The organism is Vibrio vulnificus NBRC 15645 = ATCC 27562, from assembly GCF_002224265.1.
Lineage (GTDB): Bacteria > Pseudomonadota > Gammaproteobacteria > Enterobacterales > Vibrionaceae > Vibrio > Vibrio vulnificus.
In genome coordinates, this window is sequence record NZ_CP012882.1 from 1,672,471 (window position 1) to 1,729,259 (window position 56,789).

The window sequence follows — 56,789 nt, forward strand, 5'->3', positions numbered from 1 at the left end:
CTTTACCATCCATCATGCGCGTGATCTCACTCTATACTTGTTTAGAAATTCTTAATATAAGCGTGTCGTACGTCGCAGATTCGTATGACTTGGAGAGATTTTATGCATTCGCTTTTACGTCGGTTCCAACTCTATATCATCGTGAGTATTGTGGCTGGAATTCCTTTACTGATTTCCATTTTCCTAGCCGGCAATACCATTCTTGATTTCAATCGTCAGGCTAAGATGTCAGAAGTGGACAGAGAAGCCATTAAGATGGTGATCTTGTTTGACAACCTGGCCCATAATTTAGCGGTAGAACGGGGACTCACCGCAGGCGTACTCGGTAGCAAAGGTAATCCAGACCAAGTCGCCGCCTTAGGGCAGCAAAGAGGAAAAGCAGACCAAGCGATCGCCGCGTTGCGCAGCTACAAACCCGAGTTACTAAATAGTACCTTCGTCAATATGCTGGTCAGCGACATCACTCAGCAACTCAGCCAACTGAACAACGTCCGAGCCGGAGTCGACAAACTCGCACCAACCATCGCCCCATTCGGTTATTACTCCAACCTCAATCAATTGGCGATCGATAACAGCCGTTTAATGCTGTCACAAGTGGGTAACTACCAGCTTGGTGCACTTGGCGAATCTCTTGTATCAATCATCATAATGAAGGAACGAGCAGGTCAGGTACGCGGCGCACTTAATGGTGTGTTTGCACGCGGCCAAGCAACCCCGGTTCTGTATGCCAATATCCAAGGCTACATCAGCTCCGGTGACTATGCGAAGCGCAGCGCGATGCTTGAGCTTCCCCCACAATTCAAGCAACAGCTTCAAACCCAAGAACGCAACCAAGTTTGGCAGCAAGTCGAAAGCATCCAGAAGAGTTTCCTGTCTCAATCTGAGCAGCTCGATGCCATCAACGGTCCAACGTCACAAGAATGGTTCAAACTCGCAACAGAACGCATTACCTTGATTAATCAAGTCCGCAATTTGTTACAAGGTGAAATGAACACCCTTTCAGAACAACGCGCAGCCAGCGCCATCATGACCCGCAATGTTCTCACCATCGGCGCCGCTGTGCTTTCCTTCCTGTTTGCGTGGATCGTTATCGCGACCGTCACTAACTTGAGAAGTCGTGTTGGCTCCTTAACAAGCAAGTTGTCTGAGATGGCTAAACGCTGCGATCTCTCCGTCGATCTTGACCAAACGGGCCGTGACGAAATTGCCTCTATTGCGGCGAGCATTAACCAACTTAACCACGCGATTCGTCATTTGATTCAAGATGTCAAAGAGACCAATGATCACAGCACAGAACGTCTAAACCAAATCATCGCAACTTCCGGAGAACTCGACTCAAGCGGCCAAGAAACCATCGCAAAATGTGACAATATCGCCACCGCAATGACCGAACTGTCTCAATCCAGTGTTGAAATTGCCCACTCAGCCGAGCGTGCAACCGAAGACACAGACAATATGAACCAGCAAGTATTGGAGTGCCAAAGCCAAAGTACACTTTCATTTAATTCGGTAAAAAGCTTGCTAGCGCAAATCGACGCCACGCAGCATTGCATGCATGAGTTAGAAAGCGATACACAAAGCATTGGGCAAATCGTCGCGACCATCAACGCCGTATCCGAACAAACCAACCTCTTGGCGCTCAATGCTGCGATTGAAGCCGCCCGAGCAGGAGAACATGGCCGTGGTTTCGCAGTTGTCTCATCTGAAGTCAGAGATCTTGCCCAGCGTAGCCAAGAAGCAACAGAGAGCATCAGTAAACTGCTGGATAAAATTCGTGACAACACAAAATCTGCGGTGGATAACATGGCGAAGAGTAAACAGGCCAGTGATGAAACGTTCCATTCTGTCGATGTAGTAAAACAGAGTGTCGAAAAGCTGGAATCGGCTATCGAACAGGTCAATCAACACATCAGTAGTATTGCCAACGCCACCATTGAACAGTCCAAAGCCAGTGAAGCGATCGACAAAGATGTCGATGTTTTGGCCGACATTGCACATCGCACCGGTAGCCATGCGAACAACCTCAACGAAATCGTCAACGGTTACCAAGCAGAAGTGCATCGAGTCCAAGGTAAACTTCACGAATTTAAACTCTAGTCTCTCAAGACGAAAACAGTACTGCTGTACAAAAACAACAAAGGCCCAACTGGGCCTTTGTTGTTTCTTTTTGTTAGCAACACGAATGGTTCTTTTGCCGACAATTAACACTCATCTGAATGCTAGCTAATGGCGGCAAAACGCATTTTGTTGGCCTTTTTCTCGTTATACATACGCTGGTCGGCTTGTTTGAGCATCTCTTCAGAATCTTTCATCTCATGGTGGAACAAGCAGTAACCAATGCTAATGTGCAAATAGATCAACTCACCTTCATACACAATGGGCATCGAGCAAAGCGCCGCTTTGAGTTTATTGAGTAAGATTTCCATGTCTTTTTCATGCGTCATTCTTGCAGAGAGTACCAAAAACTCATCGCCACCAATGCGTGCGACTAAGTCGGTCGAGCGCAAAGTACTCTTCAACCTTTCCGCACAAGCAATCAGTACTTTGTCACCAGCTGCATGCCCATGAGTATCATTGATCTGTTTAAAGCGGTCGAGATCGAGATTAATGACGGCAAAGGTATCATCGCGGCCTTGTTTCTTGGCGTGTTCAAAATGGTGTTCTAGGGAATACATAAAGTAACGTCGGTTCGGCAACCCCGTCAGCTCATCATGCAAAGAGCGGCTATGCGCCATCGTATAGAGACGATAAATAGCGAGAAACACCAGACAGAGTATTAATGCAGTGGGGTAACCAATCAAGCGCACAATTTGTGTTTGATACCAGGGCATTAACGCGGCATAGCGCCCATCATCGGCCACAGCCAATACCCAACCTCCGTAAGGAAAGCTCACACGCTCTTTGACAAATGCATCATTGAACGTCGCTTCATCACCGTAAATCATCGCTCCTTTCTCGGCTTCACTATCCAAACCTTTTATCGCGACTCGATATTGATAGGCAAAACTGGCAAATCCAACCTCCATCAATAGCGAATCAAAATTCAGTACGGCACTGCACACACCCCAATATTGGGAATTAAGCGGGGGATCGCTAAAGATAGGCACACGAGCCACCAGCGCCTTACCTCCTTGAACTAACTCAATCGGGCCAGCAATAAAAATCTCTTCAATGGTTTTCGCTTTAACGATAGATTCCCACTGTGCTGGTTCTTTTTTGTAGTCCAATCCTAAGACGCTCTCATTTCCGACCCATGGATAGACATAATTCACCACGTCATCTCTTGCGAGGCCTATAACGCGTAAATGTTTCCCTTTGCGCAGAATTTTCTCAGAAGCTTGGTCAAGCGCTTGCTTGTTGCTATTTGGATGAAGAGAAATGAGCGTTGCTAGACTGCTCACGATGTAGATGTCCGACACGATCGCCGCTTCCAACTTCGAACGAATGGTGGATAGTTGCTCTTTTGCTTCTCGCTGGAAATACTCTTGGCGCACTTTTTTCTGCTCATGATTAAGCAGTTCGACAATGCCGACGGAAAGAGTGATGAACAGGAGAAACAATAAGTTAACACTCCATCGCTTTCCAAACGTATATTTCATTAAATCCCCAGATCAACGCCTACAACGTAGGACAAGCAAATAATAAATCGTTATTATTGTTAAAAAAGTTAATATATGTATAAGAATAAACCAATCTTGTATTTATAGGTAAGCAATATTTCGTCTCTTTCTAGGTAAGTGTATGTCATCTTCGCTGTTTTTGTTTGATTCACCCGATTGGCTGACCATAACCGATGGCCAGTTGCTGTGGTGGCCGACATTTCTTTCTCAAGATCAAGCCGAAACGTACTTTGCTCAGCTAAAGCATGAACTTCCGTGGGAGCAAAAAGCCATTCAAATGTTTGGCCGCCAAGTCCTACAACCTCGCCTTCAGGCTTGGTGTGGTGACGCGGCTTACACTTATTCAGGCTTGACCATGCAACCTCTGCCTTGGACACCCACGTTACTCGATCTAAAAGCGCGTTGCGAGAATGCCTCCGGCCATTTATTTAACTCGGTATTGGCGAATCTCTACCGCAATGGACAAGACTCTATGGGCTGGCATCAGGATGACGAACCAGAACTGGGCGGCAATCCTGTCATCGCCTCCGTCAATTTGGGAGAAAGCCGTCGCTTTGTTCTTCAACACCTCATTACCAAAGAGAAAATCGAGTTCGAACTGACCAGTGGATCGTTATTGATCATGGCAGGCAGCACTCAGCACTATTGGCGACATTGTGTACCCAAAACCGCTAAAGCCAAATCGGAGCGAATAAATCTCACCTTTCGCCAGATAATTCCTACCGCCATTTGACCTGACGCTTACATAAACGGTGGCAATAACTGATACCTTTCAATTTATCATCTTGATATGGGACTCAGTCATGAATATCGCCACACGGATACTAATTACCCTGCTCTCTCTCGGTATCGGCTTCTCTGCCTTTGCCAGTGAAGAAAACAGCAAACCCACTTACCAGCAATCAGCCTCCTTGATAAAAAGCACTTACGAGCAGCAACTCTATACCTTGTCGCCTTTTAAAGAAGGTCATTACGGATTGCGTATGTATCGCCAAACACTCGACCCAAAATATTCTGCTGCCGTTTGGAGTGATATGGCGAGAGTCGCAAGCCGCTTAAATCGCTTTGCTTCTGAAGTGTATACGCCCGAGCAAATCATTCTTTATTCTGAAAAGCGTATTGCAAGCTATCTTGATGATACTGATGAACGAAGTGTACGCCGTTATACCGCCACAAAACACATGCCTGAGTATCTGTATCTTGGTGTGGATCTGCTTGGCTCGATGGCTCGTGCCAACGAATATGGTTTAGAACACAAACAAGACGATAGATTACGTGAAGTGATCCGCCGCTACGACTTTAAAAAATACGCCACCAATCCGGAAATGATTGAAGCGTGGGCAGCTCAGCTGGCCAATCAAGTTTATTGGCTTAAGCAGCTTGGGGAGCAAGACGTCGTGCAAGCGTTTATTGATGCCTTCCGCCAAACCTATCCGGATGCAAAAGATAAACAGCTCAATGGCCAACAATACGGCAACAAGCTCTACGGAATGACCCATATCATCTTCGCTGATTCAGAGTACTATCAGCATCAAGTGGATGAGAAGCGGCATCAATGGATCTTTGACTATTTCCGTGAACACATTGACACCATATTGATTCGAGCCAAAGAAGACATCATCGCAGAAGTCGGGATCAGCTTTTTACTCGCAGGACTAGAAGATGATCCGGTGGTGGAAAAAACACGCCAAGCCATTCAAGCTTCAATCGACCCTGAACGCGGTATGATCCCGTCAGTATCCGGTGATTTTGAGTTAGAGTCAGGCGAACACCGTAACGTGCTAGCCATTATGTTGCTCGATTGGCAGCGCGTGAATGAAGCCCCCACCCTGCAACACAACCCGAAAGTTTTTTCCTCAATACCTTACGGTTTAATTGCCGATAAGCCAGCTCAACCCTAACCTTTGCAAATCTAACGTATAAAAAATGCCCTGTTCTCACAGGGCATTTTTGTTTTTAATTAGCATCTCTTCTCGCTAGCAAAGAAGACGTCTGCTGATGCTGACAGAACTATAGAGAGATAAAAATCCCAGCCAAACATGCACTCATTAGGTTGGCTAACGTACCCGCTGCAACCGCTTTAAGGCCCATGTTTGCCACGTCACTGCGACGCTCTGGCGCCATCACACCGATAGAGCCCAGTTGAATCGCAATCGAACCAATGTTAGCAAAACCACACAAAGCAAACGTGATGATCACTTGGCTGTGCTCTGACAACAGCGCTTTGTGTTCCACAAAGTCAATGAACGCCACAAACTCATTCATCACAATCTTCTGGCCAATGTAAGAACCCGCTGCGAGCACTTCATTTGAAGGGATACCGATCAACCAAGCCAATGGAGAGAATAGGTAGCCAAAAATCGCTTGCAACGTAACGCCAGTGAAACCAAATAGCTCGCCCAAGTTTTCTAAACCCGTATTCACCATGGCAATAACACTGACAAACGCAATCAGCATAGTACCCACCGCAACAGCCACTTTCATGCCACCCATCGCGCCACTTGCCAAGGCATCAATCACGTTACTTTGGTCAGATTTATCAAGTTCAATGTTGGTGTAGTCGCTTGGCGTCGCACGCTCAGGCACGATGATTTTTGCCATCAACAAGCTGCCCGGTGCCGCCATAAAACTCGCTGCAATCAAATACTTCAGTTCAACACCTAAACCAGCATAGCCACCGAGTACACTACCCGCAACCGATGCCATACCGCCAGCCATCACCGCAAACAGTTCTGAACGCGTCATGCTCGAAAGGAAAGGACGAATCAGCAGTGGTGACTCACCTTGAGAAAGGAAGATATTGCCCGTTGCGACAAGAGATTCGGCTTTACTGGTACCCAAGAATTTCTGGATACCGCCACCAATAACTTGAATCACTTTTTGCATGATACCCAAGTAATACAGGGCAGAGATAAGAGCACTAAAGAAGATGATGATAGGAAGAACGCGAACGGCAAAGATGAAACCAGAAGAAGCCAAATCACCAAACAAGAAAGCGATCCCTTCATCGGCAAAACCCAGTAATCCTGAAACCGCATTACTTAGCCCAGCTAGCGCTGCTTGCCCCCAAGGAAAGTAGAGAACCAAAGCTGCGAATCCCACTTGCAGCAGCAACGCTCTAAATACCGTTTTCCAGTTGATTGAACGTCGGCTTTCCGACAACAAAAACGCGCAACCGATCAGTGCTGCGACACCTAATAGACTCAACAAAATATTCATGAGTAACGACCTACTTAAAAATTAAAAATGAAAGAGGAGCTGAAAAACGCAGCAAAAGAAGGAGGGGTATGAAGTGGTGACGATTGGCACCATGACTCACGAATGAAATTGAACGAATAGTTCGACATCTTTTTTACCTTATACAAGCTTTCAAAAGTCAGCTGGTCCGGTCCTTGGGGTCATTCACTCAAATGGCCAAACTATTGGGCAATTTGTTTCCATGTGACGGCTTGTATGGGTAAGGGTTATGAACGATAAACCCTATTTCCCGCTTAAACGGGTCGCTAGTATAGCCAACAAAAAGAGATATTCATCACATTTATTTACGCAAACGTTCAAGCGTCCATAATTTAACCAATGCCGCACATTTCCTGCTCTTATCACTACTATAAATAGGGATAATGATGAATTTTGGCCCTTAGATGGACAATAAATACGCAAACGAACCAAAAACACTAATTTATGTAAAGGAAATACTCGCCTTCCAGGCATTTTTAGTTATAATTCGCTTCGGTTTGAAATGAACCGCGTCAAAAAGAAGCTTTGCTTCGACATCCTGTGCCGAGATGGTGAAATTGGTAGACACACTAGCATGAGGTGCTAGCGCCTATGGTGTGAGGGTTCGAGTCCCTCTCTCGGCACCATTCCTTCATAAATATAATCAATGTGATGCAAGGTATTAAGCCAGCTAAAACGAACGCAGATGCGAATCAACTGCTTAGTGAACTTGCTGTTCACGCTTTGTTGCACCTGCAATTCCGTCGCCTTGCTACACCAAGTCTTTATTCTCGCCAAGAAAGTAACGATATCCTGCAAAAGTGGTTAAAACCCAAACTTAAGAGCAATCGCTATAAGTTGATTAAAAAACCGCTTAAAGCGATAACACAACAAGCAAAAGGCGAAAGTGGTGATCTAGAGGCTCTGCTCGAACGTTGTGTGGGTGCGGAATCTGCGCCAGTTCAACCCCATCTCGATAGCTATCTGCTACTTATCAATGAAATTGAGAAGAAGTTAGGTACGACCGTCTTGCTCTCACGAGCAGAAGATGTGGATTTGTCCCACGATGAAAATGGCTGTTTACTGTGCGTATTGACCCAAAACCTCAATGAGCATTTTGGTTCAAACAATGAAATGCGATCTCCTATCTCAATGCTATTCCGCGGCCCAATGAGCCAACGTGCTCTATTCCTTGGTGCTATCTACGCCAATAATACCTTTACCTATTCTGTGGGTTATCAGGACGAACAATTTGTCCGCATCACACTAGAACTTGCTTAATTGTTCATTTGTAACCTGTTATTCTGATTTTCAAACAACAATAACAAGTTAAAGGATGACCAATGTTCACTCTCGATGTCACTGAAGAAATTAAACTCGCACTCGTTCAAGACACCTTCGCAAAGCTCTATGCTCCGCTTGTAGCCAAACAACAAACGTATCTATCACAATGGCTCGCTTGGCCCTCTTTTTGCCAAACTGAGCAAGATTTTCAACAATTTGTTCAACGCTCTCTTCATGAGTATGCCGACAAAAAATCCGTGACTTGCGCGATTTTTTACCAAGACAACCTAGTGGGCAACATAGGTTTGCATGAAATCAACCACGACCTACAAAGAGCCTGCATTGGTTACTGGCTCTCTGAAGAAGTGCAAGGGAAAGGCATCGTTACCTTGTCGTGCCAAAAAATGTTGGAATACGCCTTTGACACCCTGACAATGGAGCTCGTGCAACTGAGAGCCGCAAAAGAAAATACCGCCAGTCGTGCTGTTGCTGAGCGTTTAGGCATGAGTCTGGAAGGCATCATTAGCCGTAATGAGAAAGTGCAAGATCGAGTTTTAGATCACGCCGTGTACGCCCTTCGCAAATCCGATTGGCAGGAAAAGTACTCTGAGAAGTAAGCCTTCTTCCAATACCTTTTTTTTATCCAGACTCAGAGCCCAATGGATTCTTCAAAAGACTTCTGTGAATATGGCTTACGCCAAATCCGCCCTTCTTGGGGTGGAGAGCAGTTGTAACTATACCTTCCAAAGCAGTGGCGATTTCTGCCAGATCCTCTATCAACCAGAAAAACAGCCGCAAATCGTCAGTCTGACCGATGGTTGCTAAAAAGCACGCTTTCTACTCAAAAGCTGGATAAAAAGGGGAAATCAACATTCCCCTTTAATGATTCACTGCCTCGCCACCGCTTTGATCAGCACGGAAGTATCCATGCGCCCTAAACCTTCTTGTTGTAACTGAGCGTATTGCTGATCCACTTGTTTTGTTAGCGGCAACTCAAGCCCGACACGCTGAGCTTCTTTTAAGCAAAAACCGAGATCTTTACGCATCCAATCAATGGCAAAGCCGAAATCAAACTTATCTTGCGCCATCGTGGTGGCACGGTTTTCCATTTGCCAAGAGCCTGCCGCACCATGTTTCAGCGTGTCCACCACTTGAGCGACATCCAAACCTGACTTTTGCGCCAATAAAATCGCTTCACTTAGCCCTTGTAAAACCCCGGCGATGCAAATTTGATTCACCATTTTACAGCGCTGACCCTGACCATTTTCACCAAGCAATGTGGCTTGTTTCGCGTAAGCATCCATGACCGGAGAAACCTGAGCAAAGACAGACTCATCACCGCCACACATGATGGTTAGCACGCCATTTTCCGCACCAGCTTGCCCACCAGAGACGGGCGCATCAATAAAGGCATTGGAGACTTTCTGACAAGCATCGGCAAGTTCAACGGCCAGTTCTGCAGAAGTGGTGGTGTGGTCAACAAGAATGGCGCCAGGTTCTAAACCGGCAAGCACACCATCTTCTCCATAAACAACACTGCGAACATCGTCATCGTTGCCCACACAAACAAACACAACTTCACAACCTAAAGCGGCTTCACGAGGTGTTTCAAATGCAGCTCCTTGATACTGCTCTGCCCATTTCTGTGCTTTAGCGAAAGTACGGTTGTAGACTCGAGTTTCATAACCCGCTTTGCTTAAATAGCCAGCCATTGGGTAGCCCATGACTCCCAACCCAATAAATGCAACTTTTTTGACGTCCATTCTTTCTCCCCAATGACGTTATGACTCGAATCGCTGCAGGGGTCATTTACCTTATCTATGGCCACAAGAGGTAGAAACCCACGCTGAAACGATCTCAGATAGGCCCTCATCATAACTGAAAGCCCCCTCACCTTGCTATATCCGCTTTCCGCACAAATACTTGGAAGGAATGAACGCAACACTTCGGGAGGTTCTTGATGAGAAAAGCAACCACATCCAATGGATTGATTCTTATGCTGGCATTCATCAGCGGTTTTAGCATTATGTCCATTGAACTCTTGGGCGGCAAAGTCCTTGCGCCTTACTTTGGCAACAGTATTTACGTGTGGGGCAGCATTATTACTGTTTTTATGGTGGCACTCTCATTGGGCTATTTGCTGGGGGGCAACCTTTCCGCGCGCCATCCTTCTCTAAAACAATTTGCTCGTTTTTACCTCTTCGGAGCCCTATTTCTCTTGCCATTGATTTTTGCTGGCAAGCCGATCATGGACTTCACTTTTCTTTGGATAGAAGATCCACGCTACGGTTCTTTAGTCGCGGCAATCTTGCTGTTTTTTATTCCTACGGTCATTTTAGGCATGATATCGCCCTATGCGGTGAGGTTGATGGTGAAAAATGAACAGCATAGTGGCCAAATCGCCGGTAGGCTCTATTTTGTCTCAACATTGGGTAGTGCACTGGGTACCCTAGCCACTTCCTTCTACCTTGTGCTGTGGTGGGAGATCAACACGATATTATTAACACTGACAGCGCTCTTGCTGCTCGCTGGGATATTTGCGTACCGGCTGGATACTGCCCCACTCTTCCATGAGGTAGAACTTGATGTCGATTAATCCTATTGTCTGGCTCTTTGCGTTACTGTGCACGTTGCTCTCCCCTTTCTCCATAGGGCAAAGCACTATCATTCATGAACAAAAGTCGCTTTATCAAGATATTGTGGTATTCGAGCACCAAGATTTTCGTTGCCTCTCTTTCACCGCCAAAAAAGGAGAACGAGTCCAAACCTGCGAATACCAAGACCCGCAAGACAAACGTATCTACTTTCCCTATGTGCGAATGACGTTAGCGGGGCTGCTGTTTAACCCGAAGCCTGAGCGAATTCTTATCATTGGTCTCGGAGGCGGCTCGGTCCCCAGTGCGCTTGCAGAGCTTTATCCAGAGTCTCATATGGATATTGTCGAAATCGATCCTGTGGTATCTCAAATCGCAGAACGCTATTTCTATTTTCAACCTAGCCACAACACGCGAGTTCACACGAGTGATGCCCGGGTTTACATTAAACGCGCAGGATTAAAGGGACAAAAGTACGATTTCATTCTGCTGGATGCGTTTAATGGCGAGTACATTCCCGAACACCTCATGACTCGGGAATTTCTGATGGAAACTAAGCAACTACTCAGTAGTCGCGGTGTGTTGGTGGCGAATACATTTTCTACGAGCAAGCTGTACGATCATGAGTCCGTTACGTATCGCTCCGTCTTTGGTGAATTTTACAACTTCAAAATTCCTCAAGAATCGGGCAACCGTGTCATTCTTTCGATGTTAACCCCTTTACCCAATCAGCGGGCACTGCAACAGCAAGCTGAGGCATTAGCCAGTGCACTGCGCCCATTTGCCATAGAGATAGAGAACTACCCTTCCTTAATGACATTGGAAGCCGACTGGGACGAACAAGCCAGACTGCTCACCGACCAATTTTCACCCGCTAACTTATTGAAATAAAAACGTTGAATGCGAATCGAGAACGAAGATTGTCGGAACATCACCTGCCAATCTTCGTTCTCCTGTGTCACAATGTCAGTAACAATACTTATCTGGTTAAAGCTGTACTGATGAAATTTAATGCTGCCATTTTCGACATGGATGGACTTCTACTCGACACCGAACGCGTTTGTATGCGCATTTTCAAGCAAGCTTGTGATGTGCAAAATCTGCCTTTCTATCAAGAGACGTATCTTTCTATCATCGGACGCAACTCCGCTGGTATCGACGCAATTTTACGTGCTGCTTATGGCGATGATCTTGATCGCCTACATGCAGAATGGCGTAAGCGTTATAACCAAGTGGTTCTGCATGAAGCCATTCCTGTTAAAGAGGGCGTGATTGCTCTGCTAGAGTGGCTAAAAGCTCACCAGATACCCGCTGCGGTAGCGACCTCAACACAAAAGGATGTCGCACTGGTTAAACTCAAACTGGCAGGGCTTGATCACTACTTTGAATCGATTACTACTGGTTGTGAGGTTACTCACGGCAAACCGGATCCTGAAATCTACCTGCTTGCTGCCAGCCGTTTAAATGTGCCACCAGCTCAGTGTTTGGCTTTTGAGGACTCGAATAATGGTGTTCGCGCCGCTGTGGCGGCCAACATGATGACCTATCAGATTCCCGATTTGGTAGAGCCATGTGAGGAAGTCATTGCTTTTGGCCACCGTATTTGTCCTTCGTTAGCTGAAGTACTGAAAGAGCTGCAAACAGACTAACTTTGGCGAATATCATCAACACCGCTAAAACGGGGTTAAGGATCACAATGAAGTAAGGGGCTTTCGCCCCTTACTTTGTTTAACGTTATGGAAACTAAATATTTTGTTTCTCTTGATCGCTTAAGAGCGTGTCCATCTCTTTCACCGTTGCAAGGAAACTGGCCATTTCTTTCTTTGGCACCGAACTGGCCATCGGTATCTTCGCTTTCATCGCATCAACCGGGCGGTTGTGCTCCAACAGTTCATAATGAAGATGGGGCCCTGTAACACGACCTGTTTTACCACTAAGGCCAATACGTTGACCACGTGACACCTTCTGCCCTTTCGTCACCAACACTTTGCTTAGGTGAAGATAACGGGTTTTGTACTTACTGCCGTGCTCAACCACAATGTAGTTGCCAGCAAACGGGTGGTTTTTACGAACTAAGATGACCGTGCCATCCCCCGTCGACATAACTGGCGTGCCGATCGGCGTAGCGAAGTCGGTACCATTGTGTGGAGCAACACGTCCCGTAACTGGATGTAGGCGGTGTGGATTAAACTGAGAACTTAAACGCCAGTTAGTTGTCACTGGATAACGTTGGAAAGCACGTTGCAAGCTTTGACCTTTCGCATCATAGAACTGTCCATCACTGTGCAAATACGCAGTGACCTCACGACCACGGTTAAAGATCTTAATCGCTTCGATTTGACGTTTACCACTTTCCACACCATCGATAAATTGATTACGGCGAACGATCTCAAAACTGTCTCCGGCACGTAAATCACGAGAGAAGTTGATTTTTTCGCGTAATAACGACACGATTTGATCGATTTCGATGCTGTTTAACCCTAAGCGATAGGCTGAGCTAGAAAAGCTCCCTTCAATGGTGCCAATAAGAGGCTGTTGTCGCCACTCACCAGGTAAATTCACTTGTTCGAAACTAAAGCTGCCATCGCTATTTCTTGTAAACACCGCTTTATCGGCAATACTTAGCACGAGCTCCATTTTTTCCAGCGCACCCGTTTCTTCGTTTTGCCAGAAACGCAGCGTATTACCAGGGCGCAACGTATCGAGGACAAGATAATCCAAGTCCGTTTCCATTACCTTCATCATTTCTTGGTAGCCAAATCCCAATTGGGTGAAGATGGTACTTAGGTTGTCACCAGATTGAATTTGGTACTCGAAGCTCGGTGGAAGTTGCCATCCCTCTAAGGCGTTGGCAGAGAGCGCATCATTTAGGGCTTGGTTGTCACTAAGATTCAGTTCAATAGTGCGAGTTAATGTCGGCTGATGCAGCGACGATGAGACGCCAATAATAGCAACCAGCGGTAGCGACAATAATAGCCATTTTTTACCACTGGTTAATTGAGAAAAACGTCTGTTGATTACTTGGGAAGACACGGTTTTACTATCTCCTGCGGAACAGGCTTTCAAGCTTATGCATTTCTCGCAGAGAAATCACCAAATAATTGCCTTTTTTAGTACAAAAACTGCCTCAAAAATGATTATTTATTTAGCTTGAGTTTGTCGCCTTGTCGTAAAAATTCCTGAACCACAATCTCAAGTGGCTGTTCCGAAAAGGATTGATTCGCAGAATGCTGTTGATAAGAAAGCAAAATGGATGAGTTTTCAGTTTTAGTCAGTTTATCCAGTCGAATGCGATCACCAAGAAATTGCGCGTCTGTCATCACCACTCTGCGGGGTACAGGATCGTATTTAAACAAACCCAAGTAGTAAAAGTGTCCGCTTCCTTGATTGCTGATCGCCAGTGGAGCAACAAACCAAGAAGCTTTGTCTGCCTCGAGCTCACGCCAATATTGTGCAAAAACCGTCACCGAACCACGCTCTGCCCCGGAATCGTATTCACCAACCACGAGCGCATTCTCTGCATCAAAATCCGTCATCAGAGCAAAAGCTTTACTTTCTGGCACAAGCACCGTTAGCGGATTAGCGGTTTTAATACCCGTCAATCTTTCAACGATGGCATCCGCAGCGATCTGCTGTGATGGAAATTTGGCCAAAATCTCCTCATCTGATAGCGTGAATCGATAGATTCCGGCAGTCATCACAACCGCTAACATCACAATCGGAATCAGCAAAATAAGTGGGATCGGCAAAATACGCTTTTTCATCTTCATCGGACTCATGGTTTAGATTGTGCAGACCTTAAATGCGTTTCTTATAATTATCAATAGATGCAAATCTTAGGATAAGAACAATGGCGGACAATAAAGTAAGAACATGTGAATGCCAGTGTGGGTTAGTCAAAGTTCACTGCCGTGGAGAACCTGTCAAAACCTCGATATGCCATTCCTTCGAATGTCAAAAACGTTTTGGTAGCTTTTATGGGGTTCATGCTCGGTTTATGACAGAACAGATTCAAGTAGAAGGTGACATCGTCTCCTTTAGCCGATTGGCCAGCAACGGCCATGAAATCAGCTATCATTTTTGCCCGGCTTGCAGTACAACCATGCTCCTTCTCTTTTCTGCCGCGCCAGCCGCTGTTGTGGTTCCAACGGCAAGGTTTCGCGAGCAGTCGTTTTTCAGTGAGCTGGCGGGAACCTATTTTAACCAGAAGCGGCTGACACAGATGACAAATGACAAGTAAAACCGACATCGCCAGTGCGTAATGGCAATTTTTCGTAACACGAAAACTTCCGCCTTTGTTGAGACTGATCAAACCTAAACAGCTCTTACCACTTTAACTTGAGCGCGTCAGCGCTATAATCTCGACCTAAGCAATAAAGAGATAAAAATTGTGATTTCAAGACTTCCTCGCTGGGTTGAGTTTGGCGCGTTTCTACTTGCACTCCTTGCTGGCTGCGTCAACGCCATCGGTTTAATGGGCTTCCAACATCAAGCCATTTCACACTTGTCCGGTACCGTCACGCTACTGGGCAGTAGTTTCCTCAATGGATCGTCAAGCACCATTCACCTCATGCTCATCGTCGCCAGTTTCTTGATTGGTTCCGCCTTTAGCGGCTTCTTTATTGAAAGCACCGCATTGAAACTCGGACGTCGTTACGGAGTTGCGCTTTGCATTGAAGGCTTTTTGCTTCTGATGTCACTCAGTTTTCTGATTAACGGCAACATTTATGGCCAGTACCTCGCCTCTGCAGCCTGCGGATTGCAAAATGCCATGATCACTACGTTCAGTGGTGCTGTTATACGTACCACTCATATGACTGGTATTATCACTGACTTAGGCATCATGATCGGCGAAAGCCTACGCGGGCAAAAATTTGATAAACGCAAAGCGAAGTTATTTATCTTTATTTTTCTCGGTTTCCTCTTTGGTGGCTCTGCTGGCGCATTGGCCTTTATGCATTTCAACCTTTATGCATTGGCGTTCCCCGCTACGTTTGCCGTTATCATTGCCATTTCCTACTGGACGTTGCTCTATTTCTCCACGCCTAAGCAGGCGTAACCCTCTCCAAAAACCAAAAACTTGCAACTAAGGTCACATTTCTTTTGACCTAGTTGCAGTCCAACAGCCAGCAAAATCACAAAAAACCAACAAATAAAACATTTACAAAACAAAAGTCGGCTATCATTACCCTCTACAAACGTAACATCTGAATAGTTACAGCATTCTAATGAATAGTATTGCAATTAGCTCATTTTGGGGGTAATCTCTCGCCCACTTTGATTAAATACCACTGTTTAGTGAATAACTATTCCTCAGGATGCATAGTATTGACTAGTAGTAACAAGAGAAAAGCATGACCAATAACACTGAAACTACAGCAGTGCCAAACACCGAGAAGAAAGCGAACTTTTGGAAGTTTTTCATTCCTTCTGTGATTGGCTTACTTCTGTTTATGGCACCCATTACCTATAACGGCGAATTGACTATTCCTGTCGCGGTTATGGCAAAACTGATCCCAGCCATACTGGGGGATCATTTGATCGCGCTCGTCACAACGATTATCGCATTCATGGCGTTTGCCTCTCTTGTCACCAAAATTTTCAAGCCAGCGAAAATTGTTAACAACGCCTTCTTAAACGGCTTATTTAACCCAAGTCCACTGTGGTTAGCAGTACGTGTATTTGGTGGTATTGCCGTTGTTATGACGTTTTTCCAAATAGGTCCAAAAGCGATTTGGGAAGAAAACACTGGCGGCCTAGTGCTCACAGGTTTGCTACCGACTCTTTTCGCGGTGTTTATTTTTGCCGGTATGCTCTTACCGCTCTTGCTCAACTTCGGCTTGCTTGAGTTGTTTGGTGCGCTACTGAGTAAAGTGATGCGTCCAGTATTCAATCTTCCTGGTCGTAGTGCCATTGACTGTATGGCTTCTTGGCTAGGTGATGGCAGCGTCGGCATCCTTCTGACCAGCAAACAGTATGAAAACAAATTTTATACTCAACGCGAAGCTGCGGTTGTCGGTACGACTTTCTCTGCGGTCTCCATTACGTTTAGCTTAGTGGTCATTGCACAGGTAAAACTGGAGCATCTTTTCCTACCATTTTACGGCGCCATCTGTTTGGCGGGTGTGGTTGCTGCGATCATCATTCCTCGCTTACCACCACTAAGCCTAAAGAAAGATTGTTACATCGATGGCAGCAAGCCGCACGCTGATCAAAATGCCGTGCCAGCAGGTCATACTCCATTTAGTTGGGGGATGGATCTGGCACTGAAACGTGCTGGTGAAGTGAAGTCGGTCAAATCGGTTTTCACAGAAGGCGTACACAACGCAGTTGACATGGTTTTTGGCGTACTACCTGTTGTAATGGGCTTAGGTACCATTGCGCTCATTATTGCTGAGTACACCCCTGTCTTTGCCATTCTTGGCCAGCCTTTTATTCCATTTTTGGATCTATTGGGCGTACCTGAAGCTGTAGCAGCCTCTGAAACCATCGTCGTTGGTTTTGCCGATATGTTTATCCCAGCGATTCTCGCGGCTTCTATCGATAATGAAATGACACGCTTTGTCATCGCAGCAATGTCCGTTACTCAGCTGATCTATATGTCTGAAGTCGGTGCACTGCTTCTTGGCAGCAAAATCCCAGTGAACATCGTAGAGCTGTTTATCATCTTTATTCTGCGTACTTTGATCACTTTGCCTATCATTGCCGGCGTTGCACACCTTATTTTCTAAGGCGTCACAAAAACACGAAGCCCCGCGATTGCGGGGCTTTTTGTTGTATCCAAGTTGCGTCCAAATAGAGAAACCCATTTGCTAGCCATGCTTGTTTCATCGCTGACTAACACGTTACGCTTTGTTTTCGCTCTCTTCGCTTGAACTCCTAGGCAAACGAACATCAATAAAAAACGGCAGCATGAACATAAGAATCACCGTGCTTTGAGTCGCCGCAAAAAGGGCAGTAGAAAGCGTATAAATACACAACAAAAACGGAATAGAATTCTGCCGTCTCGTTTTGAATGCTTTTGCCAAACGCACGAGCACCCCACCAAAAAGCAGTGCAACACCGATAATTCCGTATTCAACAGCAATATCAAGTAGCATGTTGTGGGTATAGACAATCAGCTCTTCGTTACCGACAAAGTATGGAGCAATGTACGAAAGCAACATTTTCGGCCCGACACCAAAATAGAAATGGTCCATAAAAAGAGAAAAACCATTGGCCAAAAGCAACCGACGCCACAATTCTGAATCCCAACGCGCTTCATGAAGATCGGCGTTATAAATATCATTTTGAGTGAGAAACAGGCTTTCTGCGATCCAGTCCGTACCAAAATAATAGATACCCGCCCACACCGAAATAACCCCAAATGCTGCTGCAAGAGACATCACCACATGGGTCATTTTGGTATTTTCACCTCTGACGAAAAAGTGATCGATAAATAGCACCAACAATACCCCAAGCATCGCTTTTCTTTCACCAGAGAGAATTAAAAGGACAAACGCGATAAACAACAGAATATGACTCTTCTTGATTTGACTTCTAAACAAGTAAAGCATCACCGTCGAGAAACCAAAAAGATACTTTGCATTGTGTAAATGTTTAAAATTCTGAAAGTCGCCAATGACGACGACATGCCACAGCGCCGTATACACTGCCGCATAAAAAGCATAGAGCGCGACCAGAGACAAAAACCGTTTCGATTTAAAGAGATTCAAAAAATGGAGAACGCAGAGAAAGGCAACAATGGAACTCCACTGGATAACCTCCACAATGATATTTTTCATCCCGACATCATTGATGATCCCATTCAATGCAATATAACCAATAAAAATGACGTTTATTCCTGCCACCCTTACTGTCTCCATCGACATTCTACCTTTCAATATGATGAGCAGTAAAAAACCAATCGATGCCAAGCCTATCATGTCCGCAATCGTCACTGTCACGCCCGCGATTTGGGTGCGGAGTGACACAAAGTAGAGAATCACCGCAACAGCGTAAAGATGTAACTCAAGTGCGCTTTCACTCTCTTGATGTAACCTCTCCGAAGTATCCATTAATTGCTTCATAGCGCTTTCTTCTTACTCCGAAAAATAACATCACATACAGGGGCGGAGAATAAATATTGAATGTTCACTCGTTCTATGACTTTTGTTAATACGATCGGAAGCACGACCCCTGCAATCGTCCCCACAACCAAATGAATGAGGGTTGAATCCACATGAATGATTTTGCTCATAATAATACGCGCACCACTGCCCGTTAGAATGTGCATGAGGTAGATTTGCATTGAATACAAACCAATCACTTGTAGCCATCCTACCCTCACCCTAGAAAGGGTTATAGATAAGCAAATCACTAAGGCAATCGCAATGCTGGCGATGGTTAAAGTCATCACCCCTTTATCGTAATGGCGATAGCCTAAATTGAAGTGGAATAACCATTGCAACACGATAAAAATCAGTAAGCAGGCGAGTAGTGATGTTTGAGGACGGAGCCACTCTTCATTCCGAGACATGTTTTCGGCAAACACAATACCCAAAACAAAATAAACAAGGTTGATGGCAATAAGGTTAAGGAGATAACTCTCAGGAAGCGAACCACGAAACAGATATAACAACACAGAAAGGACAAAAAGAAGTTCAACCTGTCTGCGTTTCACCATAGAGAAATAAACGGCCATTACGCAGAATATGGCGAACAGAACATAAAGAAACCAAAACTGAGCTCTGGGTGCCCAGAGTATTTGAATGAGATCCGAGAAAGACGTCGACCCATTGGTGTAATTGGAAAGGCCAACTTCAATGCTCCCTTGAAGCAAAGACCACAGTAAATAAGGGTAAATAAGGGTGTCTATTTTGGCTTTTAATACTCCTGTTCCTCCTCGTTTTCTAAAAGACTCCATGCAGAACAGTCCCGAAAGGAAAAAAAACAAAGGCATATGAAAACTGTAAATTACGCTGTCAACAATGCTATGAATGCTCTCTGGCAAACCAAAGCCTGCATCGTATATCCCTCGATTCACATGGCCAAATACAACGAGAATAATCCCTATCGCTTTGGCGTAATCAACCCATTCCGTCCTTGTGCTCATCCCATATCCTTTTAACATCACAACCGATCAACATCCGTTTTGCCATTTATCTAGGTTTGAATGCGACATCATGGGCGAACCATATATTTCCTTTTCGCTTCCCATTTAGCTCAGTCGTCTCTGTCTTTTCAACCCTTAGCAAGACCAATGTTTCGGTGATATTTCGCTTTCTAATATTCACACTTTAAGTGAGCGGTAGCGTATCAATGAGTATGAATAAGACAAACAGGCAACCCACCCAAACAAGGTTTTTTCCTATAAATAAGACAATTGTTACCGCACTTTAATCATGGCGAATTGAATGAGTGAAGATTATGTTGAAATTTAAATCGTCAGGTTACTCGAAGTGTGTTTCCAAAGTACGCTTTGTTCTGTTTTTTCATCAAACACGCAGATTTTAATATCATTTGTCTCAAGAGCGCCCTTTGCGAGGCTCAAAATGCTTACATTTCAAAAAACGGTTCAGGAGAAAACATTCATATTTAATATCAACAACTTAATAAAAATTACCGTTCATTTTATGCAATAAGCAGTCAAACACATAATAAAGCCACTATTATCACAGAAATTACACTTTCATGGACAAATCATTGCCTCAGGTTAAAAAAAGTAACAAATTGTACTCATGTTTGAGACCTAAATGTCGATATAACTTCTACAATTAATAAAAATGAAAGAACAGTAATTATAAGCTGAGGGATTTATATGAAATTTAGTCACAAGGTTGTAGCCGCTTCCTCCGTGCTTCTATTGGTGACCATTTCTTTGCTGTCGCTAAAACAAATTTATACCGTGCGTAACACCATCGAAGATCACGTTACTACCAGCCTCAACGAGATGGTAAGTAGTGTCCGCAATACCGTTGTTTCTGAAATGGAAGCGAAGAAAAACCTTGCACAGTCGACAACTGAGGTCATCGAAATTGATCCTTTTGACCGCGACTACGTGAAGACCATCTTGGAAAAACCAAAACTAAAGACCAGTTTTCTTGCTGTGGGTTTTGGCTATGAAGAAAATGGATTTGTTATCGAAAACGATGATGGCTGGGAAGCCGCCCCAGATTACGATCCTCGTAAACGCCCTTGGTACGTGGATGCCAAATCGCAAAACAAATTGATTGTCACCGCACCTTATGTCGATATTTCCAGTAAAACGGTGATCATTTCGGTGGGTACACCTGTCAAAGAAAACGGTAAGTTTGTCGCGGGGATGTTTTACGACATGCAGTTGACTAACCTGGCACAGTTGGTCAACCAAGTCAGTCTTTTTGATGCGGGATACCTCTTCCTCGTCTCTTCAGACGGTACAACCATCGCTCACCCAGATGCAAAAAATAATGGTGAAGTTTTCTCCAAATATCTTCCTGAAGTTAAGCTCAAAGAAGGTGAGCAGCACTTTGAAAGAGAGGGTGTGCGCTATCAAGTCACCTTTACTAAGATCCCAAGTGAAAACTGGTATATCGGTGCGATCATTGATGAAGACATCGCTTTCTCAGCCGTCGCTGACTTACGTGACAGCTCTATCCTTTATTCTGTCATCGCATTGATTCTCAGTATTATCGCTTTAACGGTTGTGATTCGTGTCCTAATGCGTCCGCTCGATGCTCTGAACGCCGCTATTCAGGATATCGCTTCAGGCCAAGGGGATCTGACTCACCGCTTAGATACCAATACCGATGAAGAGTTTTCGACATTAGCGACAGGCTTCAACACCTTCACCAGTAACCTGCAGAACCAAATCATTCAGTCGAAAGAGATTGGACGTGAGATCATGCACGGTACCGAGCTCACAGCGAAAGGGGCTAAAGGCTCTGCTGAAGCCATGGGGACGCAGTTGCAAGAACTAGAACAACTTGCGACCGCTATGAATGAGATGGCTGTGACAGCGACCGAAGTAGCCAATAACGCACAAGGGGCTGCGGGCGCGGCTCAAGAAGCCGATGACGCGACTCAACAAGGTTCCGTGGTCGTCAACGAATCAACGGAGTCGATTAATCAGCTCTCCGAGCGCATTGATATGGCCGTGGAAGAGGTTCAAGGCCTAGAATCTGCCACCGCCAACATCGAAACCATCTTGAAAGTGATTAACGACATTGCCGATCAAACCAACTTGTTGGCACTGAATGCCGCTATTGAGGCTGCTCGAGCGGGTGAATCTGGTCGTGGCTTTGCGGTGGTTGCGGATGAAGTTCGTACACTGGCACAACGAACTCAAGAGTCTACAACAGAAATTCGTAGCATGATTGAGCAGTTGCAGTCCGGAGCGGCATCCGTTGCAAGCGCCATGAAAGAAAGTAAAGGCAGCGCGGTTGAAGCGGTTGAGCGCGCACGCGAAGCCAATGATTCTCTGCAACGTATCCGCGACGCGATTCAGCGCATCACCGACATGAATATGCAAATTGCCTCTGCGGCAGAAGAACAGAGCTTGGTCGCAGAAGAAATTAACAACAACACTGTCAATATTAAAGACTTGTCGACACAAGTGGCTGGTGAAGCCTCAAATGCCAACCAAGCGATGCAAGTCCAGACGGAAAACGTTAGAAAACTGGACGAAATCTTAAATCGATTCATTGTCTAACCCACACAAAGCGAAGGTATAGCCTTCGCTTTTTTCTTATTTAAAAGTGGCTTAAAACCATCAAATAATTGGATTAACTCCAGTTTCTTAACTATAAAAATATAGATAGTTGGCGACTCAACCATATTCGGGGGGAATTGGGATGAAATTTAGTCATAAAATTGTAGCCGCTTCATCTGCGCTGTTGTTGGTTACCGTATCCTTACTGACAGCCAAGCAGTATTTCACCATGCAAGATGAGCTGACGGAGCAAGTCGAAGCCAGTGTCACGGAAATCGTAGATGGGGTTCGAAATACCGTCGCGGCAGAAATCGATGGCCGCAAAGCCATTGCTGCTTATGCCACGAGCATGATGGAAACCGATCTGTCGCCCAAACATATTTCCGATGTCATTACCCGCCCTATCGTTAAAAACACCTTTTTACTCGCGGGTCTAGGCTTTGAAAAAGATGGGTCAAACATTAACAACGATCCTAGTTGGAACCCTGGGCCGACTTGGGATCCTCGCGTTCGTCCTTGGTACAAGGCTGCCAAAAATGCAGGACAACTCATCATCACCGCTCCCTATGCGGATTCCGCGACCAATGAAATTTTGGTTTCCATCGCCACCCCCGTACGAGACAACGGGACATTTATTGGCGCCATATTCTACGACGTAAGCTTAGCGGGCCTTGCCGAACTCGTGAATCAAGTAAAATTGTTTGATGCGGGTTATGTGTTCATCGTTTCCGAAGATGGCACCACCATCGCGCACCCAGACACTAAGCTCAACGGCAAACCGATGTCTGAATACATGCCGAACGTGCAAATTCGCGAAAACCCGCAGCAAGTCGTACTGGACGGTATTTCTTATACGCTCGATTTTGCGTCGGTACCAGGGGAAAACTGGTATGTGGGCGTCGTCCTCGATGAAAGTATTGCTTATCAATCCATCAATGACTTACGCAACAGTTCCATCGTATACACCATCGTTGCCTTGCTCTTAAGTATTGCGATTTTGCTGGTACTGATTCGCACCTTGATGCGCCCTCTTGATGATCTCAATAACGCCATTCAAGACGTAGCATCAGGTGAAGGGGATCTGACCCAACGATTGGACACCAATACAGACAAAGAATTCTCTCAACTGGCAGATGGGTTTAACACCTTCACGGGCACGCTTCAGCAGTTGATCAAACAGTCGAAAGCCATTGGTGAAGAAATTCTTCGTGGTTCTGAAACCACCTCTGGTGGCCTACAAGAATCTGCGGCGGCCATGCAAGAGCAGCTACGTGAACTGGAACAGCTCGCTACCGCAATGCATGAAATGGCCACCACCGCATCCGATGTCGCCTCTAACGCGCAAGGTGCAGCCTCTGCAGCGAAAGTTGCGGACGACGCTACCGTTGATGGCACCGATATTGTGAGTGACACGACACAGGCGATAGACGACCTTTCCGTGCGCATTGATCAAGCAGTGGTAGAAGTTCAAGTGCTTGAATCTGCGACGGCGAACATTGAAACCATCTTGAAGGTAATCAACGACATTGCCGATCAAACCAACTTGTTGGCACTGAACGCCGCCATCGAGGCCGCTCGAGCAGGTGAATCTGGCCGAGGATTTGCTGTGGTTGCAGACGAAGTTCGCACGCTCGCTCAGCGCACTCAGCAATCCACTACCGAAATTCGCACCATGATTGAAAAACTGCAAAGCAGCGCAAACTCGGTTGCCAGTGCCATGAATCAAAGCAAAGACACCGCCACCAATGCCGTTGCCCGAGCACAAGAAGCCAACCATGCGCTTGAACGTATTCGTAATGCGATTCAGCAGATCAGTGATATGAACATTCAAATTGCCTCTGCAGCGGAAGAGCAAAGCCTGGTGGCTGAAGAGATCAATAACAACACCGTGAAAATTAAAGACCTCTCTGTTCAAGTCGCGGATTTGGCAGAAAACGCCAACATCGCGATGCAAGTTCAGGTAGAGAATGTTCGAGAGCAGGACGCAATTCTTAATAAATTTATTGTGTAAGTCCGGCTCGAACGGCAATAGAAAAGGCGAAGTGAGACTTCGCCTTTTTTGTTTTCGCTATTTTGTTTCGCTATCTGCCAGTTTTGACATTATCTCAACACATCATCAACGCCGTTTTTGCCGCGACGACAATCTCAATCTTGCCGTTCATTGGTAAGAAATGCTTGCCCGTCAGCATATCTTGAAGAGGGCGCGCTAGTGATAAGGAGATCGTTTGTTTCCGCGCCGATTTGTTGATCACCACAAAACCACGCTCACCACGGCTGAACACCAACATATCATCATTCCCTTCCAGCACCGTCATTGGCTCGCCATGAAAGCGGTTGTGGAATGCAATCATCTGCACCATTCGCGGATCATACCAAGCGTCTTTCCAACGTGGCTGCCCATTCTGGTTAAGTATGCCGCTCGTATCGAGATCGGTGTAAATCAGAGGTGTTCCACCATCGCGCCCCAATACATAGGCGTAAGCTAACCACTCGTTTTCTTCATCCAACACTAAGTTAGCAAACACATCATTGTTAGGAATGTCATGTGTGGTGACAAACGTAATTGCGCGCCGATTCGACAACGCCTGACCAAAACAGTACGGGTCTATCAAGCTTTTAAAGCTGCCTTTCGGGGCAAACGCTTTAAATAAGGTGCTAAAAAGAGGGAAATCGTACGCACCGAGACGAGTCTCTTGTAAGTAAGGTTGCAGGAAAAGCTCATACTCCTCCTCCGTGGCTCCCCCATCGGTGATGATTTCACCGAAGATATGCATGCCCTGCGTGATGTCTTCAGTCCACACTTGCTTGATATGCTCGAGCGTCATGTGCTTTGCTGCATCAATGCGAAACCCTTTGACACCCATCGCCTTCAACGCCATTAAGTAATGGCGCTGCTGGGTGATCACATGCTCATGAACACGTAAGGTCGGTAAACCGGGATCCGTCGGGCCACCGCTGATACGGCCATTTTGCACTTGCCACTTATCTTTCCAATCTCGAATGCCAAACGCTTCAACAAAATCTTCTTCGGTAAATAGAGGCTCAGAGAGATCACCAAACAATCGCTGACTTTCATAGTACTCGGGATCGCACATATACTCTTCGAGTACGCTTTTACTTGGGTAGTTTAAGTCCGCTCTCTGTTTTGCTTCATTCGCCATATGATTAAACACCACATCCGCATAGACCCAAACACCACAATGCTGGAGCTCGGTCACCATGTTCTGAAAATCAGTGGTGTTGCCAAGTGCGTTATCAATCACGCGGTAATCCTGTGGCTGGTAACGCTGCCACCACTTGGGTGACTTGGCGCTGCGTAACGGCGGAGAAACGAGCACAGAGCCATAACCCAGCTCTTGAATTTTTTTTGCCTGTTTAGCGATATCGGCATATTTCCAGTCAAATGCATGCAAAATTACGTTGGCTTTGCTGGTCGGCAAAGCGTGTTCTGCTTGATTCATTTTCTTCACATCACCTTTAGTCATCGTTCTTTTCTGTACGAGTGAATTCAATGACTGAAATTATAAAAGGAGTCTGCCCGCCGCCCTCCCCCTTTGCAAACGAGTTGTAAGGGTGAATGGAAAGGCGTAGTGACTCCTTTTCATCAGCGTATGGTGGAAAAATAATAAGCCATTGAATGGAGAAAGGAATGGTAACTTAGTTAACATACTGTTTTAAATATTAAAAAACCAAACCAATCTCTATATCTACTACTTATTTCCATACGCCTTTATGCCAAAGCAAACCCAACTGTCTACCCTTGCGTCGTTTTCTCTTTTCTTGTTCATCGAGCAGAAATGCTGCACAAGTCACACTCGGTGAGAATACAAAAATCTATTTTCGACTGGATGATGCGTTGCTAGCCACTCACCACAACAAAAAAGCCGCCTGTTTAGCAGGCGGCTCTTAGGATCATGGCTTGGCTAATCGTAGATTGGCACCACCAAAATATCCACGGGAGATTTGTTCACCAACGTTCTTGAATACGAGATGATCTTGCTCCAGAAGTTATGGTGATGACCGCAGATAAGTAGATCAACTTCGTGCTCTTTGATGGTGACTTCAAGTTTGTCGCCTAGATCGCCAGTCCCGACAAAAAAGTGTTTCAATGGATATTCCATATAATCGCTAAAGCTTCTTAAACACTCCATTGAATGTTCTGTGAGCGGCCTTTGCGTCGGATCGACATTTAAGTCGATGAGTTCACGATAAATCTCCCCATGAGTCCCATCGATGTGGATAAAGGAAATCTCTGAATCAAAGTAGCTCGCCATTTCAACGGCTCGGTCAATCAGCACGGTGCTGTCGTCTGAAATCTCCAAGGCAACCAAGATATGTTTGTATTTCATAGCCTCACCCTTTTGCGCAATGCGTTATCTTTAGCATAGCGATCTCTAACGAAAAAAGTGTCGATAAGATCCCGAAATAGCTCATTTTTTATCGAGAGGTGAGCGGTATTTTCAAGAAGCTCTAAACGCAAAAACGCAACCATCTGGCTGCGTCTTAACTTGGTTAATTTGTAATACCCAACCACTTATTGTTGCCGGCCGCGAATACAGCATTCAATCACTAGCAAGGTAAAGCATTAGGTTCTGTATAGTACCTTCAACACATGCCAACCGAACTTGGTTTTCACTAAGTGTGGCGTCAATACTTCACCAGTAAAGCAAACTTTATCGAACTGAGGTACCATCTGGCCACGTTTGAATTCACCGAGGTCACCGCCACGTTTGCCCGAAGGACAAAGTGAATGCTTCTTCGCAAGCACATGAAATTTCGCTCCTTTCTTCAACTGAGCGATAATATCTTCCGCTTGCTCTTTATGCTTCACCAAAATGTGAAGCGCTGCTGCTGTGTTGGCCATCAGACACCCCCTAAAATAAAAAACGCGCAAGTGTAACCTAAAGGCAGGTATCGGTCATTAATTTGATCTAAACACACGACCATACGCTTTAACTTCGCTTTAGCCCTTGCTGGACTAAAATTATAAAGTAAGATTGAAGCGTTAGAATTTCAAAACAAGGTATACCCATGGCTAAAACCCCAAGTAAGGCTAATCAATCGCAAGGAATGCTGGTCTTCAAACTGACCTTAAAGCAAAATTTTGCTATTGGTACGCTCAAAGTTAGGGAGATCGTGCCATACATGCCGACGACACAAATACCTTACTCTCATCGTCACGTGGTCGGCACCGTCACGATTCGTAACCTCACCGTGCCCGTTATCGACATGTCCGCTGCAATTGGTTTTCGCCCGATCGACAAATCGGAATACAAGAATAGCTATTTGATCGTGACAGACTGCTTACGTACTGTGGTGGCTTTCATGGTGCGCTCTATAGAAAAGATCATCGATTGCGATTGGCGCTCAATAGAAACCCCACCAGCCAGCGTAGGTCATAATGTGTTCGTCACTGGCATCACGCGCTATAACAACGAAATCGTGCAAATGCTGGACGTGGAGTTATTGCTTTCGAAGATTTATCCTCAATACGAGAACGCCAATATTCCAATGTTGACCGATGTGGAACGCGAACGTCTCAAAGCGCTGAACATTCTCCTTGTCGATGACTCCTCTATTGCTCGAAAACAATTGAGTGATGCGCTCGACGGTATCAACATCGGTTATCAGATCTGTAAAAACGGCTTAGACGCATTGGAGCTGATGCGAGTTGAAGCCGGACGCGGTCGCCCATTCGATTTGCTTGTAAGCGATATCGAAATGCCCGGATTGGATGGCTATGAATTAGCGTTTGAAGTGCAAAATGATCCGGCGTTAAACCGCTCCTATCGTATTTTGCACACCTCATTATCCAGTGAAATTTGTGTTGATCGCGCTCACCAGGTCGGGGCACACGAAGCGTTAGAAAAATTTAATGCTGGCGAGCTGATTGAAGCGATGCTGCGTGGTGCCAAATCACTGGAACAAGCGAGAAATAAAACTGTCGCGGTTTAATCGCAGCAGCTTTTGCTGGCTTATTTAGGCATTGAATAACTTTTGCTGACAAACTCGGTTTCTTGCACCTGATAATATTGATTGGTGTAAGAAGCCAAGGCATACATGACATTTGCTAACAGATTGCCATAGCGAAATAACATCGCCTCAGGTGATTTCTTCGCTGAATGTTCAATCATCACCAATGCTCTCACCACCTTCTTTGCTTGGCATCGACATAGATGCAACTGAGCAGACACCGCATGACCACCCGGTAGAACAAAGCCAACGAAGCCACCATTTAACTCATTACGTAGTGTTTGGTAGTCCTGTTTGAGCTCAGCAATCATCGCTTCATCAATGGCCAACTTTCCTCGTACGGAGCCATTTAGGTGATAAATGTTCGGTTGAACTCGGGTCAGAACATCACGAACAAGCTCCGGCAAATCCATGGTCAGCAACAAGCCAACTCGACTACAAAGTTCATCGGCACTGATCTCAAAATCACAGACGAGGCTGTCTTCATAAATAAATGGGTAGCAAAGTTCATCAAGCTGCTTGGACACAGGTTTCATTATTTGTTTTTCGCCATTGAAAAAGGGAGTCAGTATAACTGAGCTCCCTTGTCTTTGCTGGAGAATCTAAGTCGGAGAATCTGACGCGTTCAAACTCGCATTCGTTATCCGTTGGAGATCTTACGATGCCCCTCTTGAAGGTGGACAAAATCAACCAGATCATCACCAGACACTTGGTACGCCTGACCAAAGCCTTTTACAAACAGGCCACGTTCCGCCTTAAGATTAAACAAAACGAAATCTTCCAGTTGACTTAAACCAGAGACAATCTCGCCAAAACGCTCTTCCATTTGAGTAATCACTTGATGCCAAAGCTGAGTATCACGTTCAATCACACTCGCTACCGCATCAAAGGTCAAACGCTTACGCGCAAAAAGCTGCTTAGCGCCTTCCTCATCTTCGATCATCATCAAAGACACTTGCGGATTCTCAAGCAGGTTACGCGCATGACGCGCGATTTTCGAGATCAAAACAAAGTACCCTTCTTGATTCTGTACAAAAGGCGCATAACTCACGTTTGGACGGCCATCCGCATCTACCGTCGCAAGTTGCAACGTTTGACGCTCCTGACGAAACTCTTTAATTTCCGGCTCTAGGCGACCTTGTAACCTTTCTTGTTTTACATGCTGATCCATGGCTTTCTCCTCGAATTTTTGTTGTTATTAGATTGATATTATTGAGCAAACTCATTTTGCATTGATTTAAAACGTGCCACTTGCTCTGGGAACAGTTCACGTTTTTCATCGCGGCCTAGATAGATCTTAAAAATGTTCTCACCAGAGGCCGAAAAGAAACCAAAGTAGTGGCTTTCTTTCCCCATGAATGGCTTGCTGACTAAAGCCACTGCAACAACATTGTCTAACTTGAGATGGCCGTGCAACTCACCCTGTTTGCCCATTAGGTTGTAATAGCCTCTTGCCTCTTTCCCTTTCGGGAAGGGCGCTTTCACCTCAAAAATCGAGCCGAACGCATGTACGATGGTCGTCACTGGGCCAAAATCAACCAGGTTCTCTAAAATGGATTGCGCGAGCTCTCCTTTAACCAAAACAGCCATATCCTGAGGGAGAGACTGAACGATGTCGAGCTCCGTTACGCTTAGGCGTTCTGCCATCGCTGCGGGTAATAACGTGGGTTCTTGTTGTAGCAGTTCAGCTACTTGTTGTTGCAGAGAATTCATCTTCTTTCCTACAAATTATCGATTCATTGATATTTTTCGCCTGAGCCTATAAGCGTTAGGCGAACACGCCACTACTGTGCGATGGCTCGTGTCTGATGAGCACTTTGATATTCAGAGCTTAGTATTTGAATACACGCTTGTGCCAAGGAAACGGCCCAAAAACTGCCTGCCAACGTCAATGTGGCACTACGCTCATTCAGTTCAACCAACCCTCTCTCTTGCCAGAGTCGGAATAGAGGTTGAAGAAAATCAAAGACGTTGTCGCCCATGAACTCAGGCAGCTTATCTGCCATCACAACACCGCGATCAAATCCAGATTTCAACGCGGCGAAAATCGCTTCTAGCGGATGTTGCTGCGTCATCATCATAAGGGGAAGCTGGCCGTGGTTTATCGCCGCCATATAGGCGTCGAGGCTACGATGTTGCATCATGCCGTAACCACCAATAGAGCCGCCAGCACCACAACCAATCGGCAAAACTTCTGCGTAGGTCTTGGCCAAACTATTGTAGAGGCTGCGCTCGCGGTTATCCGTTGCCCAGTGGTTCACACTCAGTTGTTTGAGATGGTGCTGGCGCATAAAGTTCACTCCAATCTCATACATGCTGGCTTTATCTGGCGTCGTCGCGGGAGGAGGTAGCTTGCCCTTCTCTACCAAATTCAACATAGGCGCACTGCCCCCCACCACCAACTGGTATAAGTCCAAACCGTGCGCGCCCGTTGAGATGAAATCGTTGAGATCTTTCAACAAGACGTCACGAGTTTGATGTGGTAAGCCATATAGGAGATCAACGATCACTGGTGCTTGGTCGTAACTGGCTAACTCACTGAGACGTGTGAGCACTTTCTCTCGGTCATCTAACCGCTTCGCGCTGCGGCGCACCAAGGTATCAAAGCTCTGAACACCAAATGAAAAGCGGTTAAAGCCGCCTTTCATCGCGCCATCATACATCTCGTCGCTAAAGCGATTAATGCGCCCTTCCAGCGTGATTTCACAATCAGCAGAAAGCGGAAAATGGTTTCGAATCGCCTCTCCCAGCTGCCTTACTTGGGCAGGAGAAAGGTCTGTAGGCGTACCGCCTCCTACGTACACGGCATGGAAAACGCCACTTTGTGTCCATGGCAGCGCCGATTTAATCGCAATTTCTTTCAGCAGTGCTTCGAAATAACCATCAACCAGTTGGCGACTGGCCGCGTTTTGGAAGAAGTTACAGAAGGTACAACGCACACGGCAAAACGGAATGTGGATATACAAACAGCGTTTTTTGCGCGAAAACTCATTACTTTGGGTCAACGTATTAAACTGTTCCACCAATTGAGATGGGTTTAATGGTCGACTCATTCCACCAGCGTGAGCTGAGTGTTTTTGAGCGAAGGCAAAACGCAACGGATCTGGGGTATCAATACCGATAATAGATTGATCATACTTATCTAATGTAAGCGTCATATTCACTCGCTTATTCCCCGCTGTATAAGGCTTAGCGGGTTAATCTCTAAAACTGATGCGATCATAAAATTAGTTAAATGATAATGCAATTGATAATTGATCTTATTTGCAATGTAAGTGATAATCTCGCCCAGATTTAGCTTTTCGGAACAACAGCATCATGAATTTACCCAGATATCTTTTTGCGGGTTCGCTCTCGTTGATGTTGCATGCGGCGTTCATCTCAGCCAAAGAGCAAGCCGTCATTTTTCAAACCAATGCGGGTAGCGACTCTGCGTCCGTCTCATTAAATTTGGTCTCCAATCCTCCCCCTTCCTCCAATAACGTGGTGGAAAAAAACGTTGAGCCAAAAGAAGAGACCAAACCACCCACTAAACCAAAACCCAAAAAGCCAGTAGAGCCAAAGAAAGAAGTGGCGAAGCCCAAACCGCCAACCCCAAAGAAAGCGTCTTTAGAAAAAACCGTGGTAGAAAACAAGAGCAGCACGAAACCCACTGAGTCAACGCCTGTGGAGCAGCCAGAACCCGCGGAACATAAAACGCCAAAAGGTGCGGACAATGATCAACCTGCCAGTTCCGCTTCTCAGGGTGTCAGTAGCCAACCGACGCTGATTGAAAAGCCGAGCTTCATGGAGAAACCAGTTCAGCCGAAATATCCTCGAGTCGCACAAAAGCGGGGGATTGAAGGGACTGCCTTGTTTGAATTGTGGATTGATGAGCAAGGAAAGCTAACCCAGTTACTGTTGATCACATCGAGTGGCGCAAAAATGCTTGATGACGCGGCTCGAAAAGCCATTCAGCAGTGGAAATTTACCCCTCACGCAGAGAATGGCCAAAAAATGCCTTCTCGAGTAAGAGTTCCCGTTCGATTTTCTTTGGACTAACCATGCAACAACTACTAGAACTGCAAAACCAACTTGGCCTAATGACTTGGCCGCTAATTTTCTGTTCCGCGGTGACGGTGATGATCGTCATCGAACGCTTGATTCAGGTCGTTTTAAGTATCGGCGTCGGCAAAAGTGCCATACGCCGTCAACTCAGCACGATTTCGCCGACGAATAGCCAACAGATTGAGCAACTCGCACAAGCTCTATCAAACAAACGCCCGTTGCTCTACCGCGGGGTTGCCATGCTTTTAGCACATCACGACTTTGCTAAATCGTTACGCGAAGATGCCGCAGGGATGTGGTTACAGGAAAAACGTCACCAACTTCATTCCGGTTTACGTCTGCTGACACTCATTGGCGTGATCAGCCCACTGCTCGGCTTATTGGGGACCGTTCTTGGTCTTATCGAGATGTTTAAAGGCGTGGCGGCGTCCAGTGGCAACATCACCCCCAATGATCTTGCGGAAGGCTTAGGGCTGGCGATGAGAACCACCGCAGCCGGGCTTTTGATTGCGCTTCCTGCAATTGCCAGCGCGCAATTGCTCGGCCTATGGGCGGATCGCGTCATGTCCAAACTGGAGCATAGCTTAAACTACGTCAACCTCTGGCTGGAGGGGGTGTCACTTCAACATGTATCACCGGGCAAGCATATTTCAGAGCAAAACAAGCTGCAGGTTACCGTCCATGATTAAAGTGCCTCAAAGTCATCAAGACTCAGGATTAACCCCAGACTTAACACCGTTACTCGACATCATTTTCATTGTGATGGTGTTTTTAATGTTAACAGCGGCAGTGAAACTGGAATCTATCGATGTCAGTTTACCCAGCAGCGATTCAAAAGCGGTATCTCCAGTGGATAAACAATCGCTCACCATCAACATCTTAGCGGAAGAACCACATTGGGCAATCAATGGTCAACGCTATCTCGACTGGCAAAACTTCACTTTGGCCTTAACGGAAGAGACCAAAAATTCGGACAAACCCGTTGTCATCGGCGCTGATAAAACGGCAGACATTCAACACTTGGTCACCCTATTAGCTTTCTTGCAAGAAAAAGGCATTAAAGCCACTCAGCTCCTCACCGATCAACCACAATAAGAGATTCAGGAATGAAAAAAACCATGATTTTAGGGCTCAGCGTTGCCCTTCTAAGCACCCCCCTTAGTTTGCCTTTACAGGCTGCGCAAGAACGAATCATTAGTGCTGGCAGCGCCGTTACCGAGCTAATTTTGGCTTTGCACGCCGAACAATCCCTTGTCGCTGTTGATGTAACAAGTCAGCTACCCGAAGGTCAGCCACTTCCCAAAATCGGTTATCACCGTCGCTTGTCGGCCGAAGGCTTATTGGCGCTATCGCCAACAAAATTGATTGGCTCTGATGAAATGGGACCAGCCCCCGTATTGCAACAACTCAAGTCCACTGGCGTCGATATTGAAGTGGTGAACACACAAGCCAATGTGGACGGGCTAAAAGCGCGCATCGACCAGATTGCCGCCATTCTAAACAAATCACAAGAAGCACAGCAGTTGAAGTCTCTAGTTGATCAGCAAGTGCAAAGTTTAAAGGCGAATCAACCGACAGAGCAGAAAAAGAAAGTGCTGTTTTTGCTGATTCACGAAGGACGCGCAGCAAACGTGGCCGGCACGGATACAACACCTGATGCCATCATCCGTTTGGCAGGCGCCATTAACCCCGCCGCCGATAAGATTACCGCCTACAAGCCTCTTTCAAGCGAGTCGATGGTAGAAATGCAGCCAGATGTGATTTTAGTCAGTGGCCGCAGTTTCGAAAAGCTGGGCGGCCCTGACGCCATCATCAAAATGATGCCTCTTTTGGCCGCTACGCCTGCCGGACAAAATAAACAGATCATGGCTATAGATGGCGCCGCTTTAGTTGGCGGTTTGGGTTTAAAGAGCCTTGCAGAAGCCAAACGACTTAACCAGTTACTTTATACGCAGTAATTTTTCATCATGTTACGTCATATCCCTCTTTCCATCTGCGTCACGGTGCTTTTAGTGACGCTGAGCTTAACGGCTATCTCTTCGGTGACCGTAGGGCCGATGAACATTAGTGGTGCCGATACCTTGCGCAGCTTGCTGCGCTTAGGTGACCTTGCACCGCATATTGATGTGGTCATCCAAGAAATTCGCCTTCCCCGCACACTACTTTGCATGTTGGTGGGGGCAATTCTCGCGCTTTGTGGTGTCGTGATGCAGGGTTTGTTTCGAAATCCATTGGCCGAACCGGGCATCATTGGCGTCTCAGCTGGTGCGGCATTAGGTGGAGCAGTTGCGATTGTCGCCCTTTCTCAAGTGGCAATGTTGTCTAGCTCGATCATGAATTTAGCGGTATTGCCCATTGCCAGCTTCCTTGGTGGTGCGCTGGCGACGGCCTTGGTCTACAAAATGGGGGCCGGAAAATTTGGGACCTCGGTCACCATCATGCTCTTAGCGGGCGTCGCGATTAGTGCCATTTCCGGTGCAGCGATTGGCTATCTCAACTTCCTTGCCGATGATCAAACACTGCGTGACCTCTCTTTGTGGTCAATGGGCTCACTCGCGGCAGCAAACTGGGGATCCATTGCTTTGGCGGCTTTGACCTTATTAGCCCTTTATGTCTACTTTGCTCGTAAAGCCATGGCGCTGAATGCACTACTTTTGGGGGAATCTGAAGCTCGTCATCTAGGCATTGAAGTACAACGCCTCAAAAGAGGTTTGATTGCACTTTCAGCCATTGGCGTTGGGGTGACGGTCAGTATTTGTGGGGCGATTGGTTTTATCGGTCTGGTTATCCCGCATCTTGGTCGTATGCTTGCAGGGCCAGACCATCGCAAATTAATTCCGCTCTCAGCGTTGCTAGGCGCGTTACTGCTGACCTTTGCTGACATGGTGGCAAGAGTTGCCGTCGCACCTGCTGAGTTGCCTGTGGGCATCGTCACTGCCGCTATCGGCGCACCTTTCTTTATTTATCTTCTCTTCCAGCAGAAAGGACGAATTGTATGAAAAAGCCTGTTGTACTTCGAGGGCAAAATCTCTCATTGCAGTTCGCCTCTCGCCAGGTGCTCAAACAGATCGATGTGGCATTTTGCGCTGGTGAAGTGGTGGCATTACTTGGCCCAAACGGCGCAGGAAAAAGTAGCCTGCTCAAGTTGTTGAGCGGTGAGATAGCTTCCTCACAATCCATCGAATATTTTGGTAAAGCCGCCAAAAGCTGGCGCAGCGCAGAGCTTTCTCGTCACTTGGGTTTGTTGCCACAAAGCAGTTCACTCACCTTTCCTTTTCTAGCGCGAGAAGTGGTCGAATTAGGTGCGATCCCTCTGGCGTTATCCCAAGCTGAAGTGAAAGCCATCGCTGAGAAATACATGGCCATAACGGACGTCGTCCATCTGGCAGACAGCTTATATCCTGCCCTATCTGGCGGAGAGAAGCAGCGCCTTCATTTTGCGCGAGTATTAACTCAGCTCGATCAAAGTGGCGATCAAAAAATCTTGATGCTGGATGAGCCAACCTCTGCGCTCGATCTGGCCCACCAGCACAATACTCTGCGAGTGGCGAAACAGTTTGCCAAAGAGCAACAAGCGTGCGTCATTGTGGTATTGCATGATCTTAATCTGGCGGCTCAATATGCAGACCGCATGGTGATCCTACATCGTGGTGAGATTGTGGTTGATGCCAGTCCAGAAGAGGCTCTGACTCCAGAAATTATTGACTCGGTATACGGCTATAAAGCGTTGATTGGCCGTCACCCTACTCTGGGCTTCCCGCTAGTCCAGCCTGCCGCCTAGCGCGTTTGAGCGATGAAAATCGCCATCGTTCGCGCCCTATAAAAATAAAGCTCCCAAAATGGGAGCTTTATTTATGGAATATTGGTCATTATTGACTAATACGGACAAGAGACTTACCAAACAGCCACTCGAGCTCTTTTTTACTCTCTTCACCAAACTGGCTTTCCGTCATTTTGTAGAGACGGTCGATACCGTTTGCCGCAAACTCGTGCGCACGCTCAGCCGTTACAATATGGTGGAAAAGCAGACGCAGGATGGCACGGAACTCTTCATCTTCCAACGCAACAACCCAGCTTTGAGAAAACTCGTTTAGACCTTTATTGAATTCAAGGTGCTCAACGAACAGTTTAAAAATTCGACCGTCTAGTGCAGCGGTAAAGTCCGTTTTCTTAGGGAAATGATGACTTATACCGGTACGTGAAACACCTGTCTGTTGGCTCAACGTCGTGTACGACATTTTGTCGTAACCGAGCCTAAGCAACTGATCAACAACGGCATCCATAATTTTCTGGATAGTGATTTCGGTATCTTCTTTACTACGCTTTGGCATATTTTAGCTCTTCTCTTTGTAAATCCATCTAACTCAAAGTCTGAGGTCAGAATGAAAATCGTTCTCAATAGGTTGCCAGAAAACACCCTTTTTCGAAATAAACAAGCCTACTTTTTATTACGAAATACTGTAAACCAGGTTTGCAGATGCATGTCGTCAAGCAAAACAAAATTTCAGAATATGCAACTAAATTAATACCATTAAATGACATTAGTTTAATATTTACATCTGCATTTTGAACCGATTGATAGCGATAGATTATGTAAAAATAATTTATCTCGAGATACTCTTATAAAATCCTGCTAGGTGCAACTCACTCACTGTGATTACTAAGTAAGTAAAAGGTGAAATCCGGTAAATTATTGACTCGGATCACATCGTCCATTAACAAAATCTAAAGTTATCTCTGCTTAACCCTCTCAACAAACAACATAGCATACCGATATTTTTTTATCCAAGTTGTTCCATTTATTTCTATTGAAAAAAAAACGAGTTGAGTATAATCCCTTTTTTAAGTGAGGATTCGTTATGAGCATTGAACACGAAGAAACCCAAGTATGTGAAGCGTGTGGTTGCGCTGGTGAAATTGGCTTTATCATCAAAGAAGGCGATGACGTTGCAGACGTGACAATTTACGCTGGTTCAAAAGAGTTGCTACAAGCGGAATTTGCCAAGTATCTAGAGCTGGCGAAAGCAGTAAACGAAAATGTGGAATACAACACCACAGAGCTGACTGATGACGCCACTGAGCTCACTGCTCGCTTTAAATTCGAAGTGAGTGCAGAGAAACTGATTTTTGAACTGAAAAGCCGCTCTTTATCACGTTAATCCCTAACGTTATTCTTAGACGAGCCTACGATTTAGGCTCGTCTTTTATTTTGATCTGCTGCCACTTCAGTGCACCGTTGGTTTCAAAACTCTTTTCCGCAACACACTCAAGCAACACACCTTCAACATTCAATACCGCACCAATGGAATACGCTTGATCTTGGTAATAACACACCCGTAAGCGTGCTGGCGTTTCTGCTGCCACCACGGCCACGACCTTGTCCCCTGTCGATACCGTTTTTGCTACCGCAGGCACAGAGCTAAACAGCAACAACATCAGCGTAGCCAAACCACGAATCGCAGTGATACCTGTTACCCAATTTTGACGCATACACTCTCTCCAACTTCTATTAGTACGCTACAATGCGATGAGATAGGCTTTATGGCCTAGAGCACAAGATTCACCCCAAATGGACATCGCGATGAACACACTTTTCGTCACATCACTGGCCCTTTTCTTTTCCACGGTTACCATGGCGGTTCCTCTCGACTACTATCAAATTCTGAATCATCTCGATAACTACGGCAATCTGGATTTGCGTAATAAGCCTTACAGCTCACTTCCAGATGGCCTAACGGTCAAAGGCAATCTCAATATTGGTAGCACCACAATAAAGAACTTGCCGAAAGATCTCTCAATCGAAGGCAGTCTAGAGGCAAGTAACAGTCAACTCGCAATGGTCTATCCAGGCACCTCCATCAAAGGGTACGCCAACCTATTGGGGTCTCAAATTAAAAACTGGCCCGCTGGCATCACGCTTGGGGGATATTTGAATCTCACCGATACGCCGTTAGAAAAGCTGCCATTTGGCTTACGTGTGAAAGGAGACTTGAGTGTCATTCGCACCCCCATCAAAGCTCTGCCTGAGAATCTGGTAGTGGAAGGCAATTTATACATAGGCGGCTCTGCACTGACAGAATTCCCAGACAAAATGACCGTCAAAGGCCATATTTTCCTCGGAGGAAATCGTATCAGCAAGTGGCCAAGTGAACTTGACTTAGGGGGCGCGGTGGCGAGATAAAGCCACGTGCTTTCCCTCTTTGACATCCCGTTGATAGACAAAAGCCAGCAGTGTGAAGTGATGCTGGCTTTTGTTTTAGGCGCTTATGCTACTTGTTATTACAAGGGTTAGCATAACTCGCCACTAAGTACTTCTGCGCGCCTTCAGGCAGCTGCAGAAGCTTCTCTGTAAGCGAAGCTCGCACCGCGTCGGTAATCGAGTCATCTTCCAAACCTGCCGCCAACTTATTGATGGGGAATAGATGGTAATGTTCATGTATCTGACGGTCGATCTCTTCGGCTAATGCTTCTGGTGTAGCAAAGTCATCCACGATGACATCACCAAAGGCCACTTGAACACGCCCTTTGTATCCAACGATGCCCTGAATTATGCTTTCGATGTCTTCAAACTCACCTTTTTCATAACGGCCATTGGTCGCCTTTTCGTACAGCTCTCTCGCTTTTGCGATATCGCAGGGATCGTTCTCATAAGAAATCGACACTGGCACAATTCTCAATGACTTCATGTATTCAGCAAAATCGATTTTCTGCTTGCGCCCTTCGACATGAAACATTTTCAAAATCGCAGGATCGGTGAAATCATTACCATCCTTCGCTCGGCCCTCTTTTTGTGCAATCCAAATGGAATTGCCCGTATCAAGGGAATGCTTGATATAAGACGACAACTGACCCAGCACTTTCATCATTTCGCGTGGCGCTTTGACGGAACGTTTGACAATAAAACTCTTGTTCAGCTTCATCAGCTCAGTGGCACAAGGCTTTTTCAGTAGGTTGTCACCAATCGCAATGCGCACCGTTTTATGGCCATGCTTAAACAAACCATAGTTCACCAAAGCAGGGTCCATCGCAATGTCACGGTGGTTGCAGATAAACAAATAGGCGCTGTCTTTATCCAGCTTTTCTAACCCGGTGTAATTCACGCCATCAGTGGTTGTCTTCAGCGTCTGTTCTAGATACTTCTTTACAACTAACTGTATTGCTTCAACGGAATCAAGCTTGTTCCATTTTCTTTTCAGATAGAACTTCAGAAATGGCGCCACTAAACCTCTAAACCAAGACGAACTATTGGCATAGCGGTGCTGCAAAATAGCGCTAATGAATTCATCATCTTGCACTAAACGGTCGAGTGCTGCAGAAATCTCTTCGTCGTTATAAGGACGAATTTCTAAATATGGGTCAATGTTGTCTGTCATTATTCTTGTCGTATTAAAAAAAACTGGCACATTCTACGCATTGTTGGCAACGCTCGCAGCTACCTTAGCCGTTGTTTCTCTAAGGTCATACCAGTCAACTCACAAATATGACAAATAGTGCCTTAGTTCGTTCCCTGTTTTTTGAGGTTGGCATTTCTCACGCTAAAAGGTAACCTTAGCGCCCCATGATTTGAGGTACCCAACATGAACTACGCCATTGAATTTAAACGTGAGTCTTTCAGCCATTTAACTGCGATGGCAAGAAAGCGTTCATTGAAGCACAAGTGGTTGCTTGTACGTTCAGGATTGGCGCTCATTAAAATGGGAAAACAAGAGTTTTGCCTGCAACCGAACCAGTCATTTTGGATTCCACAAAACAGCTTGTGTTCCATCTCTCTGTTTCCGGGTACACAGCTCGATACTCTGGATATTTCTGTAAGAGTTCGAGAAACGTTTCCGTACAGCGCTGGATACGTCACGCTCTCGGCTTTATCTTCAGCAATTTTTAACAAACTGGCTGAGATTGCTCCTCGCTCAGAAGAACAACTTGAACTGCTCGCGGTACTCAAACGTGAAGCGACACAAATCCGTCCTCTGTTCGAAGCATCTAAACTGTGTAAACAGTTGAGTCGTTGGTCCCCTCAGTCACATGAGCTTGATAAAGAGTGGCATATGGCACTACTGGTTCGCGAGGCACAAAAGCGCATGCTTTCCGGTGGAAAAAAAGAACAAGTGGTCAGCGAACTGTTTAGCGGCGATGAACAACAATGCAACGTGATCTGCAAGATGTTATTAGGCAAGACGTTGTAAAAGAAGTGGAACGCTCCTCTGCGAGGAAAACCACCGCCACACTCAATCTCAATAAAAACGCCAGCAGTTTGCTGGCGTTTTTATTGAGATTCTTACAAAGAGCTTCTGTTGTTGAGATTAGAAAGGCACTTCTATTTGCATCATCACGTCGGCTTCAGAAGTTTCATGCCAGCGATAATCAAAGCGCATTCTCGGTTCACCGGATTTTTTATCGCCCAAGCCAATGCTGAACATTAAACCATGACTTCGTAGCCACTCTTCGGTTGTCATACTCGCCACTTGGTTTTCATACTCTTCCGGCAACCAGAAACCCAGACCAAAATGCTTATCAGAGAGGTTTTGCGTCAAGACCGGGTTATCTTTTGGCTTTAACGCCCATTCACCCCAGTAATCTTCTTGTGTTTCTTGCTTGTCATCATTAAGCCAAACCATCGCATTGTTTTTCAAGAAATTGATTTTATCTTCGAGTGACGTGCAAATTTCCATGGCACTGTCTTGCAGCATAATTGAACGCTCTTCCAGCAATGCACAAGACGCTGCTGCTTGCTTGGCAAACAACATCGATACAATGCAACATAGGAACGTTCTTTTTAGCATACTCATCAGACCTCTCTAAACTACGGAATTGTCTTATATAACTGCCGTTCTATCAATAATTTTCTTACGGATGGTGTGGTTAATTCCGCCAAATCGTCCCCACAATCGATCGCATGACGTATATCTGTACTTCTAATCTGCACTTTTTCCGGACAAGCCATAACCGCCCATTTCTGAGTGATCTCTTCCGCTTGATAAAAATTGGCGAACTTGAAAAAGTTATCAGGGCCAATCACAAAGGTTATATCGGCCTCGGGGTAGATTTCTTGAATTCGTGTTAGCAAGGCGTACGTCGTGACACTTTCACCTGGCTGGTATAACTCTTGCTCAATGTTGGAACGCTTCGCTGTCGACAGCGTGAGATCTTGGATAAATGCGTCCAGAAGCTCACAACGAACTGCGTAGTCAAGCATCTCTTTGCCCCATGCATGTGCAATGGAAGGTTCAAGAAGAACCAAATCAAAGTGGGAAAGTGATTCAATCACACTCAGGTGACCAAGGCTAGGAGGATTAAAAGCACTGCCAAAGACGGCGATTTTCAACATAAACGGTATTTACTCGGGTTAGAGAGTTTTCTAATAAAACGAATCGGGTATGATACTACCAGTCATAGTTATTTTGTAATACTAGCCTTGATATTTGTGCCTTTGTCGCCACTTAGGCTAGTTTAGCTTGCAGGAAAAGGAACCCTAAATGGAACAACTCATCCGCGATGAAATGCGTGTGCTTCCAGCCATTGATCCGCATTTCGAAATTGAGCGTCGTGTCGCTTTCATCAAAAAGAAGCTGGTTGAATCTGGTTGTAAATCGCTTGTCCTTGGTATCAGCGGTGGCGTCGATTCAACCACTTGTGGCCGTCTCGCTCAGGTTGCTGTGGATCAACTCAACCAAGAATCAAACAGCAATGACTATCAGTTTGTCGCAGTGCGTTTGCCCTATGGCGAACAAAAAGACGAAGACGAAGCGCAACTTGCTCTATCGTTTATCCAACCAACGCATTCTGTTTCCGTCAACATTAAAGCCGGTGTCGATGGCTTACATGCAGCTTCTCATGTTGCGTTAGAGGGGACTGGTCTTATCCCACAAGACGCAGCCAAAGTCGACTTCGTTAAAGGTAACGTCAAAGCACGCGCTCGCATGGTGGCTCAGTATGAAATTGCTGGTTATGTGGGTGGCCTGGTACTCGGTACCGACCATTCTGCAGAAAACATCACGGGTTTTTACACTAAGTTCGGTGACGGGGCTTGTGACTTAGCTCCACTGTTTGGTTTGAGTAAACGTCAGGTTCGTCTTGTCGCAGAAACACTTGGAGCACCGGAACTTTTGGTTAAAAAGGTACCAACGGCAGACCTAGAAGAGCTGGCACCACAAAAAGCCGATGAAGATGCGCTTAATCTGACCTACGAACAGATTGATGATTTCTTGGAAGGCAAACCCGTCTCTGAAGCCGTCAGTGCACGTCTAGTGAGTATTTACAAAGCCACGCAACACAAACGCCAACCTATTCCTACTATCTACGATTAATCGAGTTTAGGATTGACCAAGCTCAATGAGAAATGAGCTCTGAAATCGAGATAAAACAATGACCTCGCTTTAAGCGAGGTCATTGTTTCTGACTTACTTAATCTAAGCGTCGCTACAGAGATTGAAAACGAACATCCGTTAGAGGCACGCAACAACATGCTAGCGCTTTGCCCTCGCGTTTCTCTTGCTCAGTCAACGCAGGAACCTCAGGCTGATGCACTTGCCCACTGATGACGTTCACCTTGCACGCCCCACAAAAACCGGCTCGACAGCTATGCGCGATCGTCAAACCATGATTTTCAACGTGTTCCAGTAAGGTTTGCTGATTATCAGCCGTAAACGTCTCACCATTAAATTCCAGCTCAACCGTTTTGCGCTCACTGTTAGGCGACGTCGAAACACCAAACGCTTCTTGATGATAATGGCTTTCAGGCAGCCCTTTTTTCAGCAATAGATTCTTCGCTTTTTGCATAAAGCCATCGGGGCCGCACACAAAAACCTGACGAGATTCCACCTCCTTGATCTGTTTAAGATGCGATAAACTCAAGCGCCCTTTGAGACCAAACCAATCGATCGGTGCTTGAGTGAGCGAGATTTTAACCGTGAGCCCAGGATAGCGTGATTTCAGCGCATCAAGCTCCTCTTTACAGGGGATATCTTCAACGGAACGACATTGGTGATAGAACACCACATCCTCAACAAGATCATGATCCGCAAGATAGCGTAACATCGACAACATTGGCGTTACGCCGCTACCCGCGGAGAGCAGCAGCAAAGGTTGATGTTTGTTCTCTTGAATATGGAACTGCCCTTGTGGGGATTGTGCAAACAGCTCATCACCTACCTCAAGATGATCAATCAGCCAATTTGACACTCGTCCACCGTCAATACGTTTGACGGAAATGGCGTACCTTCCTGGCCGAGAAGGGCTCGACGATAAGGTATAACGACGTGAGACGGTATCACCATCAACGGTGATTTCTACTGGCAAATGCTGCCCTGGCAAATACGCAGGTAGCTGCCCGTGTTCTGGTTCGAGCCAAAACGTGACGAAATCCCGTGCAATGGTCTCTTTTTCGACGCAGGCAAGGCGAATGTCGTGACAAGCACTGTCCGGATAGACTTCTTTCCCTTTCACTTCCAACACCTCAACTCGGTCTCCCACTTGGATCATCCCTTCGTTCAGTGCCACTAAATTTTGTCCGAAAAAGACGCCACCTTGCTCATTGGCGCGAAACGTCAATAGGGTGTTCAGTGGTTCTTTATTGGCGCGAAACTGCCCTTTCTCTACATCGACCGTGGTGAGAATACAGCGCTCACAGGGCTTCACCGCTTCAAATATCACCTCACCAATGCGAATTTTTTTCCATCCATCTTCGGCAAATGCTTCGCAGTTGCTCACCACTAGGTTGGTGCGAAACTGATCCATCGAATGCGTTTCCGGGCTGCGTCGATTGAGTTCTTTTAGTGACGCATCGCTAATGACTAACAGTGGGTAACCATCCGCAAAACTGACATTGTGTCCGAGCTTCTCACGGACTCGATTCGATTGCTCCCCAGAGAACAGCAGCTCAACGCGGATCCCCAGGATATCGCTAAACCAATCGTCCGCTTCATCAGTAGTGGTGTAAGCGGTGAAATTGTCTTTCCACACTTGCGCCGGTGTTTCTTGTCGCTTGAAGTCTTGATACTTCAGCATCAGGGCGGGTTTGTCTGGGTACGTAAAAACAATCCCATCAGCAACCAAAGCGGAGCGTATCGTCACCATTTGAGGATATTTACGCGCAGTGACCATGTCACCTAGCGCGGTCGCGACCATAAATCGGCGATCGAAAGCAAGCCCTTGTTTTTCTACCCAAGCGGACGTTAAAGCGATTCCTCCAACGGATTTCACTGGATAAACATTAATCTGTTGTAATGTGGCTGACGACATGAACGCTTCCTTGATGATTATTATTAGTGATTTGCCATGATAGTCGTTTGAAAGCACAGAGAAAACCTGAACCTCACTATTCTCACCATTTCTCAGATAGCAACAAAACTGAGCCTTTAAGAGCAAAAATACAGCGCCTCGAGAGCGAAGCGGAAAAAGCAAGTGAAATAGACAGCACTTTCCTATATCATCCTGTCGCCTAAACGGAAGCGTTTGCTTTCTCTTGTTTAGGCTCCTTTTGGATTTTTTTTCTATGGTGGGAGCAACAATGACAACACTTACTATTACTCGTCCTGATGATTGGCACGTACACTTGCGCGATGGCGAAGTTTTGGCAGATACCGTTCGCGATATCAGCCGTTACAATGGCCGCGCACTCATCATGCCAAACACTGTCCCACCCGTCACCACGACTGAAATGGCGCTTGCCTACCGCGATCGCATTCAAGCACATAACCAAACGGAACAATTTTCTCCGCTTATGTCACTGTATTTGACTGACAACACCACAGCGGATGAAGTACGCAAAGCCAAGGCCAGTGGTGCTGTAGTCGCAGCAAAACTGTACCCAGCGGGTGCAACAACTAACTCCGACTCTGGCGTGACGGATGTGAAGAAAATTTATCCTGTCCTTCAAGCCATGCAAGAAGTGGGCATGTTGTTGCTGGTACACGGAGAAGTGACCACGCACGATGTGGACATCTTTGATCGCGAGAAAACCTTTTTAGACAATGTTTTGACGCCGATTGTTCAAGACTTCCCTGATTTGAAAATTGTCCTCGAACACATCACCACCTCAGATGCGGTTGTGTTTGTGAAAAATGCCAATGAAAACGTTGCAGCAACCATTACCGCTCATCACCTGTTGTACAACCGCAATCACATGTTAGTGGGCGGCATCAAGCCCCACTTCTACTGCTTGCCAATTCTTAAGCGCAACACCCACCAGCTTGCGTTGATCTCTGCTGCGACGAGTGGCAACAAGAAGTTCTTTTTGGGCACAGACTCTGCGCCACACGCCAAAGGCGCAAAAGAATCCGCTTGTGGTTGCGCGGGCTCTTACACGGCTCACGCCGCTGTGGAACTGTATGCAGAAGTGTTTGAGCAAGCGGGCAAGTTGGAAAATCTCGAAGCGTTTGCCAGCCATAACGGCCCAGATTTTTACGGCTTGCCTCGTAACCAAGACACGATCACGTTGGTAAAAGACGCATGGCCTGTTCCTGCTTCAATGCCATTTGGTGGTGATATTGTGGTGCCAATTCGCGCTGGTGAAAGCATGGAGTGGAAGGTTAAGTAACCCTAAATCGCCTTGTTGTGAAAGCAAATAACAAAATGCCGCTGAAAACAGCGGCATTTTTTCTAAGTTTTGCCATTCGTCATCTAAGCTAAATGGAGACTTATGATAGTTAATTGATAAATGGCCGCTTATGGAATTGGACCTGGACATTAAAACCTTGTCTATTGTCACGGTACTGATCTGTGTCACATACGGATTCGGTATTTTGATGCTGCAATCGATCCAGAAAAATGTTCATGGCCTGGTAACCTTAGCCGCTGCGGTTTTCGCTATTGCCATCGGTTTTTTTACCTTGAGTTTTGGTAACAGTACCTCACTTTGGTTATCTAAAGTATTCGCCAATAGCACGATTTGCTTAGGGTTCACCCTGATAGTCTATAGCTTACAGCGCTTTCGTTCCGCTCCTCCGCTCGCCTCACATATTGCCTTTTTCTTTCTGCCAGTACTGGTCGTCTCACTGGTCTACTTTTCTCAGATAACCGTTTCCACCAATGTACGGATCATCGCGGTAAGTCTGTATATCGCGCTTTGCTGCTCACTCTCCGCTTACGTCGTCCGGCAAGGAAGTGCTCAAGACAACCCCTTAGCCATTGGGCTGCTACTCGCGGCCTTTGTGACGTTGGCACTCTGGATGCTGTTTCGAACCTATGTGACTTACATGAGCTCACAGATCGTGGATTTTATGTTTGCCAGTAGCGTTCATCAGCTCTCTTTCCTCGCCCTTATCGGGTTGATCCTGACGCTGGGCTTCACCTTCCCTTGGATGATCAATGCGCGGCTGATTACCAATATCTACCAAACCTCTCTCAGAGACACCTTAACCAATATTTACAACCGCAGAGCAATGGAGGAGATGATTCCCAGAGAACTCTCTCGAGCAAGCCGCTTAGGCGCTGAGCTATCCATCATTATTCTCGATCTTGATCACTTCAAGCGCATCAATGACCAATATGGCCACCAAGTGGGAGACCAAACTCTTTCAGGCATTGGCCAGCTACTCACGAGTCAGTTGCGTAAACAAGATATATCGTTTCGTATTGGCGGCGAAGAGTTTCTCGTGGTGCTTCCTGACACACCGATTGACAGTGCGGTTTTGGTTGCCGAGAAACTCCGGCAGAAAATTGCTGAAACGCGGTTTGCGCCGAAACAAAGAGAGACATGGACGGCGAGCTTTGGTGTGGCGCAGTTGATCCCCGGAGACGACTGGGATGCGCTAATGAAAAGAGCAGACGCGGCCTTGTATCTCGCGAAACACAAAGGCCGCAATCGAGTCTGTGAAGTCTCCGATGTTTAATGGGTGGCTTGCGAAGAACGCAGTTTTGCTACTAAGCTCCACACAGCAACAACCAGTAACCCAGCGAGCAATCCGACTAACCCATTTAGTAAGGTAGGAACGATGGCGCTGACAAATGATAGGTCCGATAAATTCATGATGATAGGTTCAATCCAATGATGAACCGCAGGGACGTTGTGCACAACAATGCCGCCGCCCACCAAAAACATCGCCGCAGTGCCGACGACCGTTAGTACTTTCATCAGTTTTGGCGCAAATCGGATCAGAGCTTGGCCCATGCTATTGAGTGCTCCTTTGCCTTGCGATTTTCTCTCGAGATAGAAACCAAGGTCATCCAACTTAACAATGCCAGCCACCAAACCATACACACCAATGGTCATGACCAACGCAATCAAACTCACAACCAACACTTGTGTCATGGTACTTTGCCCCTGCACAGTACCTAACGCAATGACGATGATTTCTGCTGACAAAATGAAATCAGTACGAATGGCGCCTGCAATCTTTTGTTTTTCGTATTGCTCAATGTCCTCTATTGCTGGCTCTGCACTGCTGCTTTCGGTTTGATGAGAAGAGTGAAACAACTTTTCCAGTACCTTCTCCGCACCTTCAAAGCACAGGAACAGACCACCCAATAGCAACAAAGGCATGATGAGCCAAGGAATAAAGGCACTGATAAGCAGCGCTGCCGGAACCAAAATGCATTTATTTTTGAACGACCCTTTCGCGACCGCCCAGACGACCGGAATTTCTCTTTCTGCCGCCACACCCGACACTTGTTGAGCATTTAGCGCCAGGTCATCCCCTAATACACCAGCGGTTTTCTTTGCGGCGACTTTCGACATCACCGCGACATCATCTAACACCGTTGCAATATCATCCAAAAGCGTTAATAGACTTGCTCCAGCCATAATTGATTTCTCATAAATAAACTCGAATTATTTCAAAATGTAACAGCGCTCTTCGGTGTCGCCAAGTGAATATTGTGCAAAAAATTGAGTAAGCCTCGTATTGCGGTTGTATCTCAAGGGAACTCGATCTAACCTTGCGTACATCTACCGCTCAGCCTCAATAGGGAACTCAATGAAAACGCATTCAACATATCCAATTGGCATTGCAGGACAAAAATGGGGAGATGAGGAACGCCTCGCATGGCGACAGCAAACCAACATAAAGCGTGAATATCAGCTTGAAGTTGTCCCTAAGATTCTTGCTTTGGCCGAAGAGTTTGAGCTTGAACAGTACGGCGCCCTCTCCTACGATCCCGCCCGCTATCCGCTTTACTGCTTAAAAACCAAAGCTTGGGATGAGAATAAACCAACCGTATTGATCACAGGTGGCGTGCACGGTTACGAAACCAGTGGTGTGCATGGCGCTCTCAAGTTTATGGCGACCGAAGCCACCCGATACGAACCTTACTTCAACTTGGTTTGTACACCTTGTATCAGTCCTTGGGGTTACGAAACCATCAATCGCTGGAACCCAAATGCAGTTGATCCTAACCGTTCGTTTTACGCACAGAGCCCCGCCGAAGAGTCAGCAAACCTGATGCGCTTAGTCGCCACTCTAGGCCCGATTTTGGTTCATTTTGATCTGCACGAAACCACAGACACCGATGAGAGCGAGTTCCGCCCCGCGCTCGCTGCTCGTGATGGCATCGACTATATCGAAGGGATGATCCCAGACGGCTTTTACACCGTTGCGGATACTGAAAATCCTCAGCCAGAGTTCCAAGCTGCGGTGATTGAATCGGTATCGCGTGTCACGCATATCGCCCCTGCCGATGAGAATGGTGAAATCATCGGTTCTCCGGTCATTCAACACGGTGTCATTCACTACCCAATGGTGCAGCTAGGTTTATGTGGTGGCGTGGCTCGTTGCCAATTTGGCACCACGACAGAGGTGTACCCAGATAGCCCGAAAGTGACCGCACAAGAGTGTGATGATGCACAAGTTGCCGCAATCGTGGGCGGTCTCGACTACGTGATCACCCAGTTATAACAGGCGGTTTTTATATTGCTCCGGGGTTTGCCCGGAGTATTTTTTAAACATGCTGATAAAAGGACTGGCTTGGTTATAGCCCAGCGTCAATGCCACTTCCTTCACCGTCTGCCCCTTGCGCAATAACTCCATCGAGTACAGATAACGCACGCGTAAACGCCACTCAGTAAAGCTCATCCCAAGTTCACTCTGACAGTGTCTGGCTAATGTTCGCTCCGTGGTATGCACTTTTTCTGCCCATTCTGACAAGCTCGTCGTATCCGTTGGATTCTCTTCTACATGAGCCAAAATAGGCGCTAAGTACTTGTGATCGGATGACGGTAGAAAATGGTGTTGGGTTTCTTTGGTTGCCAGTTGATCGAGCAGAACTTGCACCAATCGCTTATCCGACTCTTCGGTCGCCACGTTAATATCGCGCAGACGAAAATCATCGATAATGGCCGACACGATCGGGGTGACCTGAATAAGACACGTTTTGGCGGGAAATTTATCCGTCAGCTGTTTGGCAATATTGAGTGAACAATACTCCAATGGTCGTCGATTGAAACTGCGGTGCATAATACCGGGTGGTACCCAAATCGCCAGGTGAGGCGGCGCTAAAAAGCGGGTTCCTTGCGCTTCCATTTCTAAGATTCCACCACTGATCAATTGAACCTGACCCCAAGTGTGGCTGTGTTCCCGTGTTTCTGTATTCGAGAGAAATTCTTCGAAATTCATAAACACATCAGATGGTGGAGTATCGATTGATAACGAGGGATGAAGATGTCGAGGGGACTTTTTCAAACTTGTCTTCCTATCACGCGCAATGTCTTTTAAGAGATACTTGTAATTATAACGACCTGACAAACTATCTGACAACTGTCATTCTGCGAGTAAGTTCTCATGGTTTATCTGCTTCCACTTTTTACTGTTCTTATTTGGGGCGGCAACTCCATTGTTAATAAGTTGGCAGCATCGGCTATTGAGCCGAGTGCGATGAGTTTTTATCGTTGGTTTGTGGCCATGGCGATTCTCACCCCATTTTGCCTACCTCATGTGATCCGCCAATGGCAGCAGATAAAACCCTATCTCAGCAAACTCGCTTTTTTGGCAACGTTAGGCATGGTGTTAAACCAATCTTTAGGTTACTACGCAGGCTTAACCACCAGCGCGTCGAACATGTCGCTGATCACCTCATTGGTCCCTTTGATCAGCGTCTTTCTCAGTGTGCCTCTTTTAGGCAAACGAGTGTCTGCTCTTAGCCTTATCGGCGGCGCCATTTCACTGTTTGGCTTGGCCTACATGCTTGGCCAAGGTGATGTGGCCTTCTTTATTGAACAACCTGTCACACAAGGGGATGGACTGATGGTGCTTGCCGCGATTGTCTATGCCGCCTACTGCGTGTTATTGAAACGCTGGAAAATGCCGTTCTCCAATTGGACGCTGATTTACATGCAAGGTCTGTTTGCCGTTGCGATGCTGACACCATTATGGCTGACCAGCGAGCAGTTGCTACCTAGTGCAGAAGCTCTGCCTTTGATCTTTTATGCGGGCGTCGCGGCCTCCATTCTTGCACCTTGGATGTGGGTCAAAGCCATCGACAGCATTGGCGCAGAATCAAGCGCAATGTTCATGAATTTGCTTCCGGTCGTCGCAGTGGCTTTAGCGACCAGTATGCTGGGAGAGCAGGTACACCTTTACCACTTTGTTGGTGGGTTATTGGTGATCTTCGGTGTGATTCTTTCGCAACTGAAACCTCGCAAAAAAACAGCCATGGTTCAGTCGGAAGTCACCTCCGCCACCATTTCATAATTCCTTGTCATGCGTAACAAGCGCGCCTTGGCGTCTATACGCTAAACTCATTGCTAACAAGTAACATTTTTGTTATCAAATAAACACAATAATGACATGTTAAGGATTGGCATATGAGTCGTGGTCAACGCAATATTACTCTGCGCTTTCTCGCAGAACCTGGGGATGTGAATTTTGGTGGAAAGGTCCATGGCGGCGCTGTAATGAAGTGGATCGACTTAGCCGCCTATGCCTGCTCTGCTGCGTGGAGTGGCAAGTACTGTATTACAGCCTACGCGGGTGGCATTCGTTTCGTCGCACCGATACATGTAGGTAACTTGGTTGAAGTCAGCGCCAAGGTGATTTACACAGGGACAACCTCGATGCACATTGCCATTGATGTGCAGGCCAGCGATCCCAAAGATCTCAAAAACCGACTCACCACACATTGCATTGTTATCATGGTCGCTGTTGATGAAAATGGCCAACCCACACCCATTCAGAAATGGATTCCTGAAACCGACGAAGATAAAGCCCTCGAGCAATCTGCGATTCGCTTGATGAATATGCGTAAAGAAATCGGTGAAGAGATGGAAGCGCACGTCAAATACCTCAAATAGTTCACCCTACCATCGAGCGTGTGACCTAAGCTAAGGACTCACGCTCGTCTGTTTCGACATCATTCCAACATCAAAACGTCATAAAAGCGTCATTTTGGTTTGTTTTAATCGCTCAACGAAACTGAGCATGAGACAACACATTGAAACTAAGGGAAACCACATTAAGTGAAAGCACACTGGCGAATCTCAAGTCGGTCGAATATCAGTGGGTGCGCACCATGTATGTGGAAGGATACGCCAGTGACGAAATCAATCACTATATCCAAACCTGTTTTGGTGGTGACGTGACGTTTGCCGATCTTTTCCGTCGAGTCGCTCTGCAACAAGAAAGCTTGTACACCCTCCTTCAGTACCTTGGCTGCGCACCTTCGAGTAAAGAGTTTTGAGCTAGATCAGAACCTTATCCGACCTGTTTAGCATTCTACAACTATTTCTGTGAACTGATACGCATCAGATCTCATCTCAACTATGCGACTAAAGTAGGAATGGTTACTCTGCTTGCGTCCTTTGTACATACTATCAAGACAAAAACATCAGATACAAAAAAGCCTGAGGACAAACTCAGGCAATTGGTTACAAACACTGTTAGTGATAATCGTAAGGAACAAAGCTAACAGCCAGCTATGCGTAACGCCATGATACTTTCTATTACTAGATCGGCGGCCAAACCAAATGGGTAATAAAAAGTAATAAAACGAGCGACCTGATACGGTCGCTCTTATTCTTATCCTTAAGTTAATCGCAAGAAGGGATTAACCTTTAACACCACCGGCAGTCAAACCACCTACTAACCAGCGTTGTGCAAGTAAGAATACGATGGTAATTGGCAACGCTGAAAGCACCGCTGCTGCTGCAAAGTCACCCCACAGATAGTTTTGAGGGTAGAGATACTGCTGCATACCAACCGCTAATGTATAAGAGTTTACATCAGAAAGTAGCAAAGATGCCACAGGAACTTCGCCTACTACACCGATAAACGACAGAATGAAGACCACCGCAAGAATCGGCACAGACAAAGGTAGAAGTACTAAGCGGAATGCCTGCCATGGCGTAGCGCCATCCAATGCTGCAGCTTCTTCTAACGAATTATCGATGGTCTCAAAGTAGCCCTTAATCGTCCAAACATGCAGTGCGATACCGCCAAGGTAAGAGAAGATCAAACCACCGTGCGTATTCAAACCAAGGAATGGAATATACTGGCCAAGTTTGTCAAACAAAGCATAAAGGGCCACTAGCGCCAATACTGCCGGGAACATTTGGAAAATCATCATCGCTTTTAGGATAGTCTCCTTACCTTTAAAGCGTAGACGAGCAAATGCGTAAGCCGACGTCGTTGAAAGCGCAACAATCAGAATCGATGTAATACCTGCGACTTTTACCGAGTTCCATAACCAAGTGAGAACTGGGAATGGCGGTGGCGTAACAGAGCCATCTGCATTCGTCACGGAGAAACCAAGAGCCAGCTTCCAGTGCTCCAATGACGGGTTATCTGGAATTAAGCTACCTGTCGCGAAGTTACCCTCACGGAACGAGATTGCCACGATCATCAACAAAGGGAAGATGATCATCGATAAGAAGGTCCACAACGCAATATGGGTTGCCCATACGCGGTATTTAAGTGATTTACCTTGTACCATTGCCATGTTGTATGCTCCTTACCTTTAGTTCTGAGACAGCTTTGTGAAACGCAGGTTAAGTAGAGCCAGCGCGCCAACCAGTAGGAAAATCAGTGTTGCGATAGCACTTGCCAAACCGAAGTCTTGGCCGCCGCCGCCTTCAAACGCGATGCGGTAGGTGTAGCTCACCAACAAGTCGGTGTAACCCGCAGGCTCTGAAGTACCAATCATGTTTGGACCACCTTGCGTCAACAACTGGATCATGACGAAGTTGTTGAAGTTAAATGCAAAGCTTGCAATGAGCAGTGGAGTCAACGGCTTAATCATCAGCGGCAACGTCACACGAGTGAAGTTTTGCACGAAATTGGCGCCATCAATCGCCGAGGCTTCGTACAAGTCTTCTGGAATCGCTTTCAATAGACCCATACAAAGGATCATCATGTAAGGGAAGCCAAGCCAAGTGTTCACAATCAGCACCATGCTTTTTGCCATGATGGGATCAGAGAACCAACTCGGGCTGATGCCAAACAGCGCCTTTAGCACCATGTTGATCTCACCAAAGCTTTGGTTAAACAGACCTTTAAAGATCAATATTGAGATAAACGCAGGAACCGCATAAGGCAAAATCAGCAATACACGATAAATAGCACGGCCTTTTAGCTCTTCCCATTGCACGACACTCGCCAGCACCAAGCCAATCATGAGAGTGAGCACTACGGTGAGAATTGAGAAAACCACTGTCCAGATAAAGATACTGATGAATGGCTCTTTGATGCCGTCATCTTTCCAAACACGTTCAAAGTTATCGGTACCAATTTGCACCACAAAACCTGGAGAGACGGTGTTGCCAACAAAGTTGCCTGCTTCATCCATCGCTTGGTAAAAACCCACGTCCATATTCGGCTTGAGCAGTTCGCCAGTCTGATTGTTCTTCAGCGTTTCACCATCCGCTTGCATGGTGTAAAGCGGCACCACACCAGCAAACTTGCGTAAGCCACTCATGCGGATGTCATCACCATTAGCAAAGTGCAAATCGATGCTGCTCAGTGCAGTACGGTTGCTAACAATAGTCTTAATCGGCTCTTCTGTGCCTGTCACCGCATCCACTGGAGAAAGGTCTAGATCGCTGATGGCGCTGCCAAGAACAAACTCAGGTGTCGACAGTAGGACGTCGCCATCTTTAATGACAATACGGTGACCAGAATCGGTTTTATACAGCGTAAACGGATAGCTTTCACCACTTTGGAAAGTACGGTCCAAAAGCACGCTTTGTGCACGATCGAGAGAAAGCTGGTTTTTAGCGCTGTAGTTGGTAAACGCAAGACCAACGGTGTATGCCAAAGGGAAGAGGATGAACAAAATCATCCCGGCAATACCCGGATAAATGTAGCGATGAGCGTAAGTTTTTTTACTACCAAACACATACAACGCCAATGCGGTAAGAATCACGGTCAACATTGCAAAAGCAACCTCACCGCGAGAATACATTAGAATCGTTGCATAACCATTAATAAGACCGACCGTGCCAAGAAGCGCCCATTTAATAAACACTTTTTTGCTGCCCGGCAGGCTGGCTGCTGGAGCTGTCATAGCATCTGTACCTTGAACTGACTGCATAGGGAACCTGCTAGCGATATATATAAAAAGAAAGAAAAGTAAGGAGGAGTTACCCCCTCCTTAAAAAGTTACATTATTTTGTCATTTGTTTTTCTGCGTCAGCCAGAGCAGCATCCACAGTTTGACGACCATCCACTACGTTAACGATCGCGTTTTTCGCCGCACCCCAGAATGCATTCATTTGTGGGATATTTGGCATGATTTCGCCGTTCATTGCGTTGTCCATTGTCGCCGCAATACGAGCATCTGCATCAAGCTCACGTTGGAACGAGTTCAGTGCAACAGCACCTAGCGGCTTATCGTTGTTCACCATACGTAGGCCATCATTTGTCAGTAGGTAGTTCTCAATGAACTCTACCGCTAGGTCTTTGTTTGGTGATGCCGTTGAGATGCCCGCAGTAAGAACGCCAACGAAAGGCTTAGAAGATTGACCATTGAACTTAGGCAGTGTAGTCACACCGTAGTTGATACCAGACTTCTCAATGTTGCCCCACGCCCAAGGACCGTTGATGGTCATCGCCGTCTTGCCTTGGTTAAATGCAGATTCAGAGACTGAGTAATCCATGTCTGGAGAAATGATGCCTTTCTCAACCAGCGATTTAACGAAGTTCATTGCGTCTTTCACGCCATCTTTCGCGATGCCTGCGTCCTTAACGTCGTAACCTTCAGAAGTGTATTTGAACGCGTAACCACCATCAGCTGCCATTAGTGGCCATGTGAAGTACGGTTCTTTTAGGTTCCACATGATGGCAGATTTGCCTTCTTTCTTCAGTTTCGCGTTTAGCGCTTCCACTTCTTCCCAGCTCTTTGGTGGGTTTGGAACGATATCTTTATTGTAGATAAGAGATAGAGACTCTACCGCGATTGGGTAGCCGATGATCTTGCCATCGTACTTCACTGCGTCCCATGCGAAATCCACAATGCCTTCTTGAACTTGTTTAGAAGGTTTGATTTCAGCCAACAGACCCGCTTCTGCGTAACCACCGAAACGGTCATGCGCCCAGAATACGATATCAGGACCGTCACCCGTTGCTGCCGTTTGTGGGAATTTATCTTGCAGCGCATCTGGGTGAGCAACCGTCACTTTAATACCTGTGTCTGCTTCAAACTTTTTGCCTACTTCTGCTAGACCATTGTAACCTTTGTCACCGTTGATCCAGATAGTCAGTTGTCCTTCTTCAATGGCAGCGTGTGCACCGAAAGAACCCAGTGCAACAAGAGTACCTAGTGCGACAGCGCTTAGAGCATTTTTCATGTTCGTATCCTTTTTATATTTTGATGTAGGGCTACTCCACAGAGGATGAGCCGTATTTCGACGTATATCATCTGAAAAAACCTGCTCTGTCTCATCCTCCTATCCTCTACGCCCCAGATATTATGGCGTATTTTCGTGATCTACATCGTCAGAGGTAAGAGAGCAAAATCACAAAAACGGCACTCGATGCGATCGAATTCACATTTAATGACGCGATTATTGTGATATTTGCCCACTCTGGGGGAAGAGGCGTAGCCCGCCCTCCTCCTTTTCTACTCCCCCTACAATTAATTGCCGTAGGAGGATGTAGGCAAGTGCTATATCGAAGAAACTGCACCCATCCAAGAGTGGATGGTAAGAACCCTTTCCCAGCAGGCCAACTTGGTCACTGTTTTTGCTGGTTTTCATTGCCATACGAGTGGAATGTCATTAGTTAAGATGTTAGTGGTAGTTTGTTATTCACGGGGGAGACATCTTGATGAATGTGGGGGAGAAAACTCGTATTTGGCTATGATGGGTGGCACTTTAATATAGGAACTCCATTTTTAAAGTGCCGCCCTGTTTTCTTACTGTTGCTTAACTTACCGATTCCTACTGTTACTGTCCGGCTCCATAATTCATATAATGATGGACAGTGAATTATAAAAAAATTGATCGAGGACGAGCTAAATGGCGAG

57 protein-coding genes and 1 tRNA gene (1 of these 58 running past the window's edge) are annotated in these 56,789 nt (G+C 46.3%); 33 read left to right on the forward strand and 25 right to left on the reverse strand.

From position 1 onward, the window contains the following. Positions 1–102: 102 nt before the first annotated feature. Positions 103–2,097: a methyl-accepting chemotaxis protein gene (locus AOT11_RS22895; RefSeq protein WP_017422454.1), complete on the forward strand. Its 1,995-nt coding sequence runs from the start codon at positions 103–105 to the stop codon at positions 2,095–2,097. A 122-nt stretch (positions 2,098–2,219) separates the two neighbouring features. On the opposite strand, the gene AOT11_RS22900 is transcribed toward AOT11_RS22895, so the two are convergent. Beyond that, positions 2,220–3,599, reverse strand: a complete 1,380-nt coding sequence (locus AOT11_RS22900; protein ID WP_017422453.1) for a diguanylate cyclase — start codon at positions 3,597–3,599, stop codon at positions 2,220–2,222. Positions 3,600–3,741: 142 nt separating this feature from the next. Between AOT11_RS22900 and AOT11_RS22905 the strand changes: the two genes are divergently transcribed. Beyond that, the gene (locus AOT11_RS22905; RefSeq protein ID WP_017422452.1) at positions 3,742–4,353 is read left to right on the forward strand and encodes an alpha-ketoglutarate-dependent dioxygenase AlkB family protein; all 612 of its coding nucleotides are present in this window, start codon (positions 3,742–3,744) and stop codon (positions 4,351–4,353) included. A gap of 70 nt (positions 4,354–4,423) precedes the next feature. Continuing rightward, complete coding sequence (locus AOT11_RS22910; RefSeq protein WP_026050749.1) at positions 4,424–5,521, forward strand: DUF3541 domain-containing protein; 1,098 nt, start codon at positions 4,424–4,426, stop codon at positions 5,519–5,521. 109 nt (positions 5,522–5,630) lie between these two features. Here AOT11_RS22910 and AOT11_RS22915 read toward each other — a convergent pair whose 3' ends face one another. Further along, a complete protein-coding gene (locus tag AOT11_RS22915; protein ID WP_015727633.1) occupies positions 5,631–6,839 on the reverse strand; it encodes a NupC/NupG family nucleoside CNT transporter in 1,209 nt (402 codons plus the stop codon). 560 nt (positions 6,840–7,399) lie between these two features. Between AOT11_RS22915 and AOT11_RS22920 the strand changes: the two genes are divergently transcribed. The 4 genes from AOT11_RS22920 to AOT11_RS23515 all read left to right on the forward strand — a co-directional run bounded on the left by AOT11_RS22920 (position 7,400) and on the right by AOT11_RS23515 (position 8,945). After that, a tRNA-Leu gene (locus AOT11_RS22920) sits at positions 7,400–7,483 on the forward strand. A gap of 25 nt (positions 7,484–7,508) precedes the next feature. After that, complete coding sequence (locus AOT11_RS22925; protein ID WP_026050750.1) at positions 7,509–8,117, forward strand: DUF2913 family protein; 609 nt, start codon at positions 7,509–7,511, stop codon at positions 8,115–8,117. A gap of 62 nt (positions 8,118–8,179) precedes the next feature. After that, on the forward strand, positions 8,180–8,737 hold the full coding sequence (locus AOT11_RS22930) for a GNAT family N-acetyltransferase (RefSeq protein WP_017422449.1): 558 nt from the start codon (positions 8,180–8,182) through the stop codon (positions 8,735–8,737). 64 nt (positions 8,738–8,801) lie between these two features. Next, positions 8,802–8,945, forward strand: coding sequence for a hypothetical protein (locus tag AOT11_RS23515; RefSeq protein ID WP_212590648.1), 144 nt, complete (start codon positions 8,802–8,804; stop codon positions 8,943–8,945). Between the two features lie 62 nt (positions 8,946–9,007). Here AOT11_RS23515 and AOT11_RS22935 read toward each other — a convergent pair whose 3' ends face one another. Then, positions 9,008–9,883 (reverse strand): NAD(P)-dependent oxidoreductase, encoded by an 876-nt coding sequence (locus AOT11_RS22935; RefSeq protein ID WP_017422448.1) that lies wholly within the window; start codon positions 9,881–9,883, stop codon positions 9,008–9,010. 197 nt (positions 9,884–10,080) lie between these two features. Between AOT11_RS22935 and AOT11_RS22940 the strand changes: the two genes are divergently transcribed. The 3 genes from AOT11_RS22940 (at position 10,081) to AOT11_RS22950 (ending at position 12,363) form a co-directional block, all read left to right on the forward strand. Further along, entirely contained in the window at positions 10,081–10,716 is a 636-nt protein-coding gene (locus AOT11_RS22940) for a fused MFS/spermidine synthase (protein ID WP_017422447.1), read from the forward strand. Next, positions 10,706–11,605 carry a spermidine synthase gene (locus AOT11_RS22945; RefSeq protein ID WP_017422446.1) on the forward strand — a complete coding sequence of 300 codons (900 nt, stop codon included), beginning with the start codon at positions 10,706–10,708 and terminating at the stop codon, positions 11,603–11,605. The genes AOT11_RS22940 and AOT11_RS22945 overlap by 11 nt, the downstream gene beginning before the upstream one ends. 110 nt (positions 11,606–11,715) lie before the next feature. After that, on the forward strand, positions 11,716–12,363 hold the full coding sequence (locus AOT11_RS22950) for an HAD family hydrolase (protein ID WP_026050751.1): 648 nt from the start codon (positions 11,716–11,718) through the stop codon (positions 12,361–12,363). Positions 12,364–12,457: 94 nt separating this feature from the next. Here the strand turns inward: AOT11_RS22950 and AOT11_RS22955 are convergent, their stop codons facing one another. Both AOT11_RS22955 and AOT11_RS22960 read right to left on the reverse strand, forming a co-directional pair. Continuing rightward, positions 12,458–13,747 (reverse strand): peptidoglycan DD-metalloendopeptidase family protein, encoded by a 1,290-nt coding sequence (locus AOT11_RS22955; RefSeq protein ID WP_017422444.1) that lies wholly within the window; start codon positions 13,745–13,747, stop codon positions 12,458–12,460. Between the two features lie 104 nt (positions 13,748–13,851). After that, entirely contained in the window at positions 13,852–14,478 is a 627-nt protein-coding gene (locus AOT11_RS22960) for a hypothetical protein (RefSeq protein WP_026050752.1), read from the reverse strand. A gap of 86 nt (positions 14,479–14,564) precedes the next feature. Between AOT11_RS22960 and AOT11_RS22965 the strand changes: the two genes are divergently transcribed. The 3 genes from AOT11_RS22965 to AOT11_RS22975 all read left to right on the forward strand — a co-directional run bounded on the left by AOT11_RS22965 (position 14,565) and on the right by AOT11_RS22975 (position 17,445). Next, complete coding sequence (locus AOT11_RS22965) at positions 14,565–14,954, forward strand: GFA family protein (protein ID WP_072599713.1); 390 nt, start codon at positions 14,565–14,567, stop codon at positions 14,952–14,954. Between the two features lie 150 nt (positions 14,955–15,104). Beyond that, positions 15,105–15,773: a YoaK family protein gene (locus tag AOT11_RS22970; RefSeq protein ID WP_011082471.1), complete on the forward strand. Its 669-nt coding sequence runs from the start codon at positions 15,105–15,107 to the stop codon at positions 15,771–15,773. Between the two features lie 295 nt (positions 15,774–16,068). After that, a complete protein-coding gene (locus tag AOT11_RS22975) occupies positions 16,069–17,445 on the forward strand; it encodes a YjiH family protein (protein ID WP_017422442.1) in 1,377 nt (458 codons plus the stop codon). A gap of 114 nt (positions 17,446–17,559) precedes the next feature. Here AOT11_RS22975 and AOT11_RS22980 read toward each other — a convergent pair whose 3' ends face one another. Both AOT11_RS22980 and AOT11_RS22985 read right to left on the reverse strand, forming a co-directional pair. Continuing rightward, a complete protein-coding gene (locus tag AOT11_RS22980) occupies positions 17,560–18,783 on the reverse strand; it encodes an O-antigen ligase family protein (RefSeq protein ID WP_017422441.1) in 1,224 nt (407 codons plus the stop codon). Further along, positions 18,780–19,826: an acyltransferase family protein gene (locus tag AOT11_RS22985; RefSeq protein ID WP_223848390.1), complete on the reverse strand. Its 1,047-nt coding sequence runs from the start codon at positions 19,824–19,826 to the stop codon at positions 18,780–18,782. Before AOT11_RS22985 ends, AOT11_RS22980 begins: the two co-directional genes overlap by 4 nt. A gap of 687 nt (positions 19,827–20,513) precedes the next feature. On the opposite strand from AOT11_RS22985, the gene AOT11_RS22990 reads away from it, so the two are divergent. Further along, on the forward strand, positions 20,514–22,385 hold the full coding sequence (locus AOT11_RS22990) for a methyl-accepting chemotaxis protein (protein ID WP_017422439.1): 1,872 nt from the start codon (positions 20,514–20,516) through the stop codon (positions 22,383–22,385). Positions 22,386–22,527: 142 nt separating this feature from the next. Next, on the forward strand, positions 22,528–24,396 hold the full coding sequence (locus tag AOT11_RS22995) for a methyl-accepting chemotaxis protein (RefSeq protein WP_017422438.1): 1,869 nt from the start codon (positions 22,528–22,530) through the stop codon (positions 24,394–24,396). A 94-nt stretch (positions 24,397–24,490) separates the two neighbouring features. Here AOT11_RS22995 and AOT11_RS23000 read toward each other — a convergent pair whose 3' ends face one another. The 3 genes from AOT11_RS23000 to ppiC all read right to left on the reverse strand — a co-directional run bounded on the left by AOT11_RS23000 (position 24,491) and on the right by ppiC (position 27,249). After that, positions 24,491–25,870: an alpha-amylase family glycosyl hydrolase gene (locus AOT11_RS23000; RefSeq protein WP_017422437.1), complete on the reverse strand. Its 1,380-nt coding sequence runs from the start codon at positions 25,868–25,870 to the stop codon at positions 24,491–24,493. 438 nt (positions 25,871–26,308) lie between these two features. Further along, a complete protein-coding gene (locus AOT11_RS23005) occupies positions 26,309–26,734 on the reverse strand; it encodes a universal stress protein (protein WP_017422436.1) in 426 nt (141 codons plus the stop codon). A 236-nt stretch (positions 26,735–26,970) separates the two neighbouring features. Further along, complete coding sequence (ppiC, locus tag AOT11_RS23010) at positions 26,971–27,249, reverse strand: peptidylprolyl isomerase PpiC (RefSeq protein ID WP_011082463.1); 279 nt, start codon at positions 27,247–27,249, stop codon at positions 26,971–26,973. 167 nt (positions 27,250–27,416) lie between these two features. On the opposite strand from ppiC, the gene AOT11_RS23015 reads away from it, so the two are divergent. Beyond that, positions 27,417–28,340 (forward strand): chemotaxis protein, encoded by a 924-nt coding sequence (locus tag AOT11_RS23015; protein ID WP_017422434.1) that lies wholly within the window; start codon positions 27,417–27,419, stop codon positions 28,338–28,340. Between the two features lie 20 nt (positions 28,341–28,360). On the opposite strand, the gene AOT11_RS23020 is transcribed toward AOT11_RS23015, so the two are convergent. The 4 genes from AOT11_RS23020 to hutW all read right to left on the reverse strand — a co-directional run bounded on the left by AOT11_RS23020 (position 28,361) and on the right by hutW (position 31,516). Continuing rightward, positions 28,361–28,894, reverse strand: a complete 534-nt coding sequence (locus AOT11_RS23020) for an ATP:cob(I)alamin adenosyltransferase (RefSeq protein WP_017422433.1) — start codon at positions 28,892–28,894, stop codon at positions 28,361–28,363. 104 nt (positions 28,895–28,998) lie between these two features. Continuing rightward, on the reverse strand, positions 28,999–29,529 hold the full coding sequence (hutZ, locus tag AOT11_RS23025) for a heme utilization protein HutZ (protein WP_017422432.1): 531 nt from the start codon (positions 29,527–29,529) through the stop codon (positions 28,999–29,001). Positions 29,530–29,567: 38 nt separating this feature from the next. After that, positions 29,568–30,071 (reverse strand): heme utilization cystosolic carrier protein HutX, encoded by a 504-nt coding sequence (gene hutX, locus AOT11_RS23030; protein ID WP_011082459.1) that lies wholly within the window; start codon positions 30,069–30,071, stop codon positions 29,568–29,570. Between the two features lie 71 nt (positions 30,072–30,142). Continuing rightward, positions 30,143–31,516 carry a heme anaerobic degradation radical SAM methyltransferase ChuW/HutW gene (gene hutW / locus AOT11_RS23035; RefSeq protein WP_026050754.1) on the reverse strand — a complete coding sequence of 458 codons (1,374 nt, stop codon included), beginning with the start codon at positions 31,514–31,516 and terminating at the stop codon, positions 30,143–30,145. A gap of 160 nt (positions 31,517–31,676) precedes the next feature. On the opposite strand from hutW, the gene AOT11_RS23040 reads away from it, so the two are divergent. From AOT11_RS23040 to AOT11_RS23065, 6 genes are read left to right on the forward strand one after another with little or no spacing between them, the layout of a single operon-like run. Beyond that, positions 31,677–32,399: an energy transducer TonB gene (locus AOT11_RS23040; protein WP_017422430.1), complete on the forward strand. Its 723-nt coding sequence runs from the start codon at positions 31,677–31,679 to the stop codon at positions 32,397–32,399. Positions 32,400–32,401: 2 nt separating this feature from the next. Further along, entirely contained in the window at positions 32,402–33,094 is a 693-nt protein-coding gene (locus AOT11_RS23045) for a MotA/TolQ/ExbB proton channel family protein (protein ID WP_026050756.1), read from the forward strand. After that, the gene (locus AOT11_RS23050; protein ID WP_017422428.1) at positions 33,087–33,500 is read left to right on the forward strand and encodes an ExbD/TolR family protein; all 414 of its coding nucleotides are present in this window, start codon (positions 33,087–33,089) and stop codon (positions 33,498–33,500) included. Before AOT11_RS23045 ends, AOT11_RS23050 begins: the two co-directional genes overlap by 8 nt. An 11-nt stretch (positions 33,501–33,511) precedes the next feature. Further along, complete coding sequence (locus tag AOT11_RS23055) at positions 33,512–34,363, forward strand: heme/hemin ABC transporter substrate-binding protein (protein ID WP_017422427.1); 852 nt, start codon at positions 33,512–33,514, stop codon at positions 34,361–34,363. Positions 34,364–34,372: 9 nt separating this feature from the next. Further along, positions 34,373–35,404, forward strand: a complete 1,032-nt coding sequence (locus AOT11_RS23060) for a FecCD family ABC transporter permease (RefSeq protein ID WP_017422426.1) — start codon at positions 34,373–34,375, stop codon at positions 35,402–35,404. Next, complete coding sequence (locus AOT11_RS23065) at positions 35,401–36,186, forward strand: heme ABC transporter ATP-binding protein (protein WP_017422425.1); 786 nt, start codon at positions 35,401–35,403, stop codon at positions 36,184–36,186. The genes AOT11_RS23060 and AOT11_RS23065 overlap by 4 nt, the downstream gene beginning before the upstream one ends. Before the next feature lie 88 nt (positions 36,187–36,274). Here the strand turns inward: AOT11_RS23065 and AOT11_RS23070 are convergent, their stop codons facing one another. Further along, a complete protein-coding gene (locus AOT11_RS23070; RefSeq protein WP_011082451.1) occupies positions 36,275–36,736 on the reverse strand; it encodes a TetR/AcrR family transcriptional regulator in 462 nt (153 codons plus the stop codon). 528 nt (positions 36,737–37,264) lie between these two features. Between AOT11_RS23070 and AOT11_RS23075 the strand changes: the two genes are divergently transcribed. After that, positions 37,265–37,564: a YfcZ/YiiS family protein gene (locus AOT11_RS23075; protein WP_017422424.1), complete on the forward strand. Its 300-nt coding sequence runs from the start codon at positions 37,265–37,267 to the stop codon at positions 37,562–37,564. 25 nt (positions 37,565–37,589) lie between these two features. Here the strand turns inward: AOT11_RS23075 and AOT11_RS23080 are convergent, their stop codons facing one another. Further along, the gene (locus tag AOT11_RS23080) at positions 37,590–37,895 is read right to left on the reverse strand and encodes a DUF1496 domain-containing protein (protein ID WP_017422423.1); all 306 of its coding nucleotides are present in this window, start codon (positions 37,893–37,895) and stop codon (positions 37,590–37,592) included. 79 nt (positions 37,896–37,974) lie between these two features. On the opposite strand from AOT11_RS23080, the gene AOT11_RS23085 reads away from it, so the two are divergent. Next, entirely contained in the window at positions 37,975–38,586 is a 612-nt protein-coding gene (locus AOT11_RS23085; protein ID WP_017422422.1) for a hypothetical protein, read from the forward strand. Positions 38,587–38,674: 88 nt separating this feature from the next. Here the strand turns inward: AOT11_RS23085 and AOT11_RS23090 are convergent, their stop codons facing one another. After that, the gene (locus tag AOT11_RS23090; RefSeq protein ID WP_026050759.1) at positions 38,675–39,778 is read right to left on the reverse strand and encodes a 1-acyl-sn-glycerol-3-phosphate acyltransferase; all 1,104 of its coding nucleotides are present in this window, start codon (positions 39,776–39,778) and stop codon (positions 38,675–38,677) included. 204 nt (positions 39,779–39,982) lie between these two features. Here AOT11_RS23090 and AOT11_RS23095 point away from each other — a divergent pair, with 204 nt between their 5' ends. Continuing rightward, positions 39,983–40,588 carry a hypothetical protein gene (locus tag AOT11_RS23095; RefSeq protein WP_017422420.1) on the forward strand — a complete coding sequence of 202 codons (606 nt, stop codon included), beginning with the start codon at positions 39,983–39,985 and terminating at the stop codon, positions 40,586–40,588. A 117-nt stretch (positions 40,589–40,705) separates the two neighbouring features. Here AOT11_RS23095 and AOT11_RS23100 read toward each other — a convergent pair whose 3' ends face one another. Then, a complete protein-coding gene (locus AOT11_RS23100) occupies positions 40,706–41,185 on the reverse strand; it encodes a hypothetical protein (protein ID WP_026050760.1) in 480 nt (159 codons plus the stop codon). A gap of 20 nt (positions 41,186–41,205) precedes the next feature. After that, positions 41,206–41,730, reverse strand: a complete 525-nt coding sequence (locus AOT11_RS23105) for a nicotinate-nicotinamide nucleotide adenylyltransferase (protein ID WP_017422418.1) — start codon at positions 41,728–41,730, stop codon at positions 41,206–41,208. A 148-nt stretch (positions 41,731–41,878) separates the two neighbouring features. On the opposite strand from AOT11_RS23105, the gene nadE reads away from it, so the two are divergent. Then, a complete protein-coding gene (gene nadE / locus AOT11_RS23110; RefSeq protein WP_017422417.1) occupies positions 41,879–42,709 on the forward strand; it encodes an ammonia-dependent NAD(+) synthetase in 831 nt (276 codons plus the stop codon). A 112-nt stretch (positions 42,710–42,821) separates the two neighbouring features. On the opposite strand, the gene AOT11_RS23115 is transcribed toward nadE, so the two are convergent. Beyond that, positions 42,822–44,642: a hybrid-cluster NAD(P)-dependent oxidoreductase gene (locus AOT11_RS23115; RefSeq protein WP_026050761.1), complete on the reverse strand. Its 1,821-nt coding sequence runs from the start codon at positions 44,640–44,642 to the stop codon at positions 42,822–42,824. 268 nt (positions 44,643–44,910) lie between these two features. Between AOT11_RS23115 and pyrC the strand changes: the two genes are divergently transcribed. Both pyrC and AOT11_RS23125 read left to right on the forward strand, forming a co-directional pair. Beyond that, a complete protein-coding gene (pyrC, locus tag AOT11_RS23120; RefSeq protein ID WP_026050762.1) occupies positions 44,911–45,939 on the forward strand; it encodes a dihydroorotase in 1,029 nt (342 codons plus the stop codon). Between the two features lie 130 nt (positions 45,940–46,069). Continuing rightward, entirely contained in the window at positions 46,070–47,233 is a 1,164-nt protein-coding gene (locus AOT11_RS23125; protein ID WP_017422414.1) for a GGDEF domain-containing protein, read from the forward strand. Here the strand turns inward: AOT11_RS23125 and AOT11_RS23130 are convergent. Next, complete coding sequence (locus AOT11_RS23130; RefSeq protein WP_017422413.1) at positions 47,230–48,144, reverse strand: DUF808 domain-containing protein; 915 nt, start codon at positions 48,142–48,144, stop codon at positions 47,230–47,232. The genes AOT11_RS23125 and AOT11_RS23130 overlap by 4 nt on opposite strands. A 172-nt stretch (positions 48,145–48,316) precedes the next feature. Here AOT11_RS23130 and AOT11_RS23135 point away from each other — a divergent pair, with 172 nt between their 5' ends. Next, a complete protein-coding gene (locus tag AOT11_RS23135) occupies positions 48,317–49,234 on the forward strand; it encodes a M14 family metallopeptidase (protein ID WP_017422412.1) in 918 nt (305 codons plus the stop codon). Here AOT11_RS23135 and AOT11_RS23140 read toward each other — a convergent pair. After that, the gene (locus AOT11_RS23140; RefSeq protein ID WP_026050763.1) at positions 49,229–50,017 is read right to left on the reverse strand and encodes an AraC family transcriptional regulator; all 789 of its coding nucleotides are present in this window, start codon (positions 50,015–50,017) and stop codon (positions 49,229–49,231) included. The genes AOT11_RS23135 and AOT11_RS23140 overlap by 6 nt on opposite strands. Before the next feature lie 99 nt (positions 50,018–50,116). On the opposite strand from AOT11_RS23140, the gene AOT11_RS23145 reads away from it, so the two are divergent. From AOT11_RS23145 to AOT11_RS23155, 3 genes are all read left to right on the forward strand, one after another. Continuing rightward, the gene (locus AOT11_RS23145; protein ID WP_017422410.1) at positions 50,117–51,025 is read left to right on the forward strand and encodes a DMT family transporter; all 909 of its coding nucleotides are present in this window, start codon (positions 50,117–50,119) and stop codon (positions 51,023–51,025) included. A 113-nt stretch (positions 51,026–51,138) separates the two neighbouring features. After that, positions 51,139–51,624: an acyl-CoA thioesterase gene (locus tag AOT11_RS23150; RefSeq protein WP_011082435.1), complete on the forward strand. Its 486-nt coding sequence runs from the start codon at positions 51,139–51,141 to the stop codon at positions 51,622–51,624. Between the two features lie 140 nt (positions 51,625–51,764). After that, entirely contained in the window at positions 51,765–52,010 is a 246-nt protein-coding gene (locus AOT11_RS23155; RefSeq protein ID WP_017422409.1) for a hypothetical protein, read from the forward strand. 366 nt (positions 52,011–52,376) lie between these two features. On the opposite strand, the gene malG is transcribed toward AOT11_RS23155, so the two are convergent. The 3 genes from malG to malE form a co-directional block, all read right to left on the reverse strand. Beyond that, positions 52,377–53,267: a maltose ABC transporter permease MalG gene (malG, locus tag AOT11_RS23160; protein ID WP_017422408.1), complete on the reverse strand. Its 891-nt coding sequence runs from the start codon at positions 53,265–53,267 to the stop codon at positions 52,377–52,379. 18 nt (positions 53,268–53,285) lie between these two features. Then, entirely contained in the window at positions 53,286–54,857 is a 1,572-nt protein-coding gene (gene malF / locus AOT11_RS23165) for a maltose ABC transporter permease MalF (RefSeq protein WP_017422407.1), read from the reverse strand. Positions 54,858–54,930: 73 nt separating this feature from the next. Then, complete coding sequence (gene malE / locus AOT11_RS23170; protein ID WP_017422406.1) at positions 54,931–56,112, reverse strand: maltose/maltodextrin ABC transporter substrate-binding protein MalE; 1,182 nt, start codon at positions 56,110–56,112, stop codon at positions 54,931–54,933. A 669-nt stretch (positions 56,113–56,781) separates the two neighbouring features. Here malE and malK point away from each other — a divergent pair. Then, positions 56,782–56,789, forward strand: the start of a protein-coding gene (malK, locus tag AOT11_RS23180; protein WP_011082430.1) for a maltose/maltodextrin ABC transporter ATP-binding protein MalK. It continues 1,108 nt past the right edge of the window; only the first 8 of its 1,116 coding nucleotides appear in the window; it begins with the start codon at positions 56,782–56,784; the stop codon falls past the right edge of the window.

What these genes read in the sequence shown, in the direction of transcription:
- AOT11_RS22895 (WP_017422454.1), top strand. Translation starts at nt 103, where the DNA reads ATGCATTCGCTTTTACGTCGGTTCCAACTCTATATCATCGTGAGTATT.
- AOT11_RS22900 (WP_017422453.1), bottom strand. Translation starts at nt 3,599, where the DNA reads ATGAAATATACGTTTGGAAAGCGATGGAGTGTTAACTTATTGTTTCTC.
- AOT11_RS22905 (WP_017422452.1), top strand. Translation starts at nt 3,742, where the DNA reads ATGTCATCTTCGCTGTTTTTGTTTGATTCACCCGATTGGCTGACCATA.
- AOT11_RS22910 (WP_026050749.1), top strand. Translation starts at nt 4,424, where the DNA reads ATGAATATCGCCACACGGATACTAATTACCCTGCTCTCTCTCGGTATC.
- AOT11_RS22915 (WP_015727633.1), bottom strand. Translation starts at nt 6,839, where the DNA reads ATGAATATTTTGTTGAGTCTATTAGGTGTCGCAGCACTGATCGGTTGC.
- AOT11_RS22925 (WP_026050750.1), top strand. Translation starts at nt 7,509, where the DNA reads ATGCAAGGTATTAAGCCAGCTAAAACGAACGCAGATGCGAATCAACTG.
- AOT11_RS22930 (WP_017422449.1), top strand. Translation starts at nt 8,180, where the DNA reads ATGTTCACTCTCGATGTCACTGAAGAAATTAAACTCGCACTCGTTCAA.
- AOT11_RS22935 (WP_017422448.1), bottom strand. Translation starts at nt 9,883, where the DNA reads ATGGACGTCAAAAAAGTTGCATTTATTGGGTTGGGAGTCATGGGCTAC.
- AOT11_RS22940 (WP_017422447.1), top strand. Translation starts at nt 10,081, where the DNA reads ATGAGAAAAGCAACCACATCCAATGGATTGATTCTTATGCTGGCATTC.
- AOT11_RS22945 (WP_017422446.1), top strand. Translation starts at nt 10,706, where the DNA reads ATGTCGATTAATCCTATTGTCTGGCTCTTTGCGTTACTGTGCACGTTG.
- AOT11_RS22950 (WP_026050751.1), top strand. Translation starts at nt 11,716, where the DNA reads ATGAAATTTAATGCTGCCATTTTCGACATGGATGGACTTCTACTCGAC.
- AOT11_RS22960 (WP_026050752.1), bottom strand. Translation starts at nt 14,478, where the DNA reads ATGAAAAAGCGTATTTTGCCGATCCCACTTATTTTGCTGATTCCGATT.
- AOT11_RS22965 (WP_072599713.1), top strand. Translation starts at nt 14,565, where the DNA reads ATGGCGGACAATAAAGTAAGAACATGTGAATGCCAGTGTGGGTTAGTC.
- AOT11_RS22975 (WP_017422442.1), top strand. Translation starts at nt 16,069, where the DNA reads ATGACCAATAACACTGAAACTACAGCAGTGCCAAACACCGAGAAGAAA.
- AOT11_RS22980 (WP_017422441.1), bottom strand. Translation starts at nt 18,783, where the DNA reads ATGAAGCAATTAATGGATACTTCGGAGAGGTTACATCAAGAGAGTGAA.
- AOT11_RS22985 (WP_223848390.1), bottom strand. Translation starts at nt 19,826, where the DNA reads ATGTTAAAAGGATATGGGATGAGCACAAGGACGGAATGGGTTGATTAC.
- AOT11_RS22990 (WP_017422439.1), top strand. Translation starts at nt 20,514, where the DNA reads ATGAAATTTAGTCACAAGGTTGTAGCCGCTTCCTCCGTGCTTCTATTG.
- AOT11_RS22995 (WP_017422438.1), top strand. Translation starts at nt 22,528, where the DNA reads ATGAAATTTAGTCATAAAATTGTAGCCGCTTCATCTGCGCTGTTGTTG.
- AOT11_RS23000 (WP_017422437.1), bottom strand. Translation starts at nt 25,870, where the DNA reads ATGACTAAAGGTGATGTGAAGAAAATGAATCAAGCAGAACACGCTTTG.
- AOT11_RS23005 (WP_017422436.1), bottom strand. Translation starts at nt 26,734, where the DNA reads ATGAAATACAAACATATCTTGGTTGCCTTGGAGATTTCAGACGACAGC.
- ppiC (WP_011082463.1), bottom strand. Translation starts at nt 27,249, where the DNA reads ATGGCCAACACAGCAGCAGCGCTTCACATTTTGGTGAAGCATAAAGAG.
- AOT11_RS23015 (WP_017422434.1), top strand. Translation starts at nt 27,417, where the DNA reads ATGGCTAAAACCCCAAGTAAGGCTAATCAATCGCAAGGAATGCTGGTC.
- AOT11_RS23020 (WP_017422433.1), bottom strand. Translation starts at nt 28,894, where the DNA reads ATGAAACCTGTGTCCAAGCAGCTTGATGAACTTTGCTACCCATTTATT.
- hutZ (WP_017422432.1), bottom strand. Translation starts at nt 29,529, where the DNA reads ATGGATCAGCATGTAAAACAAGAAAGGTTACAAGGTCGCCTAGAGCCG.
- hutX (WP_011082459.1), bottom strand. Translation starts at nt 30,071, where the DNA reads ATGAATTCTCTGCAACAACAAGTAGCTGAACTGCTACAACAAGAACCC.
- hutW (WP_026050754.1), bottom strand. Translation starts at nt 31,516, where the DNA reads ATGACGCTTACATTAGATAAGTATGATCAATCTATTATCGGTATTGAT.
- AOT11_RS23040 (WP_017422430.1), top strand. Translation starts at nt 31,677, where the DNA reads ATGAATTTACCCAGATATCTTTTTGCGGGTTCGCTCTCGTTGATGTTG.
- AOT11_RS23045 (WP_026050756.1), top strand. Translation starts at nt 32,402, where the DNA reads ATGCAACAACTACTAGAACTGCAAAACCAACTTGGCCTAATGACTTGG.
- AOT11_RS23050 (WP_017422428.1), top strand. Translation starts at nt 33,087, where the DNA reads ATGATTAAAGTGCCTCAAAGTCATCAAGACTCAGGATTAACCCCAGAC.
- AOT11_RS23055 (WP_017422427.1), top strand. Translation starts at nt 33,512, where the DNA reads ATGAAAAAAACCATGATTTTAGGGCTCAGCGTTGCCCTTCTAAGCACC.
- AOT11_RS23060 (WP_017422426.1), top strand. Translation starts at nt 34,373, where the DNA reads ATGTTACGTCATATCCCTCTTTCCATCTGCGTCACGGTGCTTTTAGTG.
- AOT11_RS23065 (WP_017422425.1), top strand. Translation starts at nt 35,401, where the DNA reads ATGAAAAAGCCTGTTGTACTTCGAGGGCAAAATCTCTCATTGCAGTTC.
- AOT11_RS23070 (WP_011082451.1), bottom strand. Translation starts at nt 36,736, where the DNA reads ATGCCAAAGCGTAGTAAAGAAGATACCGAAATCACTATCCAGAAAATT.
- AOT11_RS23075 (WP_017422424.1), top strand. Translation starts at nt 37,265, where the DNA reads ATGAGCATTGAACACGAAGAAACCCAAGTATGTGAAGCGTGTGGTTGC.
- AOT11_RS23080 (WP_017422423.1), bottom strand. Translation starts at nt 37,895, where the DNA reads ATGCGTCAAAATTGGGTAACAGGTATCACTGCGATTCGTGGTTTGGCT.
- AOT11_RS23085 (WP_017422422.1), top strand. Translation starts at nt 37,975, where the DNA reads ATGGACATCGCGATGAACACACTTTTCGTCACATCACTGGCCCTTTTC.
- AOT11_RS23090 (WP_026050759.1), bottom strand. Translation starts at nt 39,778, where the DNA reads ATGACAGACAACATTGACCCATATTTAGAAATTCGTCCTTATAACGAC.
- AOT11_RS23095 (WP_017422420.1), top strand. Translation starts at nt 39,983, where the DNA reads ATGAACTACGCCATTGAATTTAAACGTGAGTCTTTCAGCCATTTAACT.
- AOT11_RS23100 (WP_026050760.1), bottom strand. Translation starts at nt 41,185, where the DNA reads ATGCTAAAAAGAACGTTCCTATGTTGCATTGTATCGATGTTGTTTGCC.
- AOT11_RS23105 (WP_017422418.1), bottom strand. Translation starts at nt 41,730, where the DNA reads ATGTTGAAAATCGCCGTCTTTGGCAGTGCTTTTAATCCTCCTAGCCTT.
- nadE (WP_017422417.1), top strand. Translation starts at nt 41,879, where the DNA reads ATGGAACAACTCATCCGCGATGAAATGCGTGTGCTTCCAGCCATTGAT.
- AOT11_RS23115 (WP_026050761.1), bottom strand. Translation starts at nt 44,642, where the DNA reads ATGTCGTCAGCCACATTACAACAGATTAATGTTTATCCAGTGAAATCC.
- pyrC (WP_026050762.1), top strand. Translation starts at nt 44,911, where the DNA reads ATGACAACACTTACTATTACTCGTCCTGATGATTGGCACGTACACTTG.
- AOT11_RS23125 (WP_017422414.1), top strand. Translation starts at nt 46,070, where the DNA reads ATGGAATTGGACCTGGACATTAAAACCTTGTCTATTGTCACGGTACTG.
- AOT11_RS23130 (WP_017422413.1), bottom strand. Translation starts at nt 48,144, where the DNA reads ATGGCTGGAGCAAGTCTATTAACGCTTTTGGATGATATTGCAACGGTG.
- AOT11_RS23135 (WP_017422412.1), top strand. Translation starts at nt 48,317, where the DNA reads ATGAAAACGCATTCAACATATCCAATTGGCATTGCAGGACAAAAATGG.
- AOT11_RS23145 (WP_017422410.1), top strand. Translation starts at nt 50,117, where the DNA reads ATGGTTTATCTGCTTCCACTTTTTACTGTTCTTATTTGGGGCGGCAAC.
- AOT11_RS23150 (WP_011082435.1), top strand. Translation starts at nt 51,139, where the DNA reads ATGAGTCGTGGTCAACGCAATATTACTCTGCGCTTTCTCGCAGAACCT.
- malG (WP_017422408.1), bottom strand. Translation starts at nt 53,267, where the DNA reads ATGGCAATGGTACAAGGTAAATCACTTAAATACCGCGTATGGGCAACC.
- malF (WP_017422407.1), bottom strand. Translation starts at nt 54,857, where the DNA reads ATGCAGTCAGTTCAAGGTACAGATGCTATGACAGCTCCAGCAGCCAGC.
- malE (WP_017422406.1), bottom strand. Translation starts at nt 56,112, where the DNA reads ATGAAAAATGCTCTAAGCGCTGTCGCACTAGGTACTCTTGTTGCACTG.